The 42,984-nt window shown below is 36.0% G+C and carries 44 protein-coding genes and 2 tRNA genes (1 of these 46 cut by a window edge); 20 read left to right on the top strand and 26 right to left on the bottom strand.

The genetic code is table 11. The features are described 5' to 3' along the window. Window position 1: 1 nt before the first annotated feature. The 3 genes from ACH2AZ_RS10730 to proS form a co-directional block, all read right to left on the bottom strand. Window positions 2-73 (bottom strand) — tRNA-Glu (locus ACH2AZ_RS10730). A gap of 45 nt (window positions 74-118) precedes the next feature. Next, a tRNA-Glu gene (locus tag ACH2AZ_RS10725) sits at window positions 119-190 on the bottom strand. Window positions 191-270: 80 nt separating this feature from the next. Next, window positions 271-1,749, bottom strand: a complete 1,479-nt coding sequence (proS, locus tag ACH2AZ_RS10720) for a proline--tRNA ligase (RefSeq protein ID WP_394907834.1) — start codon at window positions 1,747-1,749, stop codon at window positions 271-273. 100 nt (window positions 1,750-1,849) lie between these two features. Here proS and ACH2AZ_RS10715 point away from each other — a divergent pair, with 100 nt between their 5' ends. The 6 genes from ACH2AZ_RS10715 (at window position 1,850) to lgt (ending at window position 8,042) form a co-directional block, all read left to right on the top strand. Next, window positions 1,850-2,968: a hypothetical protein gene (locus ACH2AZ_RS10715; RefSeq protein WP_394907833.1), complete on the top strand. Its 1,119-nt coding sequence runs from the start codon at window positions 1,850-1,852 to the stop codon at window positions 2,966-2,968. A gap of 10 nt (window positions 2,969-2,978) precedes the next feature. Continuing rightward, the gene (locus ACH2AZ_RS10710; protein ID WP_394907832.1) at window positions 2,979-4,511 is read left to right on the top strand and encodes an OmpP1/FadL family transporter; all 1,533 of its coding nucleotides are present in this window, start codon (window positions 2,979-2,981) and stop codon (window positions 4,509-4,511) included. Window positions 4,512-4,705: 194 nt separating this feature from the next. Beyond that, window positions 4,706-5,383: a GTP cyclohydrolase I FolE gene (gene folE, locus ACH2AZ_RS10705; protein WP_394907836.1), complete on the top strand. Its 678-nt coding sequence runs from the start codon at window positions 4,706-4,708 to the stop codon at window positions 5,381-5,383. A gap of 38 nt (window positions 5,384-5,421) precedes the next feature. Continuing rightward, window positions 5,422-6,915 carry a cysteine--tRNA ligase gene (cysS, locus tag ACH2AZ_RS10700; protein ID WP_394907831.1) on the top strand — a complete coding sequence of 498 codons (1,494 nt, stop codon included), beginning with the start codon at window positions 5,422-5,424 and terminating at the stop codon, window positions 6,913-6,915. Continuing rightward, window positions 6,908-7,132 (top strand): membrane protein insertion efficiency factor YidD, encoded by a 225-nt coding sequence (gene yidD, locus ACH2AZ_RS10695; RefSeq protein WP_394907830.1) that lies wholly within the window; start codon window positions 6,908-6,910, stop codon window positions 7,130-7,132. Before cysS ends, yidD begins: the two co-directional genes overlap by 8 nt. Before the next feature lie 85 nt (window positions 7,133-7,217). Further along, window positions 7,218-8,042 (top strand): prolipoprotein diacylglyceryl transferase, encoded by an 825-nt coding sequence (lgt, locus tag ACH2AZ_RS10690; RefSeq protein ID WP_394907829.1) that lies wholly within the window; start codon window positions 7,218-7,220, stop codon window positions 8,040-8,042. Between the two features lie 531 nt (window positions 8,043-8,573). On the opposite strand, the gene secDF is transcribed toward lgt, so the two are convergent. From secDF to gyrB, 5 genes are all read right to left on the bottom strand, one after another. After that, window positions 8,574-11,582, bottom strand: coding sequence for a protein translocase subunit SecDF (secDF, locus tag ACH2AZ_RS10685; RefSeq protein WP_394907828.1), 3,009 nt, complete (start codon window positions 11,580-11,582; stop codon window positions 8,574-8,576). Window positions 11,583-11,765: 183 nt separating this feature from the next. Next, entirely contained in the window at window positions 11,766-12,692 is a 927-nt protein-coding gene (gene mdh / locus ACH2AZ_RS10680; protein ID WP_379043336.1) for a malate dehydrogenase, read from the bottom strand. A gap of 81 nt (window positions 12,693-12,773) precedes the next feature. After that, a complete protein-coding gene (locus tag ACH2AZ_RS10675) occupies window positions 12,774-13,796 on the bottom strand; it encodes a DUF6588 family protein (protein ID WP_394907827.1) in 1,023 nt (340 codons plus the stop codon). Continuing rightward, window positions 13,793-14,806 carry a DUF6588 family protein gene (locus ACH2AZ_RS10670; protein WP_394907826.1) on the bottom strand — a complete coding sequence of 338 codons (1,014 nt, stop codon included), beginning with the start codon at window positions 14,804-14,806 and terminating at the stop codon, window positions 13,793-13,795. The genes ACH2AZ_RS10675 and ACH2AZ_RS10670 overlap by 4 nt, the downstream gene beginning before the upstream one ends. An 86-nt stretch (window positions 14,807-14,892) precedes the next feature. Further along, on the bottom strand, window positions 14,893-16,830 hold the full coding sequence (gene gyrB / locus ACH2AZ_RS10665) for a DNA topoisomerase (ATP-hydrolyzing) subunit B (protein WP_394907825.1): 1,938 nt from the start codon (window positions 16,828-16,830) through the stop codon (window positions 14,893-14,895). 138 nt (window positions 16,831-16,968) lie between these two features. Here gyrB and ACH2AZ_RS10660 point away from each other — a divergent pair, with 138 nt between their 5' ends. Beyond that, entirely contained in the window at window positions 16,969-17,505 is a 537-nt protein-coding gene (locus ACH2AZ_RS10660) for a DUF2911 domain-containing protein (protein ID WP_394907824.1), read from the top strand. Here ACH2AZ_RS10660 and ACH2AZ_RS10655 read toward each other — a convergent pair. Next, the gene (locus ACH2AZ_RS10655; protein WP_394907823.1) at window positions 17,502-18,134 is read right to left on the bottom strand and encodes a 7-carboxy-7-deazaguanine synthase QueE; all 633 of its coding nucleotides are present in this window, start codon (window positions 18,132-18,134) and stop codon (window positions 17,502-17,504) included. The genes ACH2AZ_RS10660 and ACH2AZ_RS10655 overlap by 4 nt on opposite strands. A 115-nt stretch (window positions 18,135-18,249) precedes the next feature. On the opposite strand from ACH2AZ_RS10655, the gene ACH2AZ_RS10650 reads away from it, so the two are divergent. The 8 genes from ACH2AZ_RS10650 to ACH2AZ_RS10615 all read left to right on the top strand — a co-directional run bounded on the left by ACH2AZ_RS10650 (window position 18,250) and on the right by ACH2AZ_RS10615 (window position 23,250). Then, the gene (locus ACH2AZ_RS10650; protein WP_394907822.1) at window positions 18,250-18,801 is read left to right on the top strand and encodes a hypothetical protein; all 552 of its coding nucleotides are present in this window, start codon (window positions 18,250-18,252) and stop codon (window positions 18,799-18,801) included. A 44-nt stretch (window positions 18,802-18,845) separates the two neighbouring features. Beyond that, window positions 18,846-19,406: an inorganic diphosphatase gene (locus tag ACH2AZ_RS10645; protein WP_394907821.1), complete on the top strand. Its 561-nt coding sequence runs from the start codon at window positions 18,846-18,848 to the stop codon at window positions 19,404-19,406. 23 nt (window positions 19,407-19,429) lie between these two features. Next, entirely contained in the window at window positions 19,430-20,269 is an 840-nt protein-coding gene (locus tag ACH2AZ_RS10640; RefSeq protein WP_394907820.1) for an alpha/beta hydrolase, read from the top strand. Window positions 20,270-20,271: 2 nt separating this feature from the next. Continuing rightward, a complete protein-coding gene (locus ACH2AZ_RS10635) occupies window positions 20,272-21,012 on the top strand; it encodes a pseudouridine synthase (RefSeq protein WP_394907819.1) in 741 nt (246 codons plus the stop codon). Between the two features lie 80 nt (window positions 21,013-21,092). Beyond that, window positions 21,093-21,332, top strand: coding sequence for a Rho termination factor (locus ACH2AZ_RS10630; protein WP_394907818.1), 240 nt, complete (start codon window positions 21,093-21,095; stop codon window positions 21,330-21,332). A gap of 2 nt (window positions 21,333-21,334) precedes the next feature. Further along, complete coding sequence (locus tag ACH2AZ_RS10625; RefSeq protein WP_394907817.1) at window positions 21,335-21,757, top strand: VOC family protein; 423 nt, start codon at window positions 21,335-21,337, stop codon at window positions 21,755-21,757. Continuing rightward, window positions 21,757-22,851, top strand: a complete 1,095-nt coding sequence (locus ACH2AZ_RS10620) for an AI-2E family transporter (RefSeq protein ID WP_394907816.1) — start codon at window positions 21,757-21,759, stop codon at window positions 22,849-22,851. Before ACH2AZ_RS10625 ends, ACH2AZ_RS10620 begins: the two co-directional genes overlap by 1 nt. Window positions 22,852-22,854: 3 nt before the next feature. Beyond that, the gene (locus tag ACH2AZ_RS10615) at window positions 22,855-23,250 is read left to right on the top strand and encodes a YkvA family protein (RefSeq protein ID WP_394907815.1); all 396 of its coding nucleotides are present in this window, start codon (window positions 22,855-22,857) and stop codon (window positions 23,248-23,250) included. A gap of 33 nt (window positions 23,251-23,283) precedes the next feature. On the opposite strand, the gene ACH2AZ_RS10610 is transcribed toward ACH2AZ_RS10615, so the two are convergent. Next, window positions 23,284-24,177 carry a bifunctional 5,10-methylenetetrahydrofolate dehydrogenase/5,10-methenyltetrahydrofolate cyclohydrolase gene (locus ACH2AZ_RS10610; RefSeq protein WP_394907814.1) on the bottom strand — a complete coding sequence of 298 codons (894 nt, stop codon included), beginning with the start codon at window positions 24,175-24,177 and terminating at the stop codon, window positions 23,284-23,286. Between the two features lie 57 nt (window positions 24,178-24,234). Then, the gene (ffh, locus tag ACH2AZ_RS10605; RefSeq protein ID WP_394907813.1) at window positions 24,235-25,563 is read right to left on the bottom strand and encodes a signal recognition particle protein; all 1,329 of its coding nucleotides are present in this window, start codon (window positions 25,561-25,563) and stop codon (window positions 24,235-24,237) included. Window positions 25,564-25,755: 192 nt separating this feature from the next. On the opposite strand from ffh, the gene ACH2AZ_RS10600 reads away from it, so the two are divergent. The 3 genes from ACH2AZ_RS10600 to ACH2AZ_RS10590 are packed head-to-tail and all read left to right on the top strand — an operon-like array spanning window position 25,756 to window position 29,502. After that, entirely contained in the window at window positions 25,756-26,271 is a 516-nt protein-coding gene (locus tag ACH2AZ_RS10600) for an RNA polymerase sigma factor (protein ID WP_394907812.1), read from the top strand. 47 nt (window positions 26,272-26,318) lie between these two features. Then, window positions 26,319-27,221, top strand: a complete 903-nt coding sequence (locus tag ACH2AZ_RS10595) for a FecR family protein (protein WP_394907811.1) — start codon at window positions 26,319-26,321, stop codon at window positions 27,219-27,221. Beyond that, entirely contained in the window at window positions 27,205-29,502 is a 2,298-nt protein-coding gene (locus tag ACH2AZ_RS10590; RefSeq protein WP_394907810.1) for a TonB-dependent receptor plug domain-containing protein, read from the top strand. The genes ACH2AZ_RS10595 and ACH2AZ_RS10590 overlap by 17 nt, the downstream gene beginning before the upstream one ends. A gap of 12 nt (window positions 29,503-29,514) precedes the next feature. On the opposite strand, the gene argS is transcribed toward ACH2AZ_RS10590, so the two are convergent. Next, window positions 29,515-31,290, bottom strand: coding sequence for an arginine--tRNA ligase (gene argS, locus ACH2AZ_RS10585; RefSeq protein WP_394907809.1), 1,776 nt, complete (start codon window positions 31,288-31,290; stop codon window positions 29,515-29,517). Window positions 31,291-31,352: 62 nt separating this feature from the next. Between argS and ACH2AZ_RS10580 the strand changes: the two genes are divergently transcribed. Further along, complete coding sequence (locus tag ACH2AZ_RS10580) at window positions 31,353-31,760, top strand: hypothetical protein (protein WP_394907808.1); 408 nt, start codon at window positions 31,353-31,355, stop codon at window positions 31,758-31,760. A 2-nt stretch (window positions 31,761-31,762) separates the two neighbouring features. Here the strand turns inward: ACH2AZ_RS10580 and ACH2AZ_RS10575 are convergent, their stop codons facing one another. After that, window positions 31,763-31,963, bottom strand: a complete 201-nt coding sequence (locus ACH2AZ_RS10575) for a hypothetical protein (RefSeq protein WP_394907807.1) — start codon at window positions 31,961-31,963, stop codon at window positions 31,763-31,765. A gap of 68 nt (window positions 31,964-32,031) precedes the next feature. Between ACH2AZ_RS10575 and ACH2AZ_RS10570 the strand changes: the two genes are divergently transcribed. Next, window positions 32,032-33,459 carry an SDR family oxidoreductase gene (locus ACH2AZ_RS10570; protein ID WP_394907806.1) on the top strand — a complete coding sequence of 476 codons (1,428 nt, stop codon included), beginning with the start codon at window positions 32,032-32,034 and terminating at the stop codon, window positions 33,457-33,459. Here the strand turns inward: ACH2AZ_RS10570 and ctlX are convergent. The 13 genes from ctlX to secY all read right to left on the bottom strand — a co-directional run. After that, window positions 33,456-34,394 carry a citrulline utilization hydrolase CtlX gene (gene ctlX, locus ACH2AZ_RS10565; RefSeq protein ID WP_394907805.1) on the bottom strand — a complete coding sequence of 313 codons (939 nt, stop codon included), beginning with the start codon at window positions 34,392-34,394 and terminating at the stop codon, window positions 33,456-33,458. The genes ACH2AZ_RS10570 and ctlX overlap by 4 nt on opposite strands. A gap of 33 nt (window positions 34,395-34,427) precedes the next feature. Beyond that, window positions 34,428-35,342 carry a dimethylarginine dimethylaminohydrolase family protein gene (locus ACH2AZ_RS10560; RefSeq protein WP_394907804.1) on the bottom strand — a complete coding sequence of 305 codons (915 nt, stop codon included), beginning with the start codon at window positions 35,340-35,342 and terminating at the stop codon, window positions 34,428-34,430. A gap of 71 nt (window positions 35,343-35,413) precedes the next feature. Further along, a complete protein-coding gene (locus ACH2AZ_RS10555) occupies window positions 35,414-36,700 on the bottom strand; it encodes a citrate synthase (RefSeq protein WP_394907803.1) in 1,287 nt (428 codons plus the stop codon). 190 nt (window positions 36,701-36,890) lie between these two features. Next, entirely contained in the window at window positions 36,891-38,183 is a 1,293-nt protein-coding gene (gene eno, locus ACH2AZ_RS10550) for a phosphopyruvate hydratase (protein ID WP_394907802.1), read from the bottom strand. A gap of 42 nt (window positions 38,184-38,225) precedes the next feature. Further along, the gene (gene carA, locus ACH2AZ_RS10545; RefSeq protein WP_394907801.1) at window positions 38,226-39,338 is read right to left on the bottom strand and encodes a glutamine-hydrolyzing carbamoyl-phosphate synthase small subunit; all 1,113 of its coding nucleotides are present in this window, start codon (window positions 39,336-39,338) and stop codon (window positions 38,226-38,228) included. A gap of 93 nt (window positions 39,339-39,431) precedes the next feature. Continuing rightward, window positions 39,432-39,917: a 50S ribosomal protein L17 gene (rplQ, locus tag ACH2AZ_RS10540; protein ID WP_147860644.1), complete on the bottom strand. Its 486-nt coding sequence runs from the start codon at window positions 39,915-39,917 to the stop codon at window positions 39,432-39,434. 43 nt (window positions 39,918-39,960) lie between these two features. Continuing rightward, the gene (locus tag ACH2AZ_RS10535; protein WP_379043419.1) at window positions 39,961-40,953 is read right to left on the bottom strand and encodes a DNA-directed RNA polymerase subunit alpha; all 993 of its coding nucleotides are present in this window, start codon (window positions 40,951-40,953) and stop codon (window positions 39,961-39,963) included. Between the two features lie 21 nt (window positions 40,954-40,974). Beyond that, window positions 40,975-41,580 carry a 30S ribosomal protein S4 gene (gene rpsD / locus ACH2AZ_RS10530; RefSeq protein ID WP_147860646.1) on the bottom strand — a complete coding sequence of 202 codons (606 nt, stop codon included), beginning with the start codon at window positions 41,578-41,580 and terminating at the stop codon, window positions 40,975-40,977. A 90-nt stretch (window positions 41,581-41,670) separates the two neighbouring features. Continuing rightward, entirely contained in the window at window positions 41,671-42,066 is a 396-nt protein-coding gene (rpsK, locus tag ACH2AZ_RS10525; RefSeq protein WP_147860647.1) for a 30S ribosomal protein S11, read from the bottom strand. A gap of 9 nt (window positions 42,067-42,075) precedes the next feature. Next, window positions 42,076-42,450: a 30S ribosomal protein S13 gene (rpsM, locus tag ACH2AZ_RS10520; RefSeq protein ID WP_394907800.1), complete on the bottom strand. Its 375-nt coding sequence runs from the start codon at window positions 42,448-42,450 to the stop codon at window positions 42,076-42,078. 2 nt (window positions 42,451-42,452) lie between these two features. Further along, window positions 42,453-42,569 (bottom strand): type B 50S ribosomal protein L36, encoded by a 117-nt coding sequence (gene ykgO, locus ACH2AZ_RS10515; RefSeq protein ID WP_013305171.1) that lies wholly within the window; start codon window positions 42,567-42,569, stop codon window positions 42,453-42,455. A gap of 89 nt (window positions 42,570-42,658) precedes the next feature. After that, complete coding sequence (infA, locus tag ACH2AZ_RS10510; RefSeq protein ID WP_034259287.1) at window positions 42,659-42,874, bottom strand: translation initiation factor IF-1; 216 nt, start codon at window positions 42,872-42,874, stop codon at window positions 42,659-42,661. Between the two features lie 2 nt (window positions 42,875-42,876). Further along, a protein-coding gene (gene secY / locus ACH2AZ_RS10505) for a preprotein translocase subunit SecY (RefSeq protein ID WP_147860649.1) crosses the window boundary here: on the bottom strand, window positions 42,877-42,984 show its end. Its footprint extends 1,230 nt past the window's final position; only the last 108 of its 1,338 coding nucleotides appear in the window; its start codon lies off the right edge, out of view; its stop codon occupies window positions 42,877-42,879.

Genomic DNA, 42,984 nt, shown 5'->3' with positions numbered 1-42,984 from the left:
GTAGTCCGTAGGGGATTCGAACCCCTGTTACCAGGATGAAAACCTGGCGTCCTAACCCCTAGACGAACGGACCATTAGTTTACTTATTTCAAAAACAAACCGACTGTTTGTTACTTTGTAGTCCGTAGGGGATTCGAACCCCTGTTACCAGGATGAAAACCTGGCGTCCTAACCCCTAGACGAACGGACCATTATTGCTTGAATGCGGATGCAAAAATAAGACTTATTTTAAATGCACCAAACAAAATTTCATTTTTTTTTGCACTTTTTTTAATAAGCCTTAGCAAATAAAACACGCTGATTAGATGGCTTACCAGTAAACACGCAGCTACCCGATTCATTTTCAGCATCAAAAGGAATACAACGAATGGTTGCCTTAGTCAATTCTTTAATTCTCTCTTCGGTTTCGGCTGTCCCATCCCAATGAGCTGAAATAAAACCACCTTTTTCTTTTAATACTTTTTTGAATGTTTCAAAATCTTCAACTTTAGAAATGTGTTCATTTCTGTAGTTAAGTGCCTTATTAAATAGATTATCTTGAATTTCAACCATTAAAGCTTTCACTTTCTCTACAAGTTCATCTTGTTTTATAAATTCTTTGGTAAGGGTGTCGCGTCTAGCCAACTCTACTGTACCTTTTTCTAAATCTTTTGGTCCTATTGCCAAACGTACAGGAACCCCTTGTAATTCATATTGAGCAAATTTCCAGCCTGGTTTATGTGTATCACGATCGTCAAATTTCACCGAAATACCGGCTTCTCTAAGATTTTGAGCAATTATTTGTGCCTTTTCGGCAATTTGTTTTAATTGCTCTTCTCCTTTATAAATAGGAACTATAACCACTTGATTAGGCGCTAATTTTGGCGGCAACACAAGTCCTTTATCATCGCTATGAGTCATAATTAAAGCTCCCATCAATCGCGTAGACACACCCCAACTAGTAGCCCAAACGTGTTCCAATTTACCTTCTTTGCTAGCATATTTTACGTCAAAGGCCTTAGCAAAATTTTGACCTAAAAAATGTGAAGTTCCTGCCTGAAGAGCCTTCCCGTCTTGCATAAGCGCTTCAATACAATAAGTTTCTTCTGCACCTGCAAAACGCTCACTTTCGGTTTTTTTACCCTGAATAACCGGAATTGCCATAAAATTTTCTACAAAATCAGCATACACTTCATTCATTTGCTTGGTTTCAAATAAAGCCTCTTCTCTTGTTTCGTGAGCCGTATGCCCCTCTTGCCACAAAAATTCGGCTGTTCTTAAAAACAAACGTGTACGCATTTCCCATCGTACCACATTAGCCCATTGGTTAATCTTAATAGGTAAATCACGATAAGATTGTATCCAACCTTTATAGGTATTCCAAATAATAGCTTCGGAGGTTGGCCTAACCACTAATTCCTCTTCTAATTTAGCCTCTGGATCTACAATTAATTTTGATGCATCACTAGGGTCTGTTTTTAGTCTATAGTGCGTTACTACCGCACACTCTTTTGCAAACCCCTCTGCGTTTTTTTCCTCGGCTTCGAATAGGCTTTTTGGGACAAATAAAGGGAAATAAGCATTTTGATGACCCGTCTCTTTGAAACGCTTATCTAATTGAGCTTGCATTTTTTCCCATATGGCATACCCATAAGGCTTAATCACCATACACCCTCTAACAGCCGAGTTCTCTGCTAGATCTGCTTGTACAACAAGCTCATTATACCACTTTGAATAATCTGTACTTCTTGAGGTTAGCTTATTTGCCATATATATATCTTTGGCACAATGCTTGTGCTATTGTTAATGAATTTTTAGTTTAGGCAAAACTAGTTAAATTTGAAATGTTCAACAATAAAATACAAAAGATATGCATCTTAATTCTATAAATATATTGAAATACGCATCTTGGCCACTTGGGTTAGGGATGCTATTTTTACTGCTATCGTGTGGCACCTATCAGAATACGTCTATTCCTCAAGATGGAATCTACAGTCAAAACGTAAATCGTTCTACTGCTACGCCACAGCAGCGTCAAAATGAAAAGACTGGTTACTATCAGAATTACTTTAAAGAACAAGGTGAGCAAATCACTATGGCTCAAGGAGTAAACCAAGAGAATGAAGTTTTTACCGATATTGATAATTACACTACACAGCGTGATTATCAAGACAACGGTCAAGAAAATGTAATTTACGAAGATGAGGAATATGCCTACAACAATGCTAGCTGGGGGTCTAACCCTACCGAGGTTAATATTACCGTTATTGATAGAAATCCTTATTTGTTTTCTGGGTTTTACCATCCTTGGGGTATTTGGAATGATCCTTTTTACGGTGGCTGGTATGGAGGTTTTTACGGTGCTTGGGGATGGGGTTGGCACAACCCTCGATTTGGCTGGGGATCGGCCTATTGGGGATGGGGACACCCTTATAATTACTGGGGCGCTTGGAATCACCCATTTTATGGTGGCGTGGCTTATCATCCTGCCTATCATAATTATAGACACTCAATAGCCTATCACGATGCAACTAGAAATTATCGCAACACGCGTAATAGCAATTACAGACGCAATGCCGGTGATAGCTATCGTAGAAATGCCTCAGAAAGCTACCGTAGAAATTCAAATAGCGGTATAAACAGAAGTAGCAATAATAGCATTCGGAGAAGTCAATCAAGAACGACCATAAAAAACACCCGTGGCATTAATGCTAGAGGTGATAGCCGTTACCAAAGCAATCGAGGTGTAAACAGAAATTCATCGGCTACTCAAACCAGTAGAAGAAGTGGTTACTACAACCGAAGCGCACGTCCTAGCACCAGAAGTTCGAACTCTATAAACCGTAGGTCTACAAATTCAAGCAATCGCACTTATTCACCTAGTCGATCAACCCGCAATTCGAGCTCTACAAGATCTTCTAGCTCTAGCCGATCAAGTAGCGGAACAAGAAGCAGCAGGGGTAGTTCTTCTCGTCGTTCTCCTAGATAAAAATATCCTTATGAAAAAAAAATATATAAGTATAATAACAGCAGCACTTATTTCAACAATAGGTGCTGCTCAAAGTATTAATGAGGCACTAAATTTTGGACAGTCTGATGTTTTAGGAACGGCACGTTTTACGGCCATGAGCGGAGCTTTCGGCGCTTTAGGTGGTGATTTATCTGCGCTCCAAGTTAATCCTGCCGGATCCTCAATTTTTCTGCATAACACGGCAGGGTTCACCTTTGGTTATCAGCATCTCAAAAACAATTCTTCTTTTGCCGGTGAAAATGGAGCTGCGAAAGAAAATGAATTTCACATTCCTCAAGCTGGGGCAGTCTATGTTTTTGAAAATTATAATCCTCAAGCCACTGTAAATAAATTCAGTTTTGGTCTCACCTATGATCAGCAAAAAAATTTGGAACAAAATTTTCTTGCTCGCGGAACAAGCAACGAGTCTATCGGTTCGTACTTTACAAATTTAGCTAATGGTATTCCCCTTGATTTGTTCACCACACGGCCTGGTGAATCTTTAGATGATTTATATCGATTTTTGGGTGAAACTAATTTTAATAACTTAGGAGTTACAAACTCCGAACTGCAAACAGCTTACTTGGGTTACGAAACTTATCTTTTTGATCCAGCAGATCCGAATGACTTAGAAAACACGCAATATATTTCAAATACTACCACCAATAACACTTATCATTCCTATAGCCAACAAGGCACAGGCTTTAACGGCAAATTCTCTTTAAACGGTTCCTTAGCCTTGCAAAATAAATTTTATATAGGTCTCAACCTAAACGCTCATTTCATTAATTTTGAACGCATTACAAGTTATTTTGAAAGACCAAATCAAAGCAGCAGATTATCCTCAATTTACTTCGAAAACAACCTGAGCACAATAGGTTCTGGATTTTCTTTTCAATTAGGTGGAATAGCTAAGATCAATAAGTTTTTACGACTTGGGTTGAGTTACGACTCTCCCACTTGGTACACCATTTCTGACGAAACGACTCAATATCTAAGCACCTCAAGTCAAGAATTTGGTAATGCTACTGCTAATCCTTTTATTGTGAACGTTTTTCCAAATTATAAACTTAGGACACCAGGTCAAATAAAAGCAAGTGCAGCTTTGATTTTTGCACCTTCAACACTGGTTAGTTTAGATTACGGCTATAAAAACTATGGTAATATTAAATTGCGATCTAGAGAAAACCAAAATTTCGAACTACAAAATAAAGGCTTAAGCAACAGATTAACTGCCGCCTCAAGCATAAGAATGGGCGCAGAACATCGTCTTAAAAATTGGAGTCTACGTGCAGGAGCTCGTTTTGAACAATCCCCATTTGAAAGTAAGGATTTACAAGACGATCTTTACGGATTTTCAGCTGGTTTAGGATATAATTTTGGTCGAATAAAAATAGATTTTGCCTACAGCTACTATCAGGTAAACATGCAACAAGACCTATTAAAAACAGGCTTAAGCAATACTGTGCAATTAGAAAGAAATGATTCTAACTACATAATGAGTTTTATATTTGATATGTAGGCAAGCAGTATAAGTTCTGTCTGTTTATTACCAATTCTTTAGGTGTAAAGCTTTTGTTACAATTTTTGAAAACTTAATCATAGGCCAAAATTAAGTTAAAAACTATAATGTTTTCGCCTTGCCGAATAAAGCTTTAGTTTAGAAAAACATAAATGCTTATCTTTGCCCACTTAAAATTGATAGAGGTTTATAAAATGAAAATTGATAATATCTTGGAAAATATAGATGAAATTGGTGACAACCATGTAAGTTCTAGCGCAGAGAATCCGCTAAGAAAAGATGCGTTTGAAAAAACAGATGAAGAAAAGATTGCCATAATACAGCAAGACGTTCACAATATATTAAAGACTTTGGGTTTAGACTTAGAAGACGATAGCTTAAAAGGAACTCCTTTACGAGTGGCTAAAATGTTTGTGAATGAGTCTTTTGCCGGTTTGCATCCCAAGAGAAAACCTAAAGCTTCGGTTTTTCAAAACAATTACAAATACGGAGAAATGCTAGTAGAGAAAAACATTACGGTTTATTCTACCTGCGAACATCATTTGCTACCTATTGTGGGCCGCGCACACGTCGCCTATATTTCAAATGGCACTGTCGTAGGTCTATCAAAGATGAATAGGATTGTAGACTATTATGCCAAAAGACCTCAAGTGCAAGAGCGCTTAACCATGCAAATTGTTGCCGAGCTTCAAAAAGCACTAGGCACAGACGATGTGGCTTGTGTTATCGACGCCAAGCATCTTTGTGTCAACAGTCGAGGAATACGAGATATTGAAAGTAGTACCGTTACAAGCGAATTTGGTGGTAAGTTTAAAGACAAGAATATAAAAAGAGAGTTTTTAGACTACATCAATATGGATACTGAATTTTAAAGTTTTAAATTCATTACACCAAGTTAAAAATTATACCCATGCCCTTATACGAAAATCAAGAGTTAAAAATTTACAATTCTCTTACGGGAGAAAAAGAACGTTTTAAGCCTATCACGAAAGATTATGTGGGAATGTATGTTTGTGGCCCCACTGTCTACAGTAACGTGCATTTAGGGAACTGCCGAACCTTTATTTCTTTTGATTTAGTTTTCAGGTATTTAAAGCATTTAGGGTATAAAGTGCGTTACGTGCGTAATATAACAGACGCTGGTCATTTAGAAAACGATGCCGAAACTGGCGAAGATAGAATTGCAAAGAAGGCTCGTTTAGAAGAAATTGAACCCATGGAAGTGGTTCAAAAATACACGGTAGACTTTCACCAGATTTTACATCAATTCAATAACTTACCGCCAAGCATTGAGCCTACTGCGACAGGTCATATTATTGAGCAAATAGAACTGATCAAAAAAATTATTGAAAAAGGCTTAGCTTATGAAGCCAACGGCTCTGTTTACTTTGATGTTTTAAAATATAACCAAAGTAAACACTATGGTATTCTGAGCAAAAGAAAATTAGAAGATATGATTGCGAATACCCGCGAACTCGACGGGCAATCAGATAAAAAGAATCCACAAGATTTTGCTTTATGGAAAAAAGCTGAACCGCAGCACATTATGCGCTGGCCGTCCCCTTGGGGTGTTGGGTTTCCCGGTTGGCACCTAGAATGCACCGTAATGAGCTCCAAATATTTAGGAGAGTCATTTGATATTCACGGAGGAGGAATGGACTTAAAATTCCCTCACCACGAATGTGAAATTGCTCAAGGGGAAGCCGCACACGATAAGTCTCCTGTGAACTATTGGATGCATGCCAACATGCTTACCTTAAATGGTAAAAAAATGGCCAAAAGTACCGGTAATAATATTTTGCCAAAAGAATTATTTTCTGGTAACAATGATGTATTGAGTAAATCTTATAGTCCCTCGGTTACCCGATTTTTTATGCTTCAGGCCAACTACAGAAGTATTCTCGATTTTTCAGATGAAGCTCTGCAGGCTGCAGAAAAAGGTTTTAATCGCTTAATGGAAGCCATAAGTTTAGTCGACTCACTTCCAGAATCAAGCAAGAGCAGTTTGAACATCAGCAAATGGCGTCAAAACTGCTACGATGCTATGAATGATGATTTTAATAGTCCAATTCTGATTGCACATCTTTTCGAGGCGGTAAAAATGATAAACGCAGTTCGCACAGAACAAGCTAAAATAACCGCTGCAGACAAAGTGGTACTATCTGAAACAATGCATAATTTCGTTTTCGATGTTATGGGTTTAATTCCTAATGCTAACCTTGTAAGTAATCAAGATAGTAACCGGGTAGAAAAATTAGTTGAACTACTTATAAATTTAAGAAAAAAGGCTCGCGACAACAAAGACTTCGCCCTTAGTGACTTAATAAGAGATGAGCTTAATAAAGTAGGCATTCAGTTAAAAGATAGCCGCGAAGGCACTTCTTTTACCATTAAAAATGATTAAGAAAATAGTTATAGCGCCTTTATTAGCTTTAATTTGGCTCTATAAAAAATTCATCTCGCCTCTTACGCCTGCGACTTGTCGATTTCAGCCAACCTGTTCTTCTTACGCACAAGAAGCACTTAAAAAACACGGATTGTTTAAAGGTGGTTATTTGGGCTTTAAAAGAATTTTAAAATGTCACCCTTGGGGGAAAAGTGGCTATGATCCCGTTCCTTAATGCAGACCACGGATTTAATAATACAATCTCCGCTCTAAGCTAAATATATCCTTATATTTACCCTGTAAACAATAAAAATTAGTATATGATAAGTAATGCCATAGTTTGGGATCCGTCTTTAGGAATTGATTTAGGCTTTTTTACGCTTAGATACTACAGTATGATGTATGTTATTGCGTTTGCATTGGGCTGGTACATCATTAAAAAAATGTTTGCCCACGAAAATATTTCAGAAGAAAAATTAGATCCTTTATTTCTATATACCGTTATCGCGACGCTCTTAGGAGCTCGTTTAGGTCATGTTTTCTTTTATCAATCTGAATTAATTTTTGAAGATCCATTGTCTATTCTCTTACCAGCCAGGTTTAATCCTGAATTTGAATTTACAGGTTTTCAAGGCTTGGCCAGTCACGGTGCGGCCATAGGAATTATAATTGCAATGTTTCTGTATTCCAAAAAAATACTAAAAAAACCGATGCTCTTTATACTAGACCGTATTGTTCTACCGGTTGCCATTGGAGGTGTTTTTATTCGGATAGGCAATTTTATTAATTCTGAAATTATTGGTAAACCCACTTTTTCTGACTACGGTGTAATTTTCGCCCAACTAGGCGAAAATTTCCCTAGGCATCCAGCTCAATTATATGAGGCTGGTTGTTATGTTATCGTGTTTATTATTCTTTCTTATCTTTATTGGAGCACAAATAGTAAAGAAAAACTTGGTTTTATCTTCGGGGCATTTTTAGTAATGCTGTGGAGCGTTCGATTTATGGTAGAGTTTGTTAAAGAAGCCCAAGTAGACCAACGTGCCGAATGGGCTTTAAATACAGGGCAATGGCTAAGCTTACCTTTCATTGCCATAGGTTTATTTTTAATTTTTCGCGCCCAAAAACAATTCTCGAAGAATTAATATTGCCTCCCTTAAAGGAAACTTAACCAGACTTTATTATACAACCAGTAAAAGAAATTTTACTGGTTTTTTTATGATGAAAAAATCGATTAAATCGAGTGAAAGAATACCGAAGTGCTTAGCCTTATATTTCCGTAAAATGTTTTAAAAAATATAAAACATCCTACTTTACAAAACTTGTTTATACTTATACCTGTTGAACTACAGAATAAATAAATTACCCAGCAAATAAAGCCGAAAAATTACGCTTTAATATCTATTAGAAACCAGCTAGGGCTGATACAGATTGTATTTGTTAAGTTATTTATTATTTATACGTGTTTTGTTGATTTCTGTACCGTATTTTATTGAGTATTTAAAGGTTTATTGTTAGACTATGAAAGGTATCTAAATGCCAATTCTATTTTTAAACCGGCAATAATACAAGATTATCCTTGAAGCGTGAAGATAAATTCACACCCTTAACAATATAAAAAAAAGTTGCTTCAATTAGTGAAACAACTTTTTTTTAAATATTTATTTAAGCAAGATTTAAGCTATAACTTCTTCTTCAATTTCTTCCTCTTTTTTAGCTAATAACTCATCGCTTTTCTTCTTAGCCGTATCATACATTAAGGGTGTTGCGATAAACAAAGATGAGTAAGTACCTACTAACACACCAATAATTAATGCAAACATGAATCCTCGAATGCTTTCTCCTCCAAAGATGAAAATTGCTAATAAAACAATAAGCGTTGTTAACGATGTATTCACTGTTCTACTAATGGTACTATTTAAAGCAGCATTGATAGTTTTCTTAAATGGCCAAGTGGTGTGCTCATTAAAATACTCTCTAATACGATCGAATACTACCACCGTATCATTTAATGAATAACCAACAACCGTTAAAATAGCCGCAATAAAGGCTTGATTTATTTCCATGCTAAAAGGCATAAAACCTTTTGCAATTGAAAATATTCCTAAAATTATAACAACATCGTGGAATACCGCAGCTACCGCTCCTAAACTAAATTGCCACTTTCTAAATCTGAATAAAATATATAAGAATACAACGATTAATGAACCTAACACGGCCCAAACAGAAGCTTTTTTAATATCATCTGCTATGGTAGGTCCTACTTTCATGGAAGACATCACTCCAACTTGGTGACCTTCTCCACTTGAAAGGTTAAATTCTTCGTAAGTTAATCCTTCAGGTAAATCCGCTTTAAGCGCATCAAACAGCATATTGCTTATTTCATTATCTACCTCTGTTCCTTCTTCTTCTACCTTATATTTCGTGGTAATTTTTAACTGATTATCGGCTCCAAAAGTTTTAGCTTCTGCACTACCAAAAACATCTACCAATTTGGTCTCAATTTCTGAAGCAGTAACTGATTTATCAAAACGAACGGTATAGGTTCTTCCTCCCACAAAATCTACCCCTTGATTAAGTCCAGTAGTTAATAAGGCTGCCACACTGGCTACAACTAAAATTCCTGAAACAACATAAGAAATCTTACGTTTTACGATGAACTTGATACTTACATTTTTAAATAGATTTTTAGTTGCTGCAGTAGCAAAATCTAATGATTTACCATTCTTTCCATAACCGTCGATAAACAAACGAGTAATAAAAATAGCCGTAAATAAAGATGTACAAATACCAATTAACAAAGTTGTAGCGAAACCTTTAATAGGTCCAGTTCCAAAAACCAATAGAATAATACCGGTAAGGCCAGTCGTAATATTGGCATCTAAAATAGAGGATAAAGCATTGCTAAATCCGTCTTTAATCGCATCCACCTGTGCTTTACCTTTGGCAATTTCTTCTCGAATACGCTCAAATATAAGAACGTTAGCATCTACAGACATACCAATGGTCAAAACGATACCAGCAATACCAGGCAGTGTAAGAACAGCACCTAATCCTGCCAAAATACCAAAGATAAATAAAATATTAACTGCTAAGGCTACATCCGCAAAAAGACCTGCTTTTCCGTAATAAAACACCATCCAAAGTAATACAAAGGCTAGTGCAATAGCAAAAGAAAGAATACCACTATCTATGGCTTCTTGACCTAAAGAAGGTCCTACTACCTCACTTTGTACGATATCTGCAGAAGCTGGCAGCTTACCTGCTCGTAGAACATTAGCTAAATCTTGCCCCTCAGTAATGGTAAAACTACCTGTTATTTCACTACGACCCCCGGAGATTGGACCACTTGAAATTCCTGGTGCAGAATATACAATATCATCTAAAACAATAGCAATTTGAGATTGGTTGTTGAAGGCTACCGTAGTCATTTCTTCCCAGGTTTTTGCTCCTTTACCGTTCATCTCCATAGAAACCGCTATTCTCCCCAATTGATCATACGTTTGGGTAGCGTTAGTAATTACTCCACCACTAAGGTCTGGTGTATTGGTTTTATTCGCTTTTAAAGCATATAAGTCAATAAATTCGCTGCCGTTTACTGGTTTTCCCCAAACAAATTTTGCATAGCGCTGATTAGCGGGAAGCAAATTGCGAATTTGTGGCATTCTTAGGTAAGCGCCAACCGCAGCCGTATCTTTAATATTTGCAGTTCCTAAAACTGGTCCTTGACCAGCAACTGGCTGTAATTTACTAAATAACGGATTATTTTTAGCGATATCTGCAGCATCATCAGTTTCTGCATCTGCGATAAGATCATCAATATCTTGATCTGTACTGGTAGAGTCTTGTGCCTTATCATTTGTTGCTTCTTCTGTTTTTGATGCTTGCATTTCCTTCAACTTAGCGTTTGCTTGCGCCAAGAAGGGGGCTAATTCCTGCCCTTTGAATACATGCCAAAATTCTAACTGAGCTGTACTTTGAAGTAATTTCTTAACTCGATCTATATCTTTTGCTCCTGGAAGCTCTACCAAAATTCTTCCAGAATTACCCAAACGTTGAATATTTGGCTGGGTAACACCAAACTTATCAATACGCTTTCTAAGTACCTCAAATGCCGAAGTTATACTTTCATCTATACGTTTTCTGATGATTGGTTTTACTTGAGCATTACTCATCTCAAAATTGATATCGTCGCTCAAATTTTTATTGGCAAAAACATCAGGTGAGGCCAATTTGGCATCAGGCGTCTCTTCAAATGCTTCAAAAAATAAGTTTACATAATCATCTTGCGATTCTTTTTGCAACTCATCGGCTCTAGCTAAAGCTTTATTAAAGGCAGGATCTTTAGAATTGTTCGCCAATTCTCTTAAAATGTCTTTTACAGAAATCTGTAAAATAACATTTATACCTCCTTTAAGGTCTAACCCTTTATTTAATTCTTTGTCTTTTGAGGTATTGTAGGTTATACCAGCAAAGATCTCTTGATTCCCTACAGAATCTAGATATCTACCTTCTTCAATTTCTCTTAAACTTGAGTAATTTTGAACCTCAGTGCTTATTTTTTGCTTCGCATATGCCTCTGCGTCTTCTTCGACACTGTTTGCGATAAATGTAAACGATAATTGGTAAATACTTACCAAACCGAATAGAATTGCGAATAGCTTGATTATTCCCTTATTCTGCATTATTCTTTAAGTTAATTAATAGTTTATTTTTATAAAACGGACAAATATAGGCTTTCGAAAAAGAATTGCCAATATTTTTATTAAGATAAATTTCACAAATAAGGCTGTTTAAAAAACTTAATATCATCTTGCTAGAAAACAAAATAATTATTTCTTAAACAGCCTTTCTTGATATTTTGTGGTTTATAAATCTAACAAACCGTTTGTTTTTTTAACACCCTCAGCACTTTCGTGAAGTTGCTTCTTTTCGTTTTCATCTAGTTCGATTTCAACAATCTTTTCAATTCCATTTCTACCTAATATTACAGGGGTACCAATACAAAGATCGTTTAATCCGTATTCACCCTCTAAAAGCGTAGAACAAGGAAACATTTTTTTCTGGTCACACGCGATTGCCTGTACTAAACCAGAAACCGCGGCTCCTGGCGCATACCAAGCACTAGTTCCTAACATCTTGGTCAAGGTTGCTCCGCCTACTTTAGTATCTGCAGCCACTTGATTTAAACGCTCGTCAGAAATAAATTCTGAAACCAACACACTATTGCGAGTTGCCAAACGTGTTAAGGGCACCATTCCTTTATCGCTGTGCCCTCCAATTACCATACCGTCTACATCAGAAATTGGAGCCTCTAAAGCCTCTGCTAATCTATATTTAAATCGTGCACTATCTAAAGCCCCTCCCATACCAATGATTCTATTCTTAGGTAAATTGGTAGTTTTATGCACTAAATAGGTCATTGTATCCATTGGATTACTTACTACAATGATTATAACATCTGGAGAATGCTTAATAATGTTGCTAGAAACCTCTTTTACAATTCCCGCATTAATACCAATAAGTTCTTCTCTAGTCATTCCTGGTTTACGTGGAATTCCACTTGTAATTACAGCAATATCACTGCCTGCCGTCTTAGCATAATCGTTTGTGCTTCCAGTTATCTTGGTGTCAAATCCGTTTAACGAGGCGGTTTGCATCAAATCCATCGCTTTCCCTTCTGCGTAATCTTCTTTAATGTCTAACAATACCACTTCTGAAGCAAAATTCTTAATAGCGATATACTCTGCACAACTAGCACCAACTGCTCCTGCACCTACAACAGTAACTTTCATAGTTTTATATATTTTAATTAATTGAATGATTTTGAGATGCTAAAATACAAAAAGCATTTATTTTATAGCTAAATGCAGACTTTAAATACCAAAATTTAATCCCACATTTAGGGTATTTATCTCTTGAAAATTATAGGCTGCGTTCAGGTCAAAAAAACCAAGCCGCAGATTCAAACCCAAGGTTCCTGAGACCACAGCATTATCTTGAACAATTGTAAACGGATTGGTAATGGTTTGTCCTGCCAACTCCCCCTCACTTATAGTATAGCGCCCCATTAAACCAGTCTCTCTATTTTGCAGATTATAGTTTAGGCCCCCATAAAAATTCAAGGTTTTAAAATTGGTAGAACCTACTAAAGCAAATTGCCAGGCCGAAACATTTGATTCTAAGTTCGCTTTCGCGGATGAAACCTGTGCAGATTCTAAGGCATAACTAGCCTCAAGCTTGGTGTAACCAGCTAACAATGAAACAGCAATATTAGCATCATCTTTTTTGCTAAACAACCTTGAGATTTCATATTGCAGTCCAGCTCCATAAAGTCCGGTTTCTACATCGTCATAATTAATTTTAGGTATCACTCGAGCCTTAAGTTCAAGGCCCCACCCTAAACCAACCGATCCTTGTAGAAATGCCGAAGGCACAGTGTTAAGTTTTTCATCTAGTAAGCCACCAGGCAACATTAATGAAAAACTTTGCGTATCTCCGTTTTCATCCTCAAATCGCACCAAAACATTTACACTTTCTTTAGAGCCCAGTAAAGTTGGCACATGATCTTGTTTTTGACCAGAGGGCAAACTCAAATGTTCATAATCTGATTCTCTAAATAAAAATTTTTGCTTTTCTTCTGGTAAAAAAGCTGCATTAGTAATCAGCGAAAGCTCAAAACGTCCCGCATCTTTTGCATTACCTCGATAATACCAGCCTGTATTTACCAAGTAACCCAGGGTTGAAGTTGCTGGTTTTATATATTTTCCAAGGTAGGTTTTGGCGTCACTTAAACCGGCCTGAAGAATATCTTGAACTTCTGTCTGTGCCTTAGCGATGAATCCACTTAATAAAAGTGAAATCACAATTCCCGTTTTAATAATTGACTTGTTTATCATCTATAATATATTTTATAGGAAACCCCTAAATGAATGGCGTAGAATTGCTGTAAACTTGCAGCTACTCTTGTACTTAAGGCACTGCTAATATTGTATTTTACACCTGCAGTAAAATTGAAATTGGTTGCTTTATTTTCAACAGAAAACTTTTTCACAAGGGATTGAAATAATTCATTTTGTCTATCAATTTCATAAACACCGTTAAAATGCGTAGTCGACTGAGCGGTGAAGTAGCCCACCCCTGCATAGAGATCAAACTTACCCAAAGTTTTTGACCCTATAAGTGCAGCGTGCACGATATCCATCTGAGTATTGATTCCTTGTTTTTCATTTTGAATTTCACCAGACTCTTTTGTGTCAAAAAAGCCTTCAAATTTATTGAAAGCGATTAAGGCAGACAAAAACCAGTTTTCGGTTTTGAACCAATGGGTGAGTTCGTGTTGCAAACCTAGCCCCCACATACTACGCTCGATTGGACCATAAGCAATATTTGGTGAATACCTCAATTTAAGCTCGCTAGCCCAAGGCAAACCAATATCAGTTTGCATAAAAACCTGCGGAGCCAATCTAAAATTTTCGTCTACACCTTGGGGCAATCTTATTTCGATAACTTCCTGCTCATCTCCTACTTGATAATCTATCATTACATTTACATCTGGCTCGTTTGCACCAAAGATGCTGGCTACATCTTTAATGTCACTACCATCTTTAAATCTTAAATTATAATAATCTTTTGTGTTGAGGGTAAAACTATTTTTGCTACGATCTACAAAGGTTATATTAGAGGCCAGGCTAAAATCTAATTCACCCCATTTTTTGGTCTTGGCCGAACTATACCAAGCATTGCTCACATTAAACATTAGCCCACTTGCAGCAGGATCTACAAAAGCTTCGCCAAATTGACTTACATCTTTAACTAAATGCTCGACAAATGTATTTAAATCTTCTTGCGCCTGAATTTGACAGCTAATCAAAAAAAGGATGCATAAGGGAAAGGTTCTACCTATCAAAAGCGTTAATTTTTGTTAAATGTACATTTTTTTCAATAAAAAAACCTGCTTAAAGAAGCAGGTTTTTTATGTAAAGATAAAATATATTATGCATCTATATTTGCATAAATTGCATTTTTCTCAATAAACTCTCTTCTTGGAGGTACTTCATCTCCCATTAACATTGAAAAAATACGATCGGCCTCACTGGCGTTATCTATAGTCACCTGACGTAGAGTTCTAAATTCTGGATTCATGGTGGTATCCCACAACTGTTCAGCATTCATTTCTCCCAAACCTTTGTATCGTTGTATGGTTATACCCCCTGCATATTCATTAGAAATCTCATCTCGTTCTTTCTCACTCCAAGCATACCTTTTTTTACTACCTTTTTTAATTAAGTAAAGTGGCGGTGTCGCGATAAAAATATGCCCTGCTTCAATAAGTTCACGCATATATCTAAAGAAAAAAGTAAGAATTAAGGTTGCAATATGACTACCATCTACATCGGCATCACACATAATTACAATTTTATGATACCTTAATTTTTCCAAATTAAGTGCTTTACTATCTTCTTCTGTACCAATAGTTACACCAAGAGCGGTATAAATGTTCCGAATCTCTTCATTTTCAAAGACCTTATGTTGCATTGCCTTTTCAACATTCAGAATCTTCCCTCTAAGCGGCAAAATTGCTTGAAAATTTCTGTCACGTCCTTGTTTAGCCGTACCACCTGCCGAGTCTCCCTCGACAAGGAACACCTCACATTGCTCTGGATCTTGCTCTGAGCAATCGGATAATTTACCCGGAAGTCCTCCTCCGCTCATAACGGTTTTCCGCTGCACCATTTCTCTTGCTTTTTTGGCAGCGTGGCGAGCCTGAGCGGCTAATATCACCTTTTGAACAATGGTTTTGGCATCGTTAGGGTTTTCTTCGAGATAGTTTTCAAGCATTTCAGAAACGGCTTGCGAAACCGCTGAAGTCACTTCACGATTACCCAATTTTGTTTTGGTTTGCCCCTCAAATTGAGGCTCAGCCACTTTTACTGAAACAATTGCGGTTAATCCTTCTCTAAAATCATCACCAGAAACTTCAAATTTAAGTTTATCTAACATTCCCGAAGCATCGGCATATTTTTTTAATGTAGATGTTAAGCCTCTTCTAAATCCGCTAAGGTGTGTACCTCCTTCGTGTGTGTTAATATTATTTACGTATGAATGCAAATTCTCATTATAAGAATCGTTATAAATCATCGCAACCTCAACAGGAATCTCATTTTTTTCTCCTTCCATAGAGATTACATCTTGAATAATAGGTTCACGAGTTTCATCTAGAAAGCGGATAAATTCTTTTAATCCTTCCTCTGAGTGAAAAGCATCACTTCTAAAGTTACCATCTTCATCTTGCTCTCTTTTATCTGTCAAAGAGATTTTGATTCCTTTATTCAAGAAAGCCAATTCGCGCAAACGACTTGCCAAGGTTTCATAATTATATCGTGTACCCTCTTTAAAAATTTGATCGTCTGGCTTAAATGTAACTATTGTTCCGTTGTAATCTGTTTCTCCTGTACTTTTAACGGGATATAGAGGCTTACCTCTTTCATATTCTTGCTCCCACACCTTACCCTGCTTATGCACTTCGGCATGCAAATGTACAGACAATGCGTTTACACAACTAACTCCTACACCGTGTAAACCTCCAGAAACTTTATACGAATCTTTATCAAACTTTCCTCCCGCTCCAATTTTGGTCATAACCACCTGCAAGGCAGAAACTCCCTCTTTTTTATGGATATCTACAGGAATACCACGCCCGTTATCTATGGTGGTAATTGAGCCATCTTCATTAATTATTACATCTATGGAGTCGCAATAACCTGCCATTGCTTCATCTATAGAATTGTCTACCACCTCATAAACCAAGTGATGCAATCCTCTGTTTCCTACATCTCCAATATACATAGACGGACGCATTCTTACATGCTCCATTCCTTCTAAGGCCTGAATACTATCGGCCGAATAATTCTTTTTATTTTCTTCGCTCATAGGTCTAACTTATTATCAACAAATATAGCAAAAGCACGTGGGTAAAAAAAGCTTAACGCTCCATTCAAATTTAAGTTATTAACATTTTTTTACTGATTGTATGGATTTCAATTTTATTATCTTAGCAAAAAAATTAGCATGCGTTACCTTATCATCTTTTTCTTATTCATATGCACTTACCAAATGGGTTTGGCACAAGACTTCAAAGATTTAGATGAAAGCCCTATGGACGTAAGCGTAATTCGAAATACCGACAACTCGCCGTTGGCTCGAATTATTTACAGTCGTCCTCGTAAGAAGGATAGAGAGATTTTTGGTGCACTAGTTCCGTTTAATCAAGTTTGGCGCACAGGAGCCAATGAGTCTACCGAGATTACTCTTTATGAAGAACTTTATATAAACGGTATTTGTCTAGACCCAGGCACGTATAGCCTATATACTATTCCAGGCCCTAAAATTTGGACGATAATTTTTAATGAAGCTCAAAATGCTTGGGGCGCCTTTAATTATAACGAAAAACTTGATGCCCTTAGAATAAAGGTTCCTGCTCAAAGAGCAGCCAGTATAATCGAAATTTTTTCTATAGCCTTTCAGCCTGCCCAAAACGGTATCAATTTATTTATAGGCTGGGACGATACTTTTATAAAGGTTCCCTTTAAAAAAAGTTTAGATTAAGGTATATTAAGATATTTATGCGTTTGCAATGAAATTTTCCATTTAGGATTTTGCATTACATAATCAACCATAAGCGGAATCATCTTATCTCGGACGCTCCATTCTGGCTGCAAATACAAGATACAGTCTTCTCCCACTTTAGCAGCTTGTTCTTCGGCAAATTTAAAATCATGTTTGTTGTAAACAATTACCTTAAGTTCATTTGCACGTTTATAGGCTTCTAAAGTTGGTAATTTATTTTTCTTTGGCGATAAACAAAACCAATCCCAATCTCCGGTTACCTCAAAGGCTCCAGAAGTTTCGATATGCGTTTTTCCGCCCCCCTGTTTTATGGCTTTCGTGATAGGGCTCATATTCCACATTAAAGGCTCTCCCCCTGTTACAACAACAGTTTTGCTATTATCTAAGGCTTTCTTTACAATGGTTGAGGTCAAACTTGGCGGATGCTTTTCTGCGTCCCAGCTTTCTTTAACATCACACCAATGACAGCCTACATCACATCCGCCAATTCGTATAAAATAAGCGGCTGTCCCCTTATAAAAACCCTCACCCTGTATGGTGTAAAATTCTTCCATCAAGGGTAGCATTTCGCCTGTACTTACCAGTTTTTCCTGTTCTTTCTTTGTCATAGGCTGCAAAGATAAACAATACCCTTTTTAAAAAATAGACTTACCAAATATTATATGCTTAAATTTCTTGAACCAAGTTAGTATTACTAATTTTGCAGCTTAATTTTTTACTTTTATGAGACTTTTAAGCGCCTTATCAATTATCCTTGTATTAAATGCCTGTCAACCCTCAAAACCCGACCAATCCTTATTGATTCAGCCCAATCAAATTGGCTTATTACAAAAAGACACGCCCATATACACCTTAGACTCTATATTTAAAAATGATTCGGTTGTAAAGCGGCGCATTAATAGTAGGTTTAGTAGTCAAGATGAATTTATCGTATACTCAAAAGAAGGTCGGGAACGTCTGGTTTTAATTCCCAAAAATGATTTTGATTCTACAAGTACTGTAGCCAACATTCAAATAAAAGACTCTTTATTTCACACTGCGAAAGGAATCTCTATACAATCTACTTTTAGAAAAATTCAAGAACACTATAAAATTTCGCGTATTGAAAATACCCTACGCACAGCGGTAATTTTTTTAAACGAACAAAATTTATACTTGAGTATCGATAAAGAATTTGTAAGCGGTGACGCCAGATACAACACAAATCTACCAATTGAACCTAGCCAAATTAAAGATGATGCAACTATAAAACACCTTTACTTAGGATGGGATTAAGTAAGAAACTCCAGATTTACTTGATGTTTATTGGATTTATAAGCTTGTCAAGCTGCAAACAAGGAGAACCAGCCACAGCCAATTTATATGAGCAAAATTCATTTAAAAATGGTGAGTTGCAATCGGTCATAAGCACAACCGCGGGCTCACTTATTAAAAACACCTATCAGATTAAAGACAAGCGTTTTTTGCCAGACACTAGTTTTTTAAAACAAGGAAAAATCAAGTACCTTGCGCTACCTTTTAGTATCGGCTTCATACCCTCTACCCAAATTGAGTTAGGTAAATCAAACAGGCCACTAGAGGTGCTTTTGGTAAACACTGATGCAAAACAAGCACAAACCGTAGGTGTAAAATTATTAGCGCTACTTAAAGTTGCTACTCAAGATACCATTACCTATAAACTGGTGGGTATCGATTCTGGCAGGTCGCAGGCCTGGTCTCCTTTTGAGAATTTTGAAGACCTGGCCGCCAACTACCCAGACATAATCAAAACGATAAACAGGTATTTTGAAGATTATCGATTGGGCCCTTACCAAAAAGTGCTTTCTTGGCAAGATGAACAAGCGGCTTTAAAATTTGTTAAAGCGCATCAGGTTAATTAATATATTTTTTACTTTACGGAAATATGAAAAAGACCATTAAAAAATTCATCCCTAAAATAATTGGAGCGCAATTAAATTCGCTTCACTTAGTGCATTCGGCGAAAGCCACCAAAAAAGCCTATAAGCTCTTTTGCACGCCAAGATTGGGAAAAGCCAAACCTCATCATAACGCGTTTTTAAATCCAGCAAAGACCCAAGAAATAATGGTTGAGGGCACCTCAATTCAATGTTACAGATGGCCCGGAGAAGGCAAAAGGGTCTTATTAATTCATGGTTGGGAAAGCAACACACACCGCTGGAAAAAACTCATTGAAAGACTTCAAGAACAGTCGTTTGATGTTCACGCATTAGATGCTCCCGCTCATGGTAATTCAAAGGGAAAAATCATACACGTGCCTTTATATGCTCAAGTAATTCATCAAGCGCTGCAAAAAATAAATCCCGCCTATGTTATTGGGCACAGTATGGGCGCTATGGCTAGCGTTTACGAACAATACACCTATAAATCACCAATTGAAAAATTGGTTTTACTTGGCCCTCCATCAGAATTGCAAAAAATAATTAGCGATTATCAAGCTATTTTAAAACTTAGACCTTCTTTAATTCAAGATTTAGAAAATTATTTTTTTAAAAACCTAGGCTATAAATACAATGATTTTTCTATTGCTAAATTTGCTAAAAGTCTTCAAATACCTGGCTTAATTATTCATGATAAGTATGATAAAATTGCACCTGTTTATGCATCGAGAAGTATACATAATGCTTGGCAAAATTCGTTTTTGATTGAAACAGAAGGATTAGGTCATTCATTATACAGCCCCGAAGTGAACACAGAAATAATAAAATTTTTAAATGCAAATTAGTCATGAGTGACATCCCACAAGGCAAAAGAATAAATAAATTTTTAAGTGAAGCTGGCTTTTGCTCAAGACGCAAAGCCGATGAACTCATTGCGGCTGGAGTAGTAACCATAAACGGTAGGGTACCCGAAATGGGAACAAAAGTGCTACCCGAAGATCAGGTAGCCGTTAACGGTAAAATCATTGTCGCTAAAGAAAAACCTGTTTATCTTGCTTTTCATAAGCCGGTAGGGATTGTTTGCACAACCGATACCCGCGTTGAAAAAAATAATGTAATAGACTATATAAATTACCCTACGAGGATTTTCCCTATAGGTAGGTTAGACAAGCCTAGTGAAGGTTTATTATTACTAACCAACGACGGAGATATTGTGAATAAAATATTACGCTCAAACAACAACCACGGTAAAGAATACCAAGTAAAAGTGAATCGGCCGGTAACCCAGCAATTTATTAAGCGTATGGCAAACGGAATTCCGATTTTAGGAACGGTTACAAAAAAATGCCACGTAAAGAAAACAGGAAGTCACGATTTTGAAATTGTCCTTACTCAAGGTTTAAACCGGCAAATAAGGCGCATGTGCGAGTATTTAGGATATCAAGTGGTTCAACTTAAACGAACGCGAATAATTAACATCCCACTAGATGTTCCTGTAGGCAAGTATAGGGAACTTACACGTCAAGAATTAACTGATCTACAGACAATTCTTAAAAGCTCAAAAAAAACACATTCACGAAATAAATAATATAGTTAATCATAAAATCTAACATTCTTTTAAGGAGGATATTTAAAAATACTTGGTAAATTTAGAGCAAAAGATAAGATATGAGCAGACCAAGTATAAAAAATGAAGAACAATACGAAGCCTTAAGAGATCAGGGATATAGCCAAGAAAAGGCTGCCCGCATTGCCAACACCAAAAATGCTAGCCAAAAAGGAGGAAAGGCGTCACCGTACGAAGATTGGACCAAGCAAGAGTTATATGAACGTGCCCAAGATATTGGAATTGACGGTCGGTCTACCATGAATAAGGATGAACTTATCAAAGCCTTACGCAATAACTAATTATGAAAGAAGTACCCTTATTTCACTTGGCGATACCCGTTAAAAATCTTACGGAATCAAGGTCCTTTTATAGTCAACGTCTCAAACTAAAAGAAGGTCGAAGCAGCAAACATTGGATCGACTATAATTTTGGTGGTCACCAATTGGTTATACACGAGGTACCTCAATATGAACCTCCCAATTTTGGCAATGAAGTAGATGATCAAAAGGTTCCCGTTCCTCATTTTGGACTGATTTTAGACTGGTTTTTTTTCGATGAATTTTCAGCTCAATTAAATCTCGAAAATATCGACTATATTATTTCTCCTTGTATTCGGTTTCAAAATCAACCTGGAGAACAAAAGGTTTTATTTTTTAAAGACCCCTCTGGAAACGCCCTAGAGTTTAAAGCCTATAAAAACACTAACGAAATATTTACTGCTTGATGAAACAACTTCACCCTAAATTGGTAAGACAATTATTCACCCTTTTGATAATAGGCGTTTCGGGATTTTTAATCTTTGCTGAAATGTTACCCTACTTTTCGGGTGTTTTGGGGGCTATCACCTTTTATGTACTACTCAAAAAGTGGATGGTAAAATTAGAAAAAAGAAACTGGAATAAAGATCTTGCTGCAACGGTGTTGATGTTGTTTTCCTTTATTGGAATCTTAATACCAGTAAGCGGAATGGTCCTTTTGCTTACTTCAAAAGTAAGTAAAGCCGTAAATAACTCAGAAAAAGTTTTACAAGCCATCAACGCACAACTGCAAGATTTAAATACATTAATCAATCAGTATTCCTCAAATTTCGATATTACCAAGCAAATAAATACCAATGAAGTAACCAATTTAATATCAAGTAACCTTCAGAATTTAGCAGGGGGAACATTTGATGCATTTATAGCAATAGGTATAATGTATTTTCTTTTGTATTATATGCTCACCAAAAGAGACCACATGCAAAGAATGCTGGGTGATTATATTCCTATTAATAGAGAAAATTTAACTTTAATTGGGCAAGAAAGCACATCAATGGTTAAGGCCAATGCTATAGGAATTCCTTTAGTAGCAATTTGTCAAGGCATTATAGCCCTTATAGGCTTTTTAATATTAGGAGTTCCAGATCCATTCTTTTGGTTTGTGATTACCACCATTGGCTCTATGATTCCTTTTGTGGGCACGGCTATCGGGATTCTACCAGTAACTATTTTGCTTTTTTCACAAGGCCAAAACTGGGAAGCTATTGCTATGCTTATTTACGGCGTGGTAGTTATCGGATCTACCGATAACATTATTCGGCTTTATGTATTAAAACGCTTATCTGATGTTCATCCACTTTTAACCCTTATCGGAGTTGTGGTAGGGGTACCTTTATTTGGTTTTATTGGTCTAATTTTTGGCCCACTACTTATCTCATTATTTTTATTAATGGTGAAAATTTATAAGAAAGAATACGGAAAAAAAGAAGTTAACTCAACCGAAACAGCTGACACAGAAAATCAGAAATTAGAAAACTTACACCAAAACAAAAAATTGTAACATATGGCTACAAGCAGCAAAAAGATAGACGAAAATTATTTTGAGCGTAAAGTTTCTGGCATTACCAAGAGTGATGTAGATAATACATTGACGCAAGAAAATGAGATTGAACAGAAAATTAAAAACGCTGGGGTATTTGAAAAATACGCAGAGATGGCTAAGCAAATGCTATTGATGCTCAAGGATTATAGGCGAGGCTTATATACCGAAGTGCCTTGGTTTACCATAGGGTCTATTGTATTTTCACTCATTTATGTTTTAAATCCACTTGATGTAGTTCCCGATTTTATTCCTGGACTAGGCTATATAGATGATTTAAGTGTATTTACCTTTGCTTTACGATTTATAGAGAGCGATTTACATAACTACCTGGACTGGAAAATAAACAAAGAAGAATAAAAAAGGCCCTATTACAAAAGGGCCATTTCTTAATTAATTTAATGGATTTCTCATTCTATGTCGTTCTCGCGCTAATAAAGTGTTTTTAAGCAGCATAGCAATGGTCATTGGCCCTACTCCTCCTGGGACAGGAGTAATATAAGAAGCCTTCTTCTTTACATTCTCAAAATCAACATCACCTGTTATCACATACCCTTTTGAAGCATTATCATCTGGTACTCGGGTAATACCTACATCTATTATCACTGCATCGTCTTTAACCATTTCGGCTTTAAGGAAATTGGGTGTTCCTACAGCGATAATAATAATATCTGCTTGAGAGGTTATTTGTGTTATATTTTTGGTGTATCGGTGCGTTAGCGTTACGGTTGAGTTACCAGGAAAGCCTACTCTACCCATCAAAATACTCATAGGTCTTCCTACAATATGGCTTCGCCCTATTACCACAGTATGTTTTCCTTTAGTAGGAATATCATAGCGCTCCAACAACTCTAAAATACCATAAGGTGTGGCAGGTATAAATGAAGTCATATCTAATGACATTTTACCGAAATTAGTCGGGTGAAAACCGTCTACATCTTTATCGGGATCAACAGCCATCAAGACGCGTTGGGTGTTTATTTGTGGCGGCAGAGGCAATTGAATGATAAAACCATCAATGGCTTCATTTTGATTTAACTCCTCTATTTTATCTAGCAGTTCAATTTCTGAAGAATTACTAGACATACGTACCATAGTAGATTCAAAACCAACTCGCTCGCAAGCTTTCACTTTAGAATTCACATAGGTCATACTAGCTCCATCATTACCCACAATAATGGCTGCTAAATGCGGTACTTTTTCGCCCCGCTCTTTCATTTTTTTTACTTCAATAGCGATTTCATCTTTTATATCGCTACTTACTTTTTTACCGTCTAAAATTGTCATGTTGTGTGTTATATAATGCAAAAAAGCCAAGTTGTTTCGAACTCAGCTTTTCTTGTTTTATCTTAATCCTTTCATCATTTGCATCATCTTTTTGCCGCCTCCACCTTGCATCATCTTCATCATCTTACTCATCTGATTAAATTGCTTTAGTAGCTGATTTACTTGCGTTACAGAAGTACCAGAACCTTTTCCTATTCGTTTTTTCCGACTAGCATTAATAATACTCGGTTTCGCTCTTTCTTCTGGAGTCATAGAATGTATAATGGCCTCAATATGTTTAAAAGCATCATCATCAATATCAATATCCTTCATCATTTTACCAGCGCCAGGTATCATGCCGATAAGGTCTTTCATGTTACCCATCTTCTTAACCTGCTGGATTTGATTCAAGAAATCATCAAAACCAAATTGATTTTTCGCAATTTTCTTTTGAAGTTTTCTGGCTTCTTCTTCGTCATATTGTTCTTGGGCTCTCTCAACCAATGATACCACATCACCCATCCCCAATATTCTATCGGCCATACGTTCAGGGTAGAAAACATCAATAGCTTCCATTTTTTCTCCCGTACCTATAAACTTTATAGGCTTATCTACAACAGATTTAATTGAAATTGCAGCACCACCACGGGTATCACCGTCTAGCTTGGTTAAAATTACACCGTCAAAATTTAATATATCATTAAATGCTTTTGCAGTATTTACCGCATCTTGACCAGTCATAGAGTCGACCACAAACAAGGTTTCTTGCGGTTGTATAGCCTTATGAATATTTGAAATTTCGGTCATCATTGCCTCATCAACTGCTAATCGACCGGCAGTATCTATAATCACCACATTAAACCCATTCTCTTTTGCATGTGCAATAGCATCTTGTGCAATTTTTACAGGATCTTTAGTTTCTCTATTTGAGTATACTTCAACCCCTATCTGCTCACCTACCACGTGCAGCTGATCGATTGCCGCTGGCCTGTATACATCACAAGCTACTAATAAAGGTTTTTTGGTTTTTTTGTTCTTTAGAAAGTTGGCTAACTTACCTGAAAAAGTAGTTTTACCACTTCCTTGCAACCCAGACATTAATATTACGCTTGGATTTCCTGATAAATTGATACCCTTTGCGTCGCCACCCATAAGCGCAGTAAGCTCGTCTTTCACCAACTTCACCATCAACTCTCCAGGTTTTAAACTGCTGAGTACATCTTGGCCTATCGCTTTATCTTTTACAGTCTTTGTAAAATCTTTAGCAATTTTATAATTCACATCGGCGTCTACCAATGCCCGGCGCACTTCTTTCAAGGTTTCGGCAACATTCACTTCGGTAATTTGACCGTGCCCCTTAAGAATATGAAAGGCTTTATCTAACTTATCACTTAAATTATCAAACATAATTTTCGGTTGTTTTTAAGAGTTGCAAAGTTATGAATTAGATTGTTAAGATTAAAAACTTCTCATAAATATACTTTAATTTTGTTTAGAACCGATTTTTAATCCGTAAAGCTAGTAATCACGCATCTCTAGAAAAACAAGACTCCTTTTAAATACCAGATTTTTTACTATTTTTAGCTAGAATTAAAGCTTATGCCTAAAAAAATATTCGAGAATATTTGTGTAGATTCTGTTTTTGAAAGAATATACAATGATTATGCAAAAGATCTTCATGATTTTTTATACTACAAATTTGGCAATGGCTACAACCACGAAGATAAAATGCACGAAGCCTTTGTAAAGCTATGGCATAAATGTGAAGATGTTACTTACAGTAAAGCTAAGTCGTTTCTTTTTACCGTTGCCAACAACTTAATGCTTAACGAAGTAAAGCATAAAAAAGTGAAACTTAAATACAACAAAAGCATTAAAGAAAATACTAATAAACAAAGCCCAGAATTTTTATTAGAAGAAAAGCAATACCTAGAAAAGTATGAGCGTGCCCTAAGCTCACTTACCGAAAAACAACGTTTGGTATTTAGTCTTTGTAAAATTGAAGCCAAACCCCATAAAGAAGTGGCATCATTGCTTGATATATCAACAAAAACTGTTGAAAAACACCTTTATAGTGCATTAAAGAAATTAAAATTAGAATTAACAGAGCTTTAAGGTAGGAAAATAGCTTATTAAATTGTTATAGAGGTAAGTACAACGAGATGAAAAAAGAAGATATTTTATATAAATGGTTAATGGGCAAAGCACTCACCCAAACACAGCTTCAAGAATTGGAGTCTAAACCCGCATATGAGGAGTACAAAAAAATGCTCGATTATGCTGGCTATTTCAAAGCTCCTGCTTTGTCAAATAGTACTAGTGCCAGCCTTATAGAAAGAGCAAAAAAACAAAAAAGAAGAAAACGAATACTTACTTGGGTTAGCAGCGCCGCTGCCGTTTTGATAATTGCCTTAGGAGCTTTTTGGTTTACCCAGCAAAATCTAGTTTTAATTGATACCGCAAACGCACAACAAAAAAGCTTAGAATTACCCGATGGTTCCTTGGCGAAACTTAATGCTGGAAGTCAAATTCAATACCATTCTAATAAATGGAAAAAAGAACGCCAACTACAATTAAAAGGAGAAGCTTATTTTGAGGTAAAAAAAGGACAAAAATTTAGTGTGCAAACACCAATAGGAAGGGTAGAAGTTTTAGGAACCGCTTTTAACGTAAAACAACGTCAAAACTTTTTTGATGTTACGTGCTTCGAAGGGCTTGTTCGGGTTATTAAAGAGCAAGACACCTTAGCGTTATCGGGAGGACAATCGGTAAGTTTCTATAAGGAAGAATATACAACCAGTCAAATAATCGATGCGGCACCCAGTTGGCTGACAGGACAGAGCAAATTTAAAAGAGTACCATTAATACTGGTAATACAAGAAATTGAACGCCAATATGACGTTAAAGTGCTTCGCAAAAACATAGATTTAGAAAAAAATAGTTATTTTACCGGGAGTTTCACCCATAGCAATCTTGATATGGCCTTAAGATCTGTCTGCATTCCGTTTGGGCTTACGTATCATATTGATGGAAAATCCGTAAACTTAAGTGAACAAAAAAATTAAAGTTCAGCTGTTTTTTACTTTATTGCTTTTTCCTATCCTACTTTTAGCACAGGTAAAAACCAAGGAAAGCCTTAGTATTTTAGATATTATTAAACGATTTGAGAACCAGACATCGTTTAAGTTTTCCTACCTTGAAAATGAGTTAGAGCAACTACCTCCCTTTACAATTAATTCAAATTTATCGCCAAGGCAAATAATTGCTGAAATTGAACGCAATAGCAACCTCGAGTTTGAGTTTTTAAGTCAGGATTTTATTGCGATACGTCTTAAAAAACCGCTTGAAGCGGATAAAGTTTTAGATTTGGAAGAAGTTATTATTCAAAATTACCTTAATAAAAGTATTACCAAAAAAGACCAAGGTGTATTAGATATTGACCTAAACCAGCTTCCTACGTTCCCTGGTCTTATTGAACCCGATGCCTTACAAGCACTTCAGGTGCTACCAGGAATAGAAAGCATTAACGAAAAAGTTAGCGATTTAAATATTCGAGGGGGAACACCCGACCAGAATTTGGTACTTTGGGATGGCATTCGTATGTACCAATACGGTCATTTTTTCGGACTAATATCGGCTATAAATCCTTATTTTGTAGATGAGGTAGCCTTGATAAAAAATGGTACTGACGCTTCTTACGGAAACAGTGTTTCTGGAGTGATATCATTACAAACAAGCGATGAGTTGAATCAAAAATTCAATGCAGAAGCAGGAATAAACTATCTTTACGGATTTGGTTTAATTGACACCCCATTAGGCAAGCAATCAAGCTTAAGGCTGGCGGCTAGAAGCTCTATAAACAACTATTTTAGAACCCCCACTTACAATCAATACTATAAACAGGCTTTTCAAAACACAATATTAGATCCGCTTGAACAAGAAAGCATTAAGCAGAATGACGAGTTTCATTTTTATGACACCACCCTTCGTTACCTATATCAACCAAATAAAAAAAACAAATTTAAGCTAAGCTTCATTTATTTATCTAACAACCTAAGCTATCGTGAGGATTTTTTGCAGGGCAATCAAATTGATCCAAAAACAAGTGGTTTATCACAATACAGTTTAGGATTCGGATTGAATTATGCGCACCATTGGAATGAAAAGGTTATCTCTAAGGTACATTATTACTATTCACTATATGATCTAGAAGCTAGTAATGAAGAGCGAAAAGAAGATAGGATTAGCCGTCAAAAAAACAAGGTAAGAGAACATGGTTTTAAAATTGAAAACACATTAAATCTTAACCATTTATCTGACTTAAACTTGGGCTTTGAACATATTTACGCGCAGATTGAGAATTTTACCCGCCAAAGCAATCCGCTGGATGGATTTTTCACTACCCGCTTTACCTCAACTCAAGCTGTGTATGGCACCTATTCTTTTAAAAGTTTAGATGATAAAACCAATCTACATATAGGTTCGCGTCTCAATTATTTTTCACAACTAAACCAGTTTTATTTTGAGCCACGTTTTAGCTTAAATCAAAAAGTGGTTAAGAATCTAGCGTTCGAATTTCTTGGCGAGGTAAAAAGCCAGTATCATACTCAAATTAACAGCACCCAAAAAGATTTTTTAGGTATTCAAAACAGTAAATGGCAAGGTGCAAATAACCAAGATATACCTTTAATGCAGAGTATGCAACTCTCTTTGGGTTTACATTATACTCAGAATAATTGGCTAGCCAGTATTGAGGGGTATGCAAAAAAAGTAAATAATATTACAGTTTCAAGTCAAGGCTTTCAAGACCAATACCAGTATGCGCCCTTTTCTGGCGATTATTATATTAGAGGAATAGACTTTTTAATCCGTAAAGAGTTTAAAAGGTTTAATTTTTGGGCCGGCTATTCACTTACTAACAATGACTATCGTTTCAACGAGATTAGCCAAAACAGTTTCCCAAGCAATACAGCAATTGCCAATTCTTTAAGTTTCAATACCAGTTATGAACAAAATGGGCTCCAAGTTTCTTTAGGAATAAAGTGGCGTTCAGGAAAAGCTTACACTCCAATAAGCCAAGAAAATTTAACCAATAACTTGTTTTTATATTCACCATCAAATAGTGCGCAACTACCCAGTTATTTTAGAACAGACTTTTCTGCAGGTCAAGAGTTTAAACTAGACGATAAGGTAAATGCCTATATTGGCTTATCGGTTTGGAATTTGCTTAACTCTACCAATATTATCAATGCCTACTATTTACAAGAAAACAATGAGATATTTTTTATTCAACAAGAAGCCTTAAGAATTACACCCAATCTAATTTTCAAGTTAAGATTTCATTAAGGCAAAAACAATTTACATCTGGCTAGGAACTTTTATTCCTAGTAGTTTAAATGCACTTTTAATCACTGCCCCTGTAAGTTGTGCTAATTGTACTCGTAAAATGCGTTGATCTTCTTGTTCTGCCGCTAAGATAGAAACATTTTGATAAAAAGAATTAAAATCACGTACTAAATCATAGGTATAATTCGCTACAATTGCGGGACTGTATTGTTTTGCTGCGAGTTGTATTGTTTCTGGCCAAGCCAACAAGTGTTTGATTACCGTTTTTTCTTTTTCTTCAAAAGTATAATCCTCTACCGTTTGCGCAAGTAATTTTTCACCTTTTCTTAAAATAGATTGAATACGGGCGTAGGTATACTGTACAAATGGACCGGTATTTCCTTGAAAGTCTACAGACTCTTCTGGATTAAATAGAATACGCTTTCGCGGATCTACTTTTAAGATATAATATTTTAGAGCTCCTAAGCCAATGGTTTCGTAAAGCTCTTCTTTTTCTTGGAGTGAAAATCCTTCTAACTTGCCTAAATCATCTGAAATCTTTTGCGCTGTTTGCGTCATTTCATCCATTAAATCATCTGCATCAACTACCGTGCCCTCTCTGCTTTTCATTTTTCCGCTAGGCAAATCAACCATACCATAACTTAAATGATACAAGTGCTCTGCCCAAGCATACCCCAATTTTTTAAGAATTAGAAAGAGAACCTTAAAATGATAGTCCTGCTCATTACCTACGGTATAAACCATACCATTAATAGAGTAATCATTTACACGTTGTATAGCGGTACCAATGTCTTGTGTCATGTAAACGGCGGTACCATCTGAACGAAGGACAATTTTTTCATCAAGACCCTCATCGGTAAGATCTATCCACACGCTACCATCTTCTTTCTTATAAAAAACACCTTTTTCAAGACCCTCTTTAACCACTTCTTTCCCTAATAAATAAGTATCGCTTTCATAGTAGTTTTTATCAAAGTTAACTCCTAATCGCTTATACGTTTGTTCAAAACCATCGTATACCCATTGGTTCATTTTTTCCCATAAAGCCAACACCTCCTTATCACCAGCTTCCCAAGCTTGAAGCATTTTTTTTGCTTCTTTTAATAGAGGGGCTTGCTCTTTAGCTTCTTTTTCACCTAAGCCTTTGGCCTTAAGTTCGTTTACTTGAGCTTTATACTCTTGGTCAAATTTCACATAGTAGGCTCCTACTAATTTATCTCCTTTTAGGTTAGAACTGCTTGGGGTTTCTCCCTCTCCAAATTTTTGCCAAGCCAACATGCTTTTGCAAATATGTATACCTCGATCATTTATAATTTGAGTCTTATAAACTTGGTTTCCTGCTGCTTTTAAAATTTCGGCCACAGAAAAACCTAAAAGATTATTTCTAATGTGCCCTAAATGCAAGGGTTTATTGGTATTAGGTGAAGAATACTCTACCATAATTCTGGGAGAAGATTCACCTGGTGCAACTAAGCCATATTCTTCTTTTGAATGAATAGCCTTAAACTGATTTAAAAAATAAGCGTCAGAAAATTCAAGGTTTAAAAATCCTTTTACTACATTGAAATTATCAACCTCGTCTACATTCTTTTTTAAGAATGCACCTATGTCCTCCCCTAATTTTACTGGGTTGGTTTTAATGTGGCGCAACAAAGAAAATACCACTAAGGTTAGATCTCCAGGAAATTCCTTACGTGTCGCTTGAAATTCAAAATCTTGTACATCTACTTGGTACAGTTCTTTTAGTGCTGCACTTATTTTACTCGATAAAAAGTCAGTATTGAACATAGGTTAAATTTTGTGCAAAGATAAAATTAAAAGGTTTGTTTTAGTTATCTTTAAAATAAAAAATGTTGGTTAATGTCTCTTATAATAAACCAGAGTTAAAACGCAAAATTAATATGCTGGTAGGTGAACCGTTTACTTTAAGCGAACGTCTTAAATTAAATGGCATCGGATCTGGTAAAATTATTATAAACTCAGCTTGTTTAGCTATTCATAACTTATTGATTTTAGACAATAACCAAAACTGCTGTAATATCGAGTTAAGGCCAAAAGGTATTTTGGTTGGATTTAGGTCTTTATTAGAGTCTTATGCATTGGTAATACCTTATTATAAACTGGTATTATACAAAGGAAAATCACAAGAATACAGCATTTATATGGATCATTATTTTTTAAAGATAAAGGCTGATCGAAATAAAACTCATAAATTCATAAAAAAAGTAATGCAACAAAAGGCTTTAGCCTGTTTTTAAAATCATTTACGTTTTCTAAATGAGAAACCAGCTAACAGTAATAATAATCCGGTAAACAGCATTGCTATATTTTGAGGTAAGGGCTGCTCTGTAAAAGGTTGATCGTTATAGATCGGTTGAAACTCAAATATAAGTTTGTAACTGGCAAGAGTAATAATGATTACTCCAAATAATAGAAGCACATATTTTAAGGTGTTTTGCATAATGGGTAGCAGTTACTTTTTTACGGATAAATTTACAGAAATAATTGCATAACTTAAGATAAACTAAAATGAAAATATTCTTAACCGGCGCAAACGGATATATAGGAATGCGCCTACTACCCATTTTACTCGCAAAAGATCACGAGGTTATTTGCGCTGTACGGAGTGCTGACAGATTTTCTGTAAGTCCTAGTGTTAAACGAAAAGTACAAATTGTTGAAATAGATTTTTTAGAAAAGCAAAATAACAATATTTTACCTGATGATATTGATGCAGCCTATTATTTGATACACTCTATGAGTGGCTCGACAAAAGATTTTGATGAGTTAGAAGCCAAAGCTGCAAGAAATTTTAATACTCTCTTGGCCCCTTTAAATGTTAAGCAGGTAATATATTTAACGGGAATGACCAATGAAAATAAAACTTCTAAACACCTTAGTTCAAGGCAACAAGTAGCTGACATATTAAAAAAGGGCAATTTTGCCCTTACTTGTCTTCAAGCGGGTATTATAGTAGGATCTGGTAGTGCCTCATTTGAGATAATAAGAGATTTATGTGAAAAATTACCCGTTATGATCACTCCTAAATGGGTAAAAACAAAAACGCAACCAATAGCCATTCGCAATGTGTTGCAGTTTCTAGAAAAGTCTTTGGGCCGCAAAGAGACTTATGATGATGCCTTTGATATTGCTGGACCAGACGTTTTAACCTACAAAGATATGATGCTCACCTATTGTCGCATTCGTGGTCTAAAACTTCATATCCTAGACGTTCCATTTATGTCGCCCAGATTATCATCATACTGGCTGTATTTTGTTACTTCCACTTCTTACAATTTGGCGGTAAACCTTGTTGATAGTATGAAAGTAGAAGTGATCTCAAAAGACAATCGGTTAACAAAACTTCTAGATATAAAACCGCTTACTTATGAGGAAGCCATTCGAGCGGCTTTTGATAAAATTGAGCAAAATCAAGTTATCTCAAGCTGGAAAGATTCAAAAGTCAGTAGCCGTTTTACAAAAGTTGATCTTAATCAATTTATTCAAGTGCCTACACATGGTTGTTTAGTGGACTATCAAAGTTTAAAAGCCGAATCGCCTGAAAAGTCGCTGGATAAAATTTGGGAAATTGGTGGTAAAAATGGATGGTACTACGCTAACAATCTATGGAAAATTAGAGGTTTTATTGATAAGCTAGTAGGAGGTGTAGGCCTTCGCAGAGGACGAACCAATTACCGTAATTTATACACGGGCGATTCATTAGACTTTTGGCGGGTTTTATTTGCTGATTATAAAGAAAAGCGTCTTTTACTTTTTGCCGAAATGAAAATACCAGGCGAAGCTTGGTTAGAGTTTAAAATAGATAAAGACAACATAGTTCACCAGACTGCTACCTTTAGACCCAGGGGTTTACTCGGTAGGTTATACTGGTATAGTATGTTGCCTTTTCATTATTTTATTTTTGCGGGCATGCTAAAAAAAATTGCGCAAGCTTAATTGTCTTTTTTCGGTAAAAAAACTTCAGCCATCATACAACGTGCACTGCCACCACCTAAGGTTTCAATGGTAGAAATATCACTATGTAATATTTCGCAATGAGCAGTTATTTTATCTACTTGTTCTTTGGTTAGAGCATTATAGGCAGTTGTACTCATAACCAAATATTTTTTACCAAAAGCGCCTTCAACCTGCAACATATTTCCTGCAAAGGCGTGCATTTGAGATTCATTAATAGCTATAATTTCTTTATTATCTTCTTTAAGACTTGAAATTACAAGTTTCCTTTCTTTTTTATCGTCAATCGTATCTAAACAAATAACTGCAAAATCATCGGCCAAGCACATCATGACGTTGGTATGGTAAATTAGCTTTCTTTCTTCTTCTACACTTTGGTAGGCATGAAAGATTACAGGGAACAGCTCAAAATCTTCACAAAATTCAATCAACAATTCTTCATTTGCTCGAGGCGATAAAGCACAATAAGCTTTAGCGTTTACTCGGTCTATTATTAAGTTTCCTGTGCCTTCTAGAAAGACTCCTTCCTCTTCTGCCTTAGTATAATCAAAAATAGTATTGATTAAAAAACCTTCTTGTTCAAGGGTATCTAAAACATCTTCGCGTCTTTCTCTTCTTCTATTTTCTGCAAACATCGGGTATAATGCTACATCACCATTTTGATGAAAGAAAATCCAGTTATTAGGGAAAATAGAATCTGGCGTATCGTTTTCTAAAATATCATCAACCACAATAACATTAACACCTACTTTTCTTAACTTACTTACAAAAGTATCAAATTCAAATTGAGCTTTTTGCGTAATTTCATCATTCGCCGCTGCGGTTCCTTTTTGAAAATAATTATTAACTGCCGTCTCTTCATTCATCCGAAAAGCAACTGGCCTAATCATTAAAATACTATCTGTTATTTGTCTCATAGTTACATTTCTTATATTCCTAAAATCTAGGTATTAGTCTCTAATAAGCGGTAAAGTCGAGCAGCGTAAAAGCCCCTCTTGTTTTGAAATTTCTGCATAAGGCACCTCCTCAACTATAATATTATTTGCACGCAACCACTTATTTAGGCGAGTAAAGTTTTTCTCTGAAATCACCACGTTTTCTGCTATTGAAAAGATATTACTGTTCATTGAATACATTTCATCACTATCTATAAAGAATAAGTTTTCTTTACCATAAAAATCAACTAACCAATCAAATTCATCTTTATTTAAAAAACCGTTTTCATGGATTATAGCCTTATCTTTTCCTACAGGCTGAAAACAGCAATCTAAATGCAATGCATTTAGACGCGGATCTGTACTCGACTTTCTCAAATTAAATGATTTAACTTTTCGGTTAGGAAAAATTTCCTGCATTTTTTGCACAGCCTTCATGTTGGTTCTAGCCGTTATGTAATTAGGGTAATCTGCTTCTCTGTAGGTACCTATAAAAATATAATCTTTTACAGGCATAACGTCTCCCCCTTCTATATGACAATCTTCCGGTAAACGGATGACTTTACTAGGATCAATTTGATCTATAATGTATTGAATAGCCTCTAATTCACGTTCCCGATCTGGCAATATATTGGCTTTAATAAAGATATCATCAATCACAAAACCAATATCGCGCGAAAAGATTTGATTGTAATCTGAGATCAATTTTGGTCTAAAAACCTGAACATCATACTTCTTTAAAACCTCATCGACCGCGGCCATTTCTTTGCGCATGTCTTCTTCTAGAGGGTAAGTTCCTGCTTTGATATACTCCGCAGACTTTGGGTCATATGCCTCCTCTATAGTTGGAGTTGGGCCATTGCTTTCGGCCGTTCCTAGAATAACCGATCGCAAACGCGAAGTTTCATTTTTTATATTCAAATTCAACATTATATTTATCTTTAAATTAAAAAAAAGCTCCATTAAATTATGAAGCTTTTTTATTGATTTATATTTTAAATCTATCGGTTACTCATAGGTTTAAAACTTCTTAAATTTTCACCGGTGTATACCTGTCTAGGTCTACCAATAGGCTCTTTCTTTAAGCGCATTTCTCTCCATTGTGCAATCCAACCTGGTAGTCTACCCAAAGCAAACATCACCGTAAACATTTCTGTAGGAATTCCTAATGCACGATAGATAATACCTGAATAAAAGTCGACATTTGGATATAGCTTTCTATCTACAAAATAGCTATCTTCTAAGGCTTCTTTTTCTAAACCTTTTGCAATATCCAATACGGGATCTTGCACCCCTAATTTACCTAAAACTTCATCTGCAGATTTCTTAATGATTTTTGCTCGAGGATCAAAGTTTTTGTAAACACGGTGACCAAAGCCCATCAATCTGAAAGGATCATTTTTATCCTTAGCTTTTTTCATGTATTTCTTAGTATCTCCACCATCTTGCTTTATTCCTTCAAGCATCTCAATTACCGCTTGATTTGCACCTCCGTGAAGTGGACCCCACAAAGCAGAGATTCCTGCAGAGATAGATGCAAATAAACCTGCATGTGAAGAACCTACGATACGTACTGTTGACGTCGAGCAATTCTGTTCATGGTCTGCATGTAAAATCAAAAGCTTATTTAAAGCAGAGGCGACAACTGGATCAACCTCATAATTTTCGCTAGGTTTTTTGAACATCATTTTTAAAATATTCTCTACATAACCTAAGCTACTATCGCCATAATCAAGCGGCTGCCCTTGTCTTTTGCGTAAAGTCCAAGCTACTAAAACAGGGAATTTAGCCAAAAGTTTGATGATAGCATTGTACATATCTTCCTCGGAGTCAACGTTAACGGCACTTGGGTTAAATGCTATCAAAGCACTGGTTAATGAAGAAAGAACTCCCATAGGATGCGCTGATTTAGGAAAACCATCTAAGATTTTCTTCATTTCTTCATCTACATTAGACTCGCGTTTAATGTCTGCGTATAATTTATCTAATTGTTCTTGAGTTGGAAGTTCTCCAAAAATTAATAAATACGCTACTTCAAGGAAACTAGCATTATCGGCTAATTCTTCGATGGCATACCCTCTATAACGCAAAATCCCTTCTTCTCCATTCAGGAAAGTGATTGCACTTTCACATGATCCTGTATTTTTATATCCCGGATCTAAAGTTATTAACCCACCAGTATCTCCTCTTAAGGATTTGATTTGAATAGCAACCTCATTCTCGGTTCCTACTACTATTGGAAATTCATATTTTTTTCCATCAAATTCTATCGTAGCTTTTTTTGACATATTGTAACTATATTATTTTTAATTTTTCTGCCGCTAATTTACAAAAAATACTAGTAATTTTTTGTGTATAGCCTTCTAAAATTAGCGCTTTTTCGTGAAGGTTTGGTTAATATATTCTTAAAAAAAAGCAACCTAACAAAAATTTAAGCTAGGTTGCTTTCATAAATTCAAAATTTATTAATCTAGTATCTTATATTTTTATTTTAAAGGCTCTTTCTTGTAAATAAACAGCTGTCTCGCCTAGTTGCTCTTCTATGCGTAACAATTGATTGTATTTTGCCATTCTGTCGCTTCTAGATGCCGAACCGGTTTTTATTTGCCCGGTGTTAAGGGCCACAGCCAAATCGGCGATTGTAGCATCTTCGGTTTCACCAGATCTATGCGACATAACTGCGGTGTACCCTGCCTGATGAGCCATATTAACTGCAGCTATTGTCTCGCTTAAAGTACCGATTTGATTTACTTTAATTAAAATAGAGTTTGCTATCCCTTCGGATATACCTCTACTTAATCGTTTAACGTTGGTCACAAATAAATCATCTCCTACTAGTTGAATTTTGTCACCTACCAATTGAGTTAGTTCTTTCCAACCTTCCCAATCGTTCTCATCCATACCGTCTTCTATTGATATAATTGGATATTGCTCACATAATTCTGCTAGGTACGCTGCTTGCTCCTTTGAATTTCTAACTTGCCCTTGATCTCCTTCAAATTTTTTATAGTTATACACACCTTCTTCATAAAATTCCGCGGCAGCGCAATCTAGAGCAAGCATAATATCTTTTCCAAAACTATAACCTGCCAGTTCAACAGCTTGTTTCACGCATTCCAGCGCATCTTCTGTACCTTTTAGCTTAGGAGCAAAACCTCCTTCGTCTCCTACAGCTGTACTTAAATTTCTTTTATGTAAGACCTTTTTTAGGTGGTGAAATATTTCTGACCCCATTTGAAGTGCTTCGGTAAAATTTTGTGCTTTCACCGGCATAATCATAAATTCTTGAAAGGCAATAGGAGCATCTGAATGTGATCCCCCATTAATAATATTCATCATAGGAACGGGCAAAGTTTTAGCACTCACACCTCCTACATAACGATATAAAGGCATACCCATTTCATTGGCTGCGGCGTGGGCTACTGCCAATGAAACACCCAGTATGGCGTTAGCCCCTAGTTTGGCTTTGTTTGGGGTCCCGTCTAAGTCGATTAAGAATTGATCTATTGCTTCCTGTTCAAATACAGAAAACCCCATTAAGGCGTCTGCAATAATAGTGTTTACATTATTTACGGCGGTTAATACGCCTTTACCCATATAGGCTCTTTCATTATCACGCAATTCTACGGCCTCGTGTTCTCCTGTAGAAGCTCCTGAAGGTACGGCTGCACGGCCCATAAAACCACTTTCTGTAAAAACATCTACTTCTACAGTAGGGTTTCCTCTTGAATCAAAAATTTGGCGCGCTTTTATATCAATTATGATACTCATTTTTCTAGTTTTTAATAATAGTGATGTAAAGATAACAAAAGCTTAGCTTTTTACTTTTTTTATGTTTTCTAAAAATTGATCAAATAAATACAAAGAATCATTTGGTCCGGGACTTGCTTCTGGATGATATTGAACACTAAAACAGTTTTTATCTTTTACTTTTAGTCCTGCAACCGTATTATCATTTAAATGTACATGGGTGATCTCTAAACTTTCGTTTTTTTCAAGCGCCTCGCGACTCACTGCAAAACCATGATTTTGCGAGGTGATTTCACCACATTTCGTGCTCAAATTAAGAACAGGATGGTTTATTCCGCGATGACCATTATGCATCTTAAAGGTATTCACTCCATGTGCTAATGCGATAATTTGATGACCTAAGCAAATTCCAAATGTTGGCTTATTACTCGCAATAATTTTTTTTGCCGTTTCAATTACCGATACCAAAGGTTCTGGATCCCCAGGACCATTAGATAAAAAGAACCCGTCTGGATTAAACTCGTTTAGTTCTTCAAAACTTGTATTGTAAGGGAAGACTTTTATAAAACAGTTTCTTGCACTTAAATTTCTTAAAATATTCTTCTTGACCCCTAAATCTAAAGCTGCTACCTTAAAAGTTGCATCAGAATTTCCAATGGTATAGGCCTTTTTGGTTGAAACTTTTGACGCCAATTCCAAGCCTTTCATACTAGGTTGGGCAGCCAACTTTTCTTTAACCTCCTCAATATTATCGATTTCTGTAGTGATAACGGCATTCATTGCCCCATTATCGCGAATGTAACTTACCAGAGCGCGTGTATCAACATCTGATATTCCAAGAAGTTCGTGTTTTTGCATAAACTCTTCGAGAGAAAAATCTGCCTTGGGTCTAGAATAATTATAACTAAAGTTTTTACATACCAAACCAGCTATTTTAATACTATCTGACTCAACCTCTTCGGCAGAAGTCCCGTAATTACCGATGTGCGCATTGGTAGTTACCATGATTTGCCCAAAATAACTAGGGTCGGTAAAAATCTCTTGATAACCGGTCATACCAGTGTTAAAACAGACCTCACCGAAAGATGTGCCACTTAAATTTCCAATAGCCTTACCCCAAAATTTAGTGCCATCTTCTAAAAGCAGAAGTGCTTTTTTTCTTTTCTGATATATCATTGTGTTGTGTTTAAGTAAAAAAAGGTTAAAAAAAAAGGATAAACTTAAGACAGTTTATCCTTTTAATATTATAGCTTGTAATACATCATGTTCTTATTCCTCTTCATTGGTTGAAGATTCTTCTTGTTTACTGGCTGTTTCAGACCCTGATGTATTTTTACCTCCACGTCTACTACGACGAGTTGATTTCTTCTTAGTTGACCCGTTAGCGTTGTAAAGCTCATTAAAATCTACAAGCTCTATCATAGCCATATCAGCATTATCACCAAGACGGTTACCTAGTTTGATGATTCTTGTGTAACCTCCTGGTCTATCGCCAACTTTTGGTGCTACCTCTCTAAATAACTCAGAAACTGCATATTTATCACGCAATTTAGAAAAAACAATTCTTCTGTTGTGAGTTGTATCTTCTTTAGATTTAGTCACCAAAGGCTCGATAAACTGTTTAAGGGCTTTGGCCTTTGCTGTTGTGGTATTTATTCTTTTATGCTCGATTAAAGAGCTAGCCATATTGGCAAGCATTGCTTTACGGTGAGCAGTCTTTCTTCCTAAATGATTAATTTTCTTTCCGTGTCTCATAGTTCTATGAAATTAGAAATATAGCTGAACTATACTTTCTATTTTAGTCTTTATCTAATTTATATTTTGAAAGATCCATCCCAAAAGTAAGTCCTTTCACACTTACCAATTCTTCTAACTCTGTTAAAGACTTTTTACCAAAGTTACGGAACTTCATTAGATCGTTTTTATTATAGGTTACCAAATCTCCTAAGGTATCTACCTCTGCCGCTTTTAAACAGTTTAGGGCACGCACTGATAAATCTAAATCAACCAATTTGGTTTTAAGCAATTGGCGCATATGCAATGATTCTTCATCATAAGTTTCAGTTTGCGCAATCTCATCCGCCTCGAGCGTAATTCTCTCATCAGAGAACAACATAAAGTGATGAATTAAGATTTTAGCCGCTTCGGTAAGCGCATCCTTAGGGTGTATTGAACCATCGGTTACGATTTCAAAAACCAGTTTTTCATAATCTGTTTTTTGTTCAACACGATAGTTTTCAATACTATATTTTACATTTTTTATAGGTGTGTAAATAGAATCCGTAAAGATAGTACCTAAAGCTGCATTACTTTTTTTATTTTCTTCGGCGGGCACATAACCTCTTCCTTTATCAATGGTAAGCTCAATATTCAGGCTTACATTCTTCTCCATATTACAAATGACTAAATCTGGGTTTAGCACTTGAAAACCTGAGATGAATTTTTGAAAGTCACCTGCCTTAAGTTGTTCTTTTCCACTTAGAGAAATAGTGACTGTTTCGTTATCGATATCTTCGATTTGTCTTTTAAACCTAACTTGCTTTAAGTTTAAAATAATCTCTGTTACATCTTCAACTACTCCTGCAATGGTAGAGAATTCGTGATCTACTCCCTCAATACGCACAGAAGTAATTGCAAAACCTTCGAGAGAAGATAACAGCACTCTTCTTAAAGCGTTACCCACGGTAAGACCATAACCTGGTTCGAGCGGTCGAAATTCGAATTTCCCCTCAAACTCAGTAGAGTCTATCATGATAACTTTATCGGGCTTTTGAAAATTTAGTATTGCCATATTATGAGTTCTGTCTATTAATTATTTAGAATATAACTCGACGATTAATTGCTCGTTGATGTTTTCTGGTATTTGGATTCTTGATGGAACAGATACAAAAGTTCCTTGCTTTTGCTCTGCATTCCAAGAAATCCACTCATAAACAGCATTTGCATTATCTAGAGATTGTACAATAGCCGTTAATGATTTTGATTTTTCTCTTACCCCTACTACATCTCCAGCTTTTAATTGGTAAGAAGGAATGTTTACGATATTACCATTTACGGTAATATGTCTATGAGAAACTAATTGTCTAGCGCCGCTTCTAGAAGGCGAGATTCCCATTCTGTAAACAACGTTATCTAATCTAGACTCGCAGTATTGCAACAAAACTTCACCAGTAATTCCCGGTGCACTTGTTGCTTTCTTAAACATATTTCTGAATTGACGCTCTAAGATACCATAAGTATACTTCGCTTTTTGCTTTTCCATTAACTGGATTGCATACTCAGATTTTTTTCCACGGCGTCTATTATTTCCGTGTTGACCTGGAGGATAGTTTCTTTTTTCAAAAGATTTATCATCTCCAAAAATAGCCTCTCCAAATTTACGTGCTATTTTCGTTTTAGGACCAGTATATCTTGCCATTAAATTTGATTTATAAAAAACAGGTTATGAATTAAGGTCTAAAGTTTAATCCTTCGATAACCTTACTGTTTTTTTTAATTAATACTTTTATTAAACTCTTCTTCTTTTAGGAGGACGACACCCATTATGTGGTATTGGTGTAACATCGATTATCTCGGTTACTTCAACCCCTGAGTTATGGATAGAACGTATTGCAGATTCTCTTCCGTTTCCAGGACCCTTAACATATACCTTCACCTTACGCAAACCTGCTTCGTGTGCCACTTTACTAGCATCTTCAGCGGCCATTTGTGCAGCATAAGGAGTATTTTTCTTACTTCCTCTAAAGCCCATTTTACCGGCAGACGACCAAGAAATAACATCACCATTCTTGTTACACAATGAAACAATAATATTGTTAAATGAAGCCGTAACATGTGCCTCTCCAAAAGACTCAACTACAACTTTACGTTTTTTTGAGGTTGACTTAGATTTTGCTTTTGCCATGTTTACTTATTATTTAGTTACTTTTTTCTTATTAGCAACTGTTTTTCTCTTTCCTTTTCTGGTTCTAGAATTATTCTTAGTGCGCTGTCCTCTTAATGGCAAGCCAACTCTATGTCTAATTCCACGGTAACAACCGATATCCATCAAACGCTTAATGTTTAACTGAACTTCAGAACGAAGCTCTCCTTCGATTGTATACTTACCTACTTCCTGACGAATTCTACCAATCTCATCATCAGACCAGTCAGTAACTTTAGTACTTTCATCTACTTGGGCATTTTTAAGGATCTTTTGAGCCCTACTTTTGCCTATTCCGAAGATATAGGTTAACGCTATAACTCCTCGCTTTTGTTTTGGTATATCAACACCTGCTATTCTTGCCATAATTAGCCTTGTCTTTGTTTAAATCTAGGATTCTTTTTGTTAATTACATAAAGTCTACCTTTTCTGCGTACAATTTTGCAGTCGGCGCTTCTTTTCTTTACGGATGCTCTTACTTTCATCTTACTTAGTTTTTGTCCTTTTATATGGCTTCTAATTTTTCAGCACGCAAAAGTACTAATTTTTTTTCAAAAACCATAATTTTAGATTTTTAGTATCTATATGTTATTCGAGCCTTAGTTAGATCGTAAGGACTCATTTCTAATTTTACCTTATCTCCAGGCAATAATTTTATATAATGCATACGCATTTTACCTGAGATGTGTGCCGTAACAATGTGTCCATTTTCTAGCTCTACACGAAACATTGCATTAGACAATGCCTCTACAATTGTTCCGTCTTGTTCTATTGCTGGTTGTTTTGCCATAATTAAGCTATTGCTTTTCTGTTTTTACCTGATTTCATTAAGCCATCATAATGTCTATTCAACAAATATGAATTTACTTGCTGTATAGTATCAATAGCCACCCCTACCAT

This window comes from uncultured Mesonia sp., from assembly GCA_947499595.1.
GTDB classification, from domain to species: domain Bacteria; phylum Bacteroidota; class Bacteroidia; order Flavobacteriales; family Flavobacteriaceae; genus Mesonia; species Mesonia sediminis.
Note: the sequence above shows the minus strand (reverse complement) of the source record. Positions and strands in the feature narration are given on the sequence as shown.

Coding starts and splice junctions, on each gene's coding strand:
- proS (WP_394907834.1), bottom strand. CDS start 1,749: ATGGCAAATAAGCTAACCTCAAGAAGTACAGATTATTCAAAGTGGTAT.
- ACH2AZ_RS10715 (WP_394907833.1), top strand. CDS start 1,850: ATGCATCTTAATTCTATAAATATATTGAAATACGCATCTTGGCCACTT.
- ACH2AZ_RS10710 (WP_394907832.1), top strand. CDS start 2,979: ATGAAAAAAAAATATATAAGTATAATAACAGCAGCACTTATTTCAACA.
- folE (WP_394907836.1), top strand. CDS start 4,706: ATGAAAATTGATAATATCTTGGAAAATATAGATGAAATTGGTGACAAC.
- cysS (WP_394907831.1), top strand. CDS start 5,422: ATGCCCTTATACGAAAATCAAGAGTTAAAAATTTACAATTCTCTTACG.
- yidD (WP_394907830.1), top strand. CDS start 6,908: ATGATTAAGAAAATAGTTATAGCGCCTTTATTAGCTTTAATTTGGCTC.
- lgt (WP_394907829.1), top strand. CDS start 7,218: ATGATAAGTAATGCCATAGTTTGGGATCCGTCTTTAGGAATTGATTTA.
- secDF (WP_394907828.1), bottom strand. CDS start 11,582: ATGCAGAATAAGGGAATAATCAAGCTATTCGCAATTCTATTCGGTTTG.
- mdh (WP_379043336.1), bottom strand. CDS start 12,692: ATGAAAGTTACTGTTGTAGGTGCAGGAGCAGTTGGTGCTAGTTGTGCA.
- ACH2AZ_RS10675 (WP_394907827.1), bottom strand. CDS start 13,796: ATGATAAACAAGTCAATTATTAAAACGGGAATTGTGATTTCACTTTTA.
- gyrB (WP_394907825.1), bottom strand. CDS start 16,830: ATGAGCGAAGAAAATAAAAAGAATTATTCGGCCGATAGTATTCAGGCC.
- ACH2AZ_RS10660 (WP_394907824.1), top strand. CDS start 16,969: ATGCGTTACCTTATCATCTTTTTCTTATTCATATGCACTTACCAAATG.
- ACH2AZ_RS10655 (WP_394907823.1), bottom strand. CDS start 18,134: ATGACAAAGAAAGAACAGGAAAAACTGGTAAGTACAGGCGAAATGCTA.
- ACH2AZ_RS10650 (WP_394907822.1), top strand. CDS start 18,250: ATGAGACTTTTAAGCGCCTTATCAATTATCCTTGTATTAAATGCCTGT.
- ACH2AZ_RS10640 (WP_394907820.1), top strand. CDS start 19,430: ATGAAAAAGACCATTAAAAAATTCATCCCTAAAATAATTGGAGCGCAA.
- ACH2AZ_RS10635 (WP_394907819.1), top strand. CDS start 20,272: ATGAGTGACATCCCACAAGGCAAAAGAATAAATAAATTTTTAAGTGAA.
- ACH2AZ_RS10630 (WP_394907818.1), top strand. CDS start 21,093: ATGAGCAGACCAAGTATAAAAAATGAAGAACAATACGAAGCCTTAAGA.
- ACH2AZ_RS10625 (WP_394907817.1), top strand. CDS start 21,335: ATGAAAGAAGTACCCTTATTTCACTTGGCGATACCCGTTAAAAATCTT.
- ACH2AZ_RS10620 (WP_394907816.1), top strand. CDS start 21,757: ATGAAACAACTTCACCCTAAATTGGTAAGACAATTATTCACCCTTTTG.
- ACH2AZ_RS10615 (WP_394907815.1), top strand. CDS start 22,855: ATGGCTACAAGCAGCAAAAAGATAGACGAAAATTATTTTGAGCGTAAA.
- ACH2AZ_RS10610 (WP_394907814.1), bottom strand. CDS start 24,177: ATGACAATTTTAGACGGTAAAAAAGTAAGTAGCGATATAAAAGATGAA.
- ffh (WP_394907813.1), bottom strand. CDS start 25,563: ATGTTTGATAATTTAAGTGATAAGTTAGATAAAGCCTTTCATATTCTT.
- ACH2AZ_RS10600 (WP_394907812.1), top strand. CDS start 25,756: ATGCCTAAAAAAATATTCGAGAATATTTGTGTAGATTCTGTTTTTGAA.
- ACH2AZ_RS10595 (WP_394907811.1), top strand. CDS start 26,319: ATGAAAAAAGAAGATATTTTATATAAATGGTTAATGGGCAAAGCACTC.
- argS (WP_394907809.1), bottom strand. CDS start 31,290: ATGTTCAATACTGACTTTTTATCGAGTAAAATAAGTGCAGCACTAAAA.
- ACH2AZ_RS10580 (WP_394907808.1), top strand. CDS start 31,353: ATGTTGGTTAATGTCTCTTATAATAAACCAGAGTTAAAACGCAAAATT.
- ACH2AZ_RS10575 (WP_394907807.1), bottom strand. CDS start 31,963: ATGCAAAACACCTTAAAATATGTGCTTCTATTATTTGGAGTAATCATT.
- ACH2AZ_RS10570 (WP_394907806.1), top strand. CDS start 32,032: ATGAAAATATTCTTAACCGGCGCAAACGGATATATAGGAATGCGCCTA.
- ctlX (WP_394907805.1), bottom strand. CDS start 34,394: ATGAGACAAATAACAGATAGTATTTTAATGATTAGGCCAGTTGCTTTT.
- ACH2AZ_RS10560 (WP_394907804.1), bottom strand. CDS start 35,342: ATGTTGAATTTGAATATAAAAAATGAAACTTCGCGTTTGCGATCGGTT.
- ACH2AZ_RS10555 (WP_394907803.1), bottom strand. CDS start 36,700: ATGTCAAAAAAAGCTACGATAGAATTTGATGGAAAAAAATATGAATTT.
- eno (WP_394907802.1), bottom strand. CDS start 38,183: ATGAGTATCATAATTGATATAAAAGCGCGCCAAATTTTTGATTCAAGA.
- carA (WP_394907801.1), bottom strand. CDS start 39,338: ATGATATATCAGAAAAGAAAAAAAGCACTTCTGCTTTTAGAAGATGGC.
- rplQ (WP_147860644.1), bottom strand. CDS start 39,917: ATGAGACACGGAAAGAAAATTAATCATTTAGGAAGAAAGACTGCTCAC.
- ACH2AZ_RS10535 (WP_379043419.1), bottom strand. CDS start 40,953: ATGGCAATACTAAATTTTCAAAAGCCCGATAAAGTTATCATGATAGAC.
- rpsD (WP_147860646.1), bottom strand. CDS start 41,580: ATGGCAAGATATACTGGTCCTAAAACGAAAATAGCACGTAAATTTGGA.
- rpsK (WP_147860647.1), bottom strand. CDS start 42,066: ATGGCAAAAGCAAAATCTAAGTCAACCTCAAAAAAACGTAAAGTTGTA.
- rpsM (WP_394907800.1), bottom strand. CDS start 42,450: ATGGCAAGAATAGCAGGTGTTGATATACCAAAACAAAAGCGAGGAGTT.
- ykgO (WP_013305171.1), bottom strand. CDS start 42,569: ATGAAAGTAAGAGCATCCGTAAAGAAAAGAAGCGCCGACTGCAAAATT.
- infA (WP_034259287.1), bottom strand. CDS start 42,874: ATGGCAAAACAACCAGCAATAGAACAAGACGGAACAATTGTAGAGGCA.